This is a genomic window from Streptomyces sp. NPDC034670, assembly GCF_055574875.1.
This window is the reverse complement of record NZ_JBVITR010000052.1, coordinates 1-54162: the sequence shown is the minus strand read 5'-3', so window position 1 is coordinate 54162 and position 54162 is coordinate 1. Positions and strand designations below refer to the sequence as shown.

The 54162-nt window shown below is 73.9% G+C and carries 42 protein-coding genes, 1 tRNA gene and 1 pseudogene; 16 read left to right on the top strand and 28 right to left on the bottom strand.

The features are described from left to right. Positions 1 to 163 precede the first annotated feature (163 nt). From ACZ56B_RS27305 to ACZ56B_RS27290, 4 genes are all read right to left on the bottom strand, one after another. Entirely contained in the window at positions 164 to 1387 is a 1224-nt protein-coding gene (locus tag ACZ56B_RS27305) for an FAD-dependent oxidoreductase (RefSeq protein ID WP_468796061.1), read from the bottom strand. Continuing rightward, a complete protein-coding gene (locus ACZ56B_RS27300; RefSeq protein ID WP_468796058.1) occupies positions 1384 to 2796 on the bottom strand; it encodes an MFS transporter in 1413 nt (470 codons plus the stop codon). Before ACZ56B_RS27300 ends, ACZ56B_RS27305 begins: the two co-directional genes overlap by 4 nt. Then, a complete protein-coding gene (locus ACZ56B_RS27295; RefSeq protein WP_468796055.1) occupies positions 2793 to 3020 on the bottom strand; it encodes a hypothetical protein in 228 nt (75 codons plus the stop codon). The genes ACZ56B_RS27300 and ACZ56B_RS27295 overlap by 4 nt, the downstream gene beginning before the upstream one ends. Before the next feature lie 477 nt (positions 3021 to 3497). Continuing rightward, a complete protein-coding gene (locus tag ACZ56B_RS27290; protein WP_468796052.1) occupies positions 3498 to 4106 on the bottom strand; it encodes a helix-turn-helix domain-containing protein in 609 nt (202 codons plus the stop codon). A gap of 106 nt (positions 4107 to 4212) precedes the next feature. Between ACZ56B_RS27290 and ACZ56B_RS27285 the strand changes: the two genes are divergently transcribed. From ACZ56B_RS27285 to ACZ56B_RS27260, 6 genes and pseudogenes are all read left to right on the top strand, one after another. Next, the gene (locus ACZ56B_RS27285; RefSeq protein WP_468796049.1) at positions 4213 to 4839 is read left to right on the top strand and encodes an SAM-dependent methyltransferase; all 627 of its coding nucleotides are present in this window, start codon (positions 4213 to 4215) and stop codon (positions 4837 to 4839) included. Positions 4840 to 4948: 109 nt separating this feature from the next. Then, positions 4949 to 5373: pseudogene (locus ACZ56B_RS27280) on the top strand (DinB family protein). Positions 5374 to 5398: 25 nt separating this feature from the next. Next, positions 5399 to 6430 carry an alpha/beta fold hydrolase gene (locus ACZ56B_RS27275; protein WP_468796046.1) on the top strand — a complete coding sequence of 344 codons (1032 nt, stop codon included), beginning with the start codon at positions 5399 to 5401 and terminating at the stop codon, positions 6428 to 6430. Positions 6431 to 7329: 899 nt separating this feature from the next. Then, positions 7330 to 8289 (top strand): DUF5996 family protein, encoded by a 960-nt coding sequence (locus tag ACZ56B_RS27270; protein ID WP_468796067.1) that lies wholly within the window; start codon positions 7330 to 7332, stop codon positions 8287 to 8289. Positions 8290 to 9026: 737 nt separating this feature from the next. Continuing rightward, positions 9027 to 10568 carry a M28 family metallopeptidase gene (locus tag ACZ56B_RS27265; protein ID WP_468796043.1) on the top strand — a complete coding sequence of 514 codons (1542 nt, stop codon included), beginning with the start codon at positions 9027 to 9029 and terminating at the stop codon, positions 10566 to 10568. Between the two features lie 743 nt (positions 10569 to 11311). Beyond that, positions 11312 to 12268 (top strand): SDR family oxidoreductase, encoded by a 957-nt coding sequence (locus tag ACZ56B_RS27260; protein ID WP_468796040.1) that lies wholly within the window; start codon positions 11312 to 11314, stop codon positions 12266 to 12268. 432 nt (positions 12269 to 12700) lie between these two features. Here the strand turns inward: ACZ56B_RS27260 and ACZ56B_RS27255 are convergent, their stop codons facing one another. Together ACZ56B_RS27255 and ACZ56B_RS27250 are read right to left on the bottom strand one after the other, a co-directional pair. After that, a complete protein-coding gene (locus ACZ56B_RS27255) occupies positions 12701 to 15133 on the bottom strand; it encodes an AAA family ATPase (RefSeq protein WP_468796037.1) in 2433 nt (810 codons plus the stop codon). Positions 15134 to 15150: 17 nt separating this feature from the next. After that, complete coding sequence (locus tag ACZ56B_RS27250; protein ID WP_468796034.1) at positions 15151 to 16323, bottom strand: exonuclease SbcCD subunit D; 1173 nt, start codon at positions 16321 to 16323, stop codon at positions 15151 to 15153. A gap of 307 nt (positions 16324 to 16630) precedes the next feature. On the opposite strand from ACZ56B_RS27250, the gene ACZ56B_RS27245 reads away from it, so the two are divergent. Beyond that, positions 16631 to 16795, top strand: a complete 165-nt coding sequence (locus tag ACZ56B_RS27245) for a hypothetical protein (protein ID WP_468796031.1) — start codon at positions 16631 to 16633, stop codon at positions 16793 to 16795. A 41-nt stretch (positions 16796 to 16836) separates the two neighbouring features. On the opposite strand, the gene ACZ56B_RS27240 is transcribed toward ACZ56B_RS27245, so the two are convergent. The 6 genes from ACZ56B_RS27240 to ku all read right to left on the bottom strand — a co-directional run bounded on the left by ACZ56B_RS27240 (position 16837) and on the right by ku (position 23353). Next, positions 16837 to 17802, bottom strand: a complete 966-nt coding sequence (locus ACZ56B_RS27240) for a hypothetical protein (protein ID WP_468796028.1) — start codon at positions 17800 to 17802, stop codon at positions 16837 to 16839. Between the two features lie 203 nt (positions 17803 to 18005). Next, the gene (gene recA / locus ACZ56B_RS27235; protein WP_468796025.1) at positions 18006 to 19037 is read right to left on the bottom strand and encodes a recombinase RecA; all 1032 of its coding nucleotides are present in this window, start codon (positions 19035 to 19037) and stop codon (positions 18006 to 18008) included. Positions 19038 to 19551: 514 nt separating this feature from the next. Further along, positions 19552 to 20016: a single-stranded DNA-binding protein gene (locus ACZ56B_RS27230; RefSeq protein ID WP_468796022.1), complete on the bottom strand. Its 465-nt coding sequence runs from the start codon at positions 20014 to 20016 to the stop codon at positions 19552 to 19554. Between the two features lie 375 nt (positions 20017 to 20391). Further along, a complete protein-coding gene (locus ACZ56B_RS27225) occupies positions 20392 to 20904 on the bottom strand; it encodes a hypothetical protein (RefSeq protein ID WP_468796019.1) in 513 nt (170 codons plus the stop codon). A gap of 12 nt (positions 20905 to 20916) precedes the next feature. Continuing rightward, on the bottom strand, positions 20917 to 21837 hold the full coding sequence (locus ACZ56B_RS27220; protein WP_468796016.1) for an ATP-binding protein: 921 nt from the start codon (positions 21835 to 21837) through the stop codon (positions 20917 to 20919). A 565-nt stretch (positions 21838 to 22402) separates the two neighbouring features. Next, a complete protein-coding gene (gene ku / locus ACZ56B_RS27215) occupies positions 22403 to 23353 on the bottom strand; it encodes a non-homologous end joining protein Ku (RefSeq protein ID WP_468796013.1) in 951 nt (316 codons plus the stop codon). Positions 23354 to 23626: 273 nt separating this feature from the next. Between ku and ruvB the strand changes: the two genes are divergently transcribed. Next, complete coding sequence (gene ruvB / locus ACZ56B_RS27210) at positions 23627 to 24781, top strand: Holliday junction branch migration DNA helicase RuvB (RefSeq protein ID WP_468796010.1); 1155 nt, start codon at positions 23627 to 23629, stop codon at positions 24779 to 24781. A 272-nt stretch (positions 24782 to 25053) separates the two neighbouring features. Here the strand turns inward: ruvB and ACZ56B_RS27205 are convergent, their stop codons facing one another. From ACZ56B_RS27205 to ACZ56B_RS27195, 3 genes are all read right to left on the bottom strand, one after another. Beyond that, positions 25054 to 25656: a dihydrofolate reductase family protein gene (locus ACZ56B_RS27205; RefSeq protein ID WP_468796007.1), complete on the bottom strand. Its 603-nt coding sequence runs from the start codon at positions 25654 to 25656 to the stop codon at positions 25054 to 25056. Next, positions 25653 to 26507 (bottom strand): metalloregulator ArsR/SmtB family transcription factor, encoded by an 855-nt coding sequence (locus ACZ56B_RS27200; RefSeq protein ID WP_468796004.1) that lies wholly within the window; start codon positions 26505 to 26507, stop codon positions 25653 to 25655. Before ACZ56B_RS27200 ends, ACZ56B_RS27205 begins: the two co-directional genes overlap by 4 nt. Positions 26508 to 27551: 1044 nt before the next feature. Then, positions 27552 to 27917 (bottom strand): STAS domain-containing protein, encoded by a 366-nt coding sequence (locus tag ACZ56B_RS27195; RefSeq protein ID WP_468796001.1) that lies wholly within the window; start codon positions 27915 to 27917, stop codon positions 27552 to 27554. 181 nt (positions 27918 to 28098) lie between these two features. Here ACZ56B_RS27195 and ACZ56B_RS27190 point away from each other — a divergent pair, with 181 nt between their 5' ends. From ACZ56B_RS27190 to ACZ56B_RS27180, 3 genes are all read left to right on the top strand, one after another. Next, positions 28099 to 28581, top strand: coding sequence for an ATP-binding protein (locus ACZ56B_RS27190; protein WP_468795998.1), 483 nt, complete (start codon positions 28099 to 28101; stop codon positions 28579 to 28581). Between the two features lie 296 nt (positions 28582 to 28877). Further along, positions 28878 to 29081, top strand: coding sequence for a cold-shock protein (locus ACZ56B_RS27185; RefSeq protein WP_437064304.1), 204 nt, complete (start codon positions 28878 to 28880; stop codon positions 29079 to 29081). Between the two features lie 43 nt (positions 29082 to 29124). Beyond that, a tRNA-Met gene (locus tag ACZ56B_RS27180) sits at positions 29125 to 29198 on the top strand. Between the two features lie 142 nt (positions 29199 to 29340). On the opposite strand, the gene ACZ56B_RS27175 is transcribed toward ACZ56B_RS27180, so the two are convergent. Next, entirely contained in the window at positions 29341 to 30000 is a 660-nt protein-coding gene (locus ACZ56B_RS27175; RefSeq protein ID WP_468795994.1) for a TetR/AcrR family transcriptional regulator, read from the bottom strand. 171 nt (positions 30001 to 30171) lie between these two features. Between ACZ56B_RS27175 and ACZ56B_RS27170 the strand changes: the two genes are divergently transcribed. Together ACZ56B_RS27170 and ACZ56B_RS27165 are read left to right on the top strand one after the other, a co-directional pair. Beyond that, positions 30172 to 31290 carry a serine hydrolase domain-containing protein gene (locus tag ACZ56B_RS27170; protein ID WP_468795991.1) on the top strand — a complete coding sequence of 373 codons (1119 nt, stop codon included), beginning with the start codon at positions 30172 to 30174 and terminating at the stop codon, positions 31288 to 31290. A 459-nt stretch (positions 31291 to 31749) separates the two neighbouring features. Beyond that, positions 31750 to 32283 carry a 2'-5' RNA ligase family protein gene (locus ACZ56B_RS27165; protein WP_468795988.1) on the top strand — a complete coding sequence of 178 codons (534 nt, stop codon included), beginning with the start codon at positions 31750 to 31752 and terminating at the stop codon, positions 32281 to 32283. Between the two features lie 532 nt (positions 32284 to 32815). On the opposite strand, the gene ACZ56B_RS27160 is transcribed toward ACZ56B_RS27165, so the two are convergent. From ACZ56B_RS27160 to lepA, 4 genes are all read right to left on the bottom strand, one after another. Further along, positions 32816 to 33106: a hypothetical protein gene (locus tag ACZ56B_RS27160; RefSeq protein ID WP_468795985.1), complete on the bottom strand. Its 291-nt coding sequence runs from the start codon at positions 33104 to 33106 to the stop codon at positions 32816 to 32818. A gap of 314 nt (positions 33107 to 33420) precedes the next feature. Further along, positions 33421 to 34482 (bottom strand): ABC transporter permease, encoded by a 1062-nt coding sequence (locus ACZ56B_RS27155; protein ID WP_468795982.1) that lies wholly within the window; start codon positions 34480 to 34482, stop codon positions 33421 to 33423. 464 nt (positions 34483 to 34946) lie between these two features. After that, positions 34947 to 36821 carry an AMP-dependent synthetase/ligase gene (locus ACZ56B_RS27150; RefSeq protein WP_468795979.1) on the bottom strand — a complete coding sequence of 625 codons (1875 nt, stop codon included), beginning with the start codon at positions 36819 to 36821 and terminating at the stop codon, positions 34947 to 34949. A 268-nt stretch (positions 36822 to 37089) separates the two neighbouring features. Continuing rightward, a complete protein-coding gene (gene lepA / locus ACZ56B_RS27145; protein WP_468795976.1) occupies positions 37090 to 38958 on the bottom strand; it encodes a translation elongation factor 4 in 1869 nt (622 codons plus the stop codon). Positions 38959 to 39210: 252 nt separating this feature from the next. Here lepA and rpsT point away from each other — a divergent pair, with 252 nt between their 5' ends. Then, positions 39211 to 39477 carry a 30S ribosomal protein S20 gene (gene rpsT, locus ACZ56B_RS27140; RefSeq protein WP_468795973.1) on the top strand — a complete coding sequence of 89 codons (267 nt, stop codon included), beginning with the start codon at positions 39211 to 39213 and terminating at the stop codon, positions 39475 to 39477. A 238-nt stretch (positions 39478 to 39715) separates the two neighbouring features. Here rpsT and holA read toward each other — a convergent pair whose 3' ends face one another. The 8 genes from holA to leuS form a co-directional block, all read right to left on the bottom strand. Beyond that, positions 39716 to 40705: a DNA polymerase III subunit delta gene (gene holA, locus ACZ56B_RS27135; protein ID WP_468795970.1), complete on the bottom strand. Its 990-nt coding sequence runs from the start codon at positions 40703 to 40705 to the stop codon at positions 39716 to 39718. A gap of 128 nt (positions 40706 to 40833) precedes the next feature. Continuing rightward, a complete protein-coding gene (locus tag ACZ56B_RS27130; RefSeq protein WP_468795967.1) occupies positions 40834 to 41079 on the bottom strand; it encodes a hypothetical protein in 246 nt (81 codons plus the stop codon). A 24-nt stretch (positions 41080 to 41103) separates the two neighbouring features. Then, on the bottom strand, positions 41104 to 41943 hold the full coding sequence (locus ACZ56B_RS27125) for an arylamine N-acetyltransferase family protein (protein ID WP_468795964.1): 840 nt from the start codon (positions 41941 to 41943) through the stop codon (positions 41104 to 41106). Between the two features lie 78 nt (positions 41944 to 42021). After that, positions 42022 to 44619 carry a ComEC/Rec2 family competence protein gene (locus tag ACZ56B_RS27120; protein WP_468795961.1) on the bottom strand — a complete coding sequence of 866 codons (2598 nt, stop codon included), beginning with the start codon at positions 44617 to 44619 and terminating at the stop codon, positions 42022 to 42024. Beyond that, entirely contained in the window at positions 44616 to 45713 is a 1098-nt protein-coding gene (locus ACZ56B_RS27115) for a ComEA family DNA-binding protein (protein WP_468795959.1), read from the bottom strand. Before ACZ56B_RS27115 ends, ACZ56B_RS27120 begins: the two co-directional genes overlap by 4 nt. A gap of 123 nt (positions 45714 to 45836) precedes the next feature. Further along, positions 45837 to 46682 carry a DegV family protein gene (locus ACZ56B_RS27110; protein WP_468795956.1) on the bottom strand — a complete coding sequence of 282 codons (846 nt, stop codon included), beginning with the start codon at positions 46680 to 46682 and terminating at the stop codon, positions 45837 to 45839. An 83-nt stretch (positions 46683 to 46765) separates the two neighbouring features. Then, the gene (locus ACZ56B_RS27105; protein ID WP_468796064.1) at positions 46766 to 47512 is read right to left on the bottom strand and encodes a hypothetical protein; all 747 of its coding nucleotides are present in this window, start codon (positions 47510 to 47512) and stop codon (positions 46766 to 46768) included. Between the two features lie 191 nt (positions 47513 to 47703). Next, a complete protein-coding gene (gene leuS, locus ACZ56B_RS27100; RefSeq protein WP_468795953.1) occupies positions 47704 to 50580 on the bottom strand; it encodes a leucine--tRNA ligase in 2877 nt (958 codons plus the stop codon). 529 nt (positions 50581 to 51109) lie between these two features. Here leuS and ACZ56B_RS27095 point away from each other — a divergent pair. Further along, positions 51110 to 52402, top strand: a complete 1293-nt coding sequence (locus tag ACZ56B_RS27095; protein WP_468795950.1) for a cytochrome b/b6 domain-containing protein — start codon at positions 51110 to 51112, stop codon at positions 52400 to 52402. Further along, positions 52399 to 54009, top strand: coding sequence for an NADH-ubiquinone oxidoreductase-F iron-sulfur binding region domain-containing protein (locus ACZ56B_RS27090; RefSeq protein ID WP_468795947.1), 1611 nt, complete (start codon positions 52399 to 52401; stop codon positions 54007 to 54009). Before ACZ56B_RS27095 ends, ACZ56B_RS27090 begins: the two co-directional genes overlap by 4 nt. Positions 54010 to 54162: the final 153 nt, after the last annotated feature.

Here is a 54162-nt window from a genome sequence, read left to right as displayed (position 1 = left end):
CCCCCCCCCCCCCCCCCCCCCCCCCCCCCCCCCCCCCCCCCCCCCCCCCCCCCCCCCCCCCCCCCCCCCCCCCCCCCCCCCCCCCCCCCCCCCCGTCCCGGGACGCTTCCCGCACCCGAGCCGCCGACCGGCGGACGTGGAGGGGCCCGGCTGACGTGTCAGGTCACGGCATCGGGGCGAACTCGGGCAGTGTGAGGGCCGAGTGGGCCGGTCGTGCTGTCCCGGAGGGCATGGTGCCGAGGTCACGCAGCAGGGCGTTGCGTCGTTCCAGGGCCCCCGCCGTGGTGGGGAAGAGCGTGGCCGCGCCGCTGTCGACCAGTGCCTGGTTCAGGGCCACGAACTCGCGCATGTCGCGTTCGTAGGCGGTGAAGGCCGCGGCGTGGTCCCGGTGCGCGGCCAGGGCGTCGGCGAGCACGTAGGCACCGACCAGTGCGAGGCTCGAGCCTTGTCCGGTGAGGAACGAGGGCGCGTACGCGGCGTCGCCGACGAGTGCGACGCGGCCGCTGGACCAGTGGGGCATGCGGATCTGACCGGCCGTGTCGAAGAACAGGTCATCCGCGTCGCGCATGGCGCCGACCATGCCGGGGACCTCCCATCCCGCGTCCGCGAAGACCGCGGCGACCAGCTCCCGCTGGGCGCCGGGGTTCCGGAGGGCACCGGCCGGCGGTTCCGGCCGGTGGAAGTTCAGGAAGGCGTGCAGCTCGTCGTCGTCCCCGACGGCGTAGAGGGCCGCGGCCTTCCCCGGGGTGTTCCACAGCACGAGCTCGCGGGAGAGCCCGAAGGTGTTCGGCATGGTGAACACGGCGAAGCAGTAGCCGAGATAGCGGTGGAACCGCTCTTCGGGGCCGAACAGGGCCCCCCGGGTGCGCGAGTGCGCACCGTCGGCGCCGACCACCAGGTCGAACGTGCGCTGTCGCCCGCTGCGGAAAGTGACGTCGACCCCGTGTCCGGACTGGTCGAAGGTGTCGACGAAGTCGCCGAACAGGAATTCCACGTCGTCGCGGACCACCGCGTGGAGGAGCGCGGTCAGATCCCCACGACGCACCTCGATGTCCTGTCCCCCGGCACCGCCGGCGACGGCGCTCGGACTGACCGAGGCCACTTCACCGCCGTCGGCGTCGAGAAAGGTGCAGCGACGCAAGTCGATGTGGGCGTCCCTCAGCCGCGGCAGCATCCCCATCCGCCGGACCACCTCGGTCGCGGTGCCGCGGACATCGATCGGGTAACCACCGTCGCGCGGTGCGCCCGCCTTCTCCACCACGGTGACCGCGTGTCCGGACCGGTGCAGCCAGTACGCCAGCGCGAGTCCGGAGACACCGGCCCCGCAGACCAGGACGTCGCGCTTCCCGGTGGTACTCACGTTCGTCGACGGACCGGTGGGTGTCATGCCCGGACTCCTTTGCTGGTGATGCGGACGAAGAGCAGGGACAGCGCGGCGACGAGGCCGGCGACGACGAACCCCGTGACGAAGGCCGACTCGGCCGGCCGGCCCGTCATCGGTTCGGTCCCGGCGTCGAGGATCGCGCCGGCGATCTGGACGCCCAGGGCGACGCCGATCACGCGGGTGACCACGAGCAGGCCGGTGGCGATGCCGATGTCCTTGGTCTCGACGGAGGTGGCGGTGCCGGCGAGCAACGCCGTGGTACCGGCGCCCGCGGCGACCGCGGTCAGCACCTTCGCGAGGACGAGCTGCCACTCCGCGGTGTGCAGCGACGCCAGGGCGACCAACGTGGCCGCCGTGACGACGGTGCCCACGACGACCACGGCACGCGGACCGAAGCGCCGCGCCGCGATCCCGCCGACCGAATCGCTCACCGCCCCGGCGAAGACGCCGGGCAGCAGGAACAGCCCGATGTCGGTGGTGCTGGCTCCGAAGCCGTACCCGTCGGCCGACACCGCGAACAGCTGCGGGAGGAGGAGAAGCACCATCCCGGAACTGACGGTGATGACGAGGGTGAGCACGCACGCGTGCCACATCGCGGGCTTCGCCAGCATGCGCAGATCGACCATCGGCGAGGTCGCCCGGCGCTCGACGACGACCCACCCGGTCGCGAGGGCGGCCACGACCACCGCGAGGGCACCGACCACGAGGGGCGGCGCGCCGCCGTCCCTCGTCACCGCCACGAGCCCGAGCATGAACGCGAGCAGCGTGCCGCTCAGCAGGACCGTGCCGGGCCAGTCGATCCCGTCGTCCGACGGGACCGGCGGATCACGCGGCATCAGCCGCGTCACGGCCAGCGTCGTCACGACGACCGCGATCGTCGGCAGCCCGAACATCCACTGCCAGGACAGTCCTTCCGCGATCGGCCCGGCAAGCAGCGTCCCCACCACGCTGCCGCCCGCGAACAGTGCGACGACCAGCCCGATCGCCGTCTGCGACTCGCCTGCCGTGAGGTGTTTGCGCACCAGGATGAAGGACAGGGGCAGCGCGCCCACCATGACGCCCTGCAGTACCTGACCGAGCAACAGCACCGGCAGGTTCGGCGCCAGGCCGGCCAGCAGACCACCGGCCGAGACCACGGCCATCAACCCGACCAGCACCCGTTTCCCGCCGTGGCGGTCGCCGAGTTTACCCGCGACGGGGGTGACGACCGCGCCGGTGACGAGCAACGCGTTGCCGATCAGAGCCCCTTCGCCGGTACCGACCCCCAACTCCCGTTGCAGCAACGGGAGTGCGGGCTCCACCACTGACTGCAGGGTGCCGAGGGCGAGTGCCAGGACGCCGAGGGCGCCGATCGGCAGCCACCCGAGGCGGACCGGGGAGGCCACGGTCCCGGGTGCGGACGTCGTGCTCACCGGCGCTCACCCGGCAGGCCGAACGCCTTCCGCGCCTCGGTGCCGGGCACGGAGAGGTCCTCCGCCTCCCCGGCCTCGGTGCCGGGCACGGAGAGGTCCTCCGCCTCCCCGGCCGCCGCCGCGGTCGTGGCGCCGGCCGGTGCCGGAAAACCCGGCCACGGACCGCCCGCGAGCCGGCGCCGCCGCGAGGCCCACCGTCCGATCCGGTAGGGAGAAGCTGTCATCTGCTGATCACTCCAGACACCACTGGGAGGGGGAACGCGCGGGTTCTCGCGCGCCTCCCACACTTCCCTCCGGCGCCCCGGCGGGCATCGGCCCCCGCAACCGTCCTGGCCTGGTGCGCCCGGACCAGCCACCCACCTGTCCTGGTGCCTGCGCACTACGGCCCGGCTCGGGGCGGGACGCCACCGGGAGTTCGGTGACCTGAGCCGCATCCGGACCGGACCGGTGCCGCCGGGAAGGTCATCGCCCCGGACGGGACGACCGGGCCGCGGCGGCGGAGCACGCGACCGATGTGCCCGGCGGCGCGGAGACGACGCCCGAGCCCTTCCGGGGCGCACGGGTCCGGTGGCGTCCGCCTCGGAGAACCGACTGCTCCACCCGCTGATGAGCACACGCAGGGCTGTGGCGGGGGGACGACGGTCCGGTCGGGTCCGTGCCGGGTGTCGCGGACGCCGGACAGGAAGCTCGTCCCCCCGGGCTCACCGGTGCTTCCCGGCCCGCGACGACCGATGAGGGCCGGTGCGCACGTGCGCACGGACCCCCTGCAGGCCGAACAGGACGAGAAGCTCGACCGCACCGCCGTCGGCGCTGCCCAGCCAGTGCGGCAGGGACGTGTCGAACTCGGCCGCCTCACCGGGCGGCAGCGTCAGGTCGCGCTCGCCGAGCACGAGCCGCAGACGACCGCTGAGCACGTAGAGCCATTCGGAACCCTCATGGGTCTGCGGGGTCGGCTCCAGCGGCTCCGACTCCGCGGGGATGATCATTTTGAACGCGTGCACCCCGCCCGGCCGCCGGGACAGGGGCACGAAGGTCATGCCGAACCGCCTGATCGGCTTGAGGTGGATCCGGGGGTCACCGGTGGGCGGGGCGCCGACGAGGTCGTCCAGCGGAACGCCGTGGACCCGGGCCAGGGGCAGCAACAGCTCCAGGGTCGGCCTGCGCTGCCCGTTCTCCAGCCGGGACAGGGTGCTCTCCGAGACGCCGGTCGTCGCCGCGAGGTCGGCGAGGGTGATGCCGCGGTCGCGGCGCAGTGCGCGAAGCCGTGCCCCGACCGCATCGAGCACGTCGTCGTCCCTGGGGTGATCCATCGGGCCACCTTGCCACAACCGCAAGATTCCGTGCCACGTCGCGGGGCGGCTCGCAAGACTGAGCGGCACACGGACCGAGCGGCCCACCGACACAAGGAGCCCCCTGATGAGCACCCCCGATGCGACCGCGTTCTGGGACGGCGTCCACGCGGCCCGGCCGGAAGCCGGCGCCCCCCGGCCGAACGTCCGCCTCACCGAGACGGTGGCGGGCCTGCCGCCCGGTGACGCGCTGGACCTCGGGTGCGGCAACGGCGGCGACGCGCTGTGGCTCGCCCGCCGGGGATGGCGCGTCACCGCCGTCGACCTCTCGGCCGTGGCGGTCGAGCGGCTCGCCGCCCTCGCCCGCGCACACGGCCTGGGCGAGCGCGTCACCGCGGCGCGGCACGACCTGCGCGAGTCCTTCCCGTCCGGTGAGTTCGACCTGATCTGCGCCCACTACCTGCACACCCCCTTCGACCTGGACCGGACAGCGGTCCTGCGCGCGGCCGCGCACGCGCTGCGCGCGGGCGGACGGCTGCTGGTCGTCGACCACGGCCCGACCGCGCCGTGGTCGTGGGACCAGGATCCCGGCATCCGGTACCCGGGCCCCCGGGAAGTCGCCGCGGACATCGGTCTGGACCCGGCCACGTGGACGGTCGAGCGAGCCGACGCACCCCGCCGGATCGCGACCGGCCCGGACGGGCGCACCGCCGAGGTCACCGACCACGTCCTCCTCGTCCGCCGCACCGCCTGACCCCGCGGCCGGCCCCACCGAAGGCAAGGAGACCCCCGTGCCCAGCACCACGCGCCGCGACCACCGCGACGCTCCGCCGCCCCGGACCGGACACAGCGAGACCGAGGTCCTGCGCGGATTCCTCGACCACCTGCGGTCTTCGATCGCCGCGAAGGTCGACGGCGCCCCCGAACCGCAGGTGCGCACAGCCGCAGTGCCCTCGAGCACGAACCTGCTCGGCCTGCTCGACCACCTGGCCTTCGTCGAGCGTTCGACCTTCTCGGAGACGACGTCGCCGACTGGGACGCGACCTTCCACGCCGCGCCGACGGACAGCGTGGCCGATGTCGTGGCCCGCTGCCGAGACGCGGTCGAGCGCGCGAACGAAGTACCCGACCGGTGCACCGACCTCGGCGCGCCCGTCCCCCGACCGCAGTCGGACCGCCCCGCCCCCAGCGTCCGCCGGGCACACACCCACATGATCGAGGAGACCGGCCGCCACGCGGGCCACGCGGACGTCCTCCGCGAACTCATCGACGGCTCGACCGGCCGCTGACCCACCTTCTCCAGGACGAACACACATGATCGCAGCACTACGGCCGCTGCCGCGCCGCTTCCTCCGGTCCGCGCGCACGGTGGCAACCGTCACGCTCACCCTCCTGCTCACCGTCGGCACCACCGCCTGCGCCACGCCGGCAACCGGCGACGACGTTCCCCTCCACGCCGCCGCGACGCGGGACGACCCCCGGTTCCGGAACACCTTCCGACACGGGTTCGCCGACGTCGAGGGCGTCCGCATGCACTACGTGACCGGGGGCAGCGGCCCACCGGTCGTGCTGATACACGGTTGGCCGCAGACCTGGTACGGCTGGTGGCCGATCATGCCGGAACTCGCCGAGCACCACACCGTCTACGCCGTCGACCTTCCCGGGCTGGGCGACAGCACCGGCTCACCGGCCGGCTACGACAAAGCCACGCTGGCGCGGTACGTGCACACGCTGATCGCCGATCGTCTCGGGGTGGACGACGCCCGTGTCGTAGGGCACGACCTCGGCGCCGCAGTGGCATTCCAGTACGCCAGCCGATTCCCCGACGACACCGCACGCCTCGGCTACCTCGACCTGCCGCTGCCCGGGCCCGCGATCGATGCGTCCACCTACCGCTCACTGAGCTGGCACATCGCCTTCCACTCCCAGCGGCGGGTCCCCGAGGCGGTCGTGGGCGACGACGTCCGCGAGTACCTGGCACTGTTCTACCCCCAGGTCTCGTTCGGCGGTACGGCGTTCGGTGGCACCTCCGACCGCTCCCCGTTCACCGACACCGAGATCGACGAGTACGCACGCACCTACAGCCGGCCCGAGGCCCTGTCGGGCGGCTTCGAGCTCTACCGCGCCCTCGACACGGACGTCCGCGACACCGTGGCAGCGGCACCGGTACGCGTCCCGACCCTGCTCATGACCGCCCAGGGGCAGCTCGACGCGGTCCGGGACACGGTGGTCCCGCGCATGACCAACATCGTGCGGGCGGTGGACGTGCCGGACGCCGGGCACTGGCTCGTCGAGGAGAACCCCGGGTTCGTCACCGCCGAGTTGCTGCGTTTCCTCGACGGATGACCACGCCACCGGAGCGGCGCCCTCGACCACGGCCGGGGTACCGGCACTCCCGTCGACCGCACCGGATCCGCCGGCGTGGGTGGTACGGAAGCCCCGGAACCGCTCGTCGGGGACGTCCGTGAGTCCTCCGGCGAGGTGCGCCGGCACGAAGTGGCCCGGATGCTCGACGGCCGGGCGGAACGGTTCCGTTCAGGGAACGCGCAGCCGAGCGGGGCGGGGGAGGGGCGCGGGGGCGGGGAAGCCGTTGCTTCCCCGCCCCCGGGCGGCGGCTCCCGGACGCGGGTGCCCGGCCGGGGTTCCTGCCGGGGCGAGGCGTGCAGGAAGGGCCTCCCGGTGTCGCTCGTCGGTGCCGTGTCACCGAGCGACCTCAGCAGGCCCCGCCGCCGCGGTGTTCCGTGCCGACGGCCGGGCCGTCCACCTCGGTCGCCCGGGGCGTGACCCGCCCGGCTCACCGGTTCGGAGACGCCGCGGACCACGGGGCGCGTGCGCGGCCGCGCCCGCGAAACCGGACGGGCGGCTGTCGGAGGGCCGGAAGCAGGACGGCAGCCGGTCCGAACGCCGCACCGAGGAGGTACGACAGGTCGGACAGGCCGATCGCCGCAGGCCGTTGGTCACCGGGGCCGGTGGGCGTGCCGGCGGGCGTCACGGCCGTCTCCGTCAACCACGCCGGTGCCCTCGCGCGCTCCGAAGCTGACGCCCGGCCCCGGGCGCGGCGTTCGACGGCAGCGTCCGCCCCGAGTGCGGGGCGGACGTCCGCGAGTCCACCGCGTCCGCTCGTCCGGGTCACCGCCCCGCCGTTCGACCGGGGGCCTCCCGGGGTCACGAGATGCCACACCTGCCCGGCGTGGTCATCATGGTCGTCCAGGCTCCGCCCCGGCCGGCAGGGAAGGATGATGACCGTGGAGCTGTTCCCGCCGATGCCGCTCGCCGAGTGGCGCGACACCAAAGAGACGCTCCATCGCTTCGCGCAGGTCGTCGGGAAGGTCCGTCTCGCCGCCAGCGCCCGGCGCAACCACTGGTGGAACGTCCCGTTCCACCTCACCGGCCGCGGCATCACGACTCGCCCGATGGGGCAGGTCGACGGCAACCCGATCTTCACGGTGGACTTCGACTTCGTCGCGCACCAGCTGGTGGTCTCGGTTCTGGACGGCCGGAATGTCTCCCTCCCTCTCATCGGCCGGTCCGTGGCGTCCTTCCACGACGCGGTCATGGACGCGCTGGCCGCGCTGGGCATCCGGGTGCGGCTCGACGCGCCCAGGCCCTTCGACCTGCCCGATTCCGGCCGGCCGTTCGCCGAGGACACCGAGCACGCGACGTACGACCCCGCACAGGCCAACCGCTACTGGCGGGTGCTCAGCCAGGTGGCGTCGGTGCTGGAGGAATTCGCCGCGGGGTATGCGGGGAAGGTGAGCCCGGTGCACCACTTCTGGCACACCTTCGACCTCGCGCACACCCGGTTCTCCGACCGCCGCATCGAGCAGCCCGAGCAGGTCGACCCGGTCACCCGGGAGGCGTACTCCCGGGAGGTGATCAGCTTCGGCTTCTGGTTCGGAGACGACACCTTCCCCGAGCCCGCGTTCTACTCCTACACCGCTCCGGAACCGGCGCACCTGGCCGAGGAGACGCTCCGGCCCGCGACGGCACGCTGGATCGCCCGGGACAACGGCCACTTGGCCGTACTGCGGTACGACGAGGTCCGCGCCGAGGCCGATCCCCGTGCCGCCGTGCTCGCCTTCTACGAAAGCGCCTACCGGGCCGGTGCCCGATGCGCCGGGTGGGAGATGGAACCACTGGCGTGCCCCGGCGGGGTGACGGACCCGCAGCTGCGGGTCCGCGGGCCCCGTCCCGCTTCCGGCTGAGGCCCGGCAGCCGCCGCGAACCCCGCGCCGGCGTGCCACCCGGGCACCGCTCCGTCCGGATGCCGCCGGACGGCCGGGGTCCGGCCCCGCACCGGGCCGGGCCCCCGTTCCGCTCCGTCGGCGGGCGGTGTCCCGGACGGCGGCGGCCGGCGCGCCAACGCCCCGCGCGGATCGCCGCCCTTGAGGCCGGCCCGGCCCAGCACGCCGTCACCACCGACCTCGTCGACGGGACCGACGGCGGTGCCGGTGGAGGCCGGGAAGCGGCCGGTTCGCCCGGCCGGCCGACGTCGCCCGTGGCCGGCGCTCGGACACCACGGTTCGGGCGGTCGCTCCCCGAACCCGCCGCCTGCGGTGTCGGTTCCGTCACCGCGAGGGTGGTCCTCGCCCCCGGCGCATGGTCAGCCAGGTGCTCATTCCGGCCGTCCGGCACCGCCCGGCACGGCGACCGGGTGACACGTCACCCCGGGGCGGCCGTCGCCCGGTGCGGCACCGGTCAGCACCGGTGGTTTCCGGCCGACTTCGCCGGGCCGGCGGCCGATCGGTGCGCACGGGCGGAACCGGCGCCGGAGATTCCCGTCAATCCATTACCAAGCGGTTATTGAGCAGATACCTTTCTCCTTGCCGGTGGCAGGGGGGAGCGTTCCAGCCATCCCTGCCTGCCCGGAGTACCGCCGCACGTCGTTCGGCCCGTTCTCGGTTTCCCGCCCATTCCTCATGGACCGCCGGAAGGAAGCGCTTTGAACGCTCGGAACCGCCGCACCACGGTAGCCGCCGTATCCGTCGCAGGGCTCATGACGCCGCTGCTGCTGATCGGATCGGGCGCCGCCTCCGCCCACAGCGACCCCGCCAAGGAGGCTGCCAAGCTCGCGAGGAAGCTCGTCAGGAAGAGCGACGCCGAGGATGCCCACGCGCACCTGAGACAGTTCCAGCGGATCGCCGACAAGCACGGGAACACCCGGGTGGCCGGGTCGCAGGGGCACCGGAAGTCGGCCGAGTACGTCGAAGGCCTGCTGCGGAAGGCCGGGTACTCGGTGACCCGGAACGAGTTCGACTTCCCGTTCACCGAGACGCTGGCGCAGAGCCTGCGGGTGGTGTCGCCGCAGCAGCAGGACGTCCCGGTGACCGCCATGACGTACTCCGCCAGCAGTCCGGTCGGCGGCGTCACCGCCCCGGTCGCGGTGGTGCCGGTCGACGACACCAGCGGCTGCGAGCCGGGGGACTACGCCTCCGAGACGTTCACCGGCAAGATCGCGCTGGTCAAGCGCGGCGGCTGCACCTTCGCGGAGAAGCAGGAGGCCGCCGCCGGTGCGGGCGCGGTCGGCGCGATCATCTACAACAACACCGAGGGCGCGCTCAGCGGCACCCTGGGAGACCCGGCCGCCGCCAGGATCCCGACGGGCGGCGTCACGCAGGCGGACGGCGAGGCGCTCGCGGCCGAGGCCGCCGCCGGCACGGTGACCGTCAACCTGGAGATCCGCACCTTCTCGGAGACCCGGCGCACCTACAACGTGATCGCCGAGACCAGGGGCGGCGCCGCCGACAACGTGGTGATGTTCGGTGCCCACCTGGACTCGGTGGCGGACGGCCCGGGCATCAACGACAACGGTTCCGGCTCCGCCGGCATCCTGGACGTGGCCCTGAACCTCGCCCACGAGAAGACCAGGAACAAGGTGCGCTTCGCCTGGTGGTCGGCCGAGGAGTTCGGCCTGCTGGGCTCGCAGGCGTACGTCGACAGCCTCTCGGCGGCGGACCTCGCGAAGATCAAGTTGTACCTGAACTTCGACATGATCGCCTCGCCGAACTACGCCCAGTTCGTCTACGACGGCGACGACTCCGACCAGGTCGGTGCCGGTCCCGGCCCGGACGGCTCGGCACAGTTGGAGCGGCAGATCACCGACTACCTGGACAGCCGGCGCATCCCGCACGAGGGCACCGACTTCACCGGCCGGTCGGACTACGGGCCGTTCATCGAGGTGGGCATCCCCTCGGGCGGCACCTTCACCGGTGCCGAGGGCGTCAAGACGGCCGAGCAGGCGAAGGCGTACGGCGGCGAGGCCGGCGTCGCGTACGACGCCTGCTACCACGCCGCCTGCGACGACCTGAAGAACATCAGCATGAAGGCGTTCGACGTCAACATCGACGTCATCGCCAACGCGGTGGGCCAGTACGCCTGGGACACCAGCCTCCTGAGCAAGCCGGTGGCGCCGCGGAACACCGAGGGGTCGGCGGGCAGCGGCGGTGGCCTGCACGAGGGCCACGGCCACGAGGTCACCGAGTAACTCCCGGCACACACGGGGGAGGGCCGGGCCGTCCGGCCCTCCCTTTCGCCGCCGCGGAGGAGGGCGCGGTCGCCGCGGTCCTCACGGGGGCCGGCGGCCCCGTCCCCTCACCGGAGCGCGGCGCCGGCCCCTGGAACCGCTTCCGTCCGCGGGCCCCGGCCGACGACGCGCACGTCGTTCCCTTCCCCGCGCAGCGGATCCGGCGCCACGACGTCCCCAGCGGGCCGGCCGGTCCTCGGAACGGATGCCCGCCGCTCCAGCGGCGATCACCGCTCCGGTCGGTTCGAACGCGCTCAGCGCGCCCCCGGAGCCGGCCTCGGCGCCGGCGCGCAGCAGGGCGTCGCCGGTGCGGCGTCCCGCACACGGAACGGGGCGGGCCGGGTACGGGCTCCGGTCGGGACAGGCCCGACCGGCCTGGTCGGCACCGGCCGCCACCTGCCGGCCGGACAGGTGGACGGCGCGCAGGCCGGCCCTCACCGTTCGTACGGCCCGCCCTCCGGTCAGGGCGCCCGGCGTGGGGGCGCGCCCGGCCCGACCCGCGCCCGCCCGGCCGGCGCGGGCAGGCGTCGGGCGGCCGACCGCTGGGGCCCGCGTGCGGGTACCTCGCGCATCCCGGCGAACGAGTGCGTGGAGGCCACGCGGGTACCCGTCGCCGACCGCGCGGGACGCCCGCCGGGGCGGAACCGCGGCCGCCGGGCCCTTCCGGCCCGGCGCTCCGGCGGCCGAAGAGGAGCGGGAACCGTATGCACGTCCTCACCACCCGGCGCCCTGCCACCGAACCCCCGGGCTCACCCCTGCGGGGGCGCGTCGCCGTCGTCACCGGGGCCGCCCGCGGCATCGGCGAGGCCCTCGCCCGGCGGCTGTCCCAGGACGGCATGCGAGTGGCCCTGCTCGGACGTGAGGCCGGGACGCTGCGGCGGGCCGCCGCGGCGCTTCCCGCTCCGAGCCTGTGCGTCGAGGCCGACGTCACCGACCGGACGGCACTCGACAGCGCCGCACGGCAGGTGGCGGAACGGCTCGGCGACGCGGCCGTGGTCGTGGCCAACGCGGGCGTCGCGGCCGGCGGCCCCTTCCGCCGCACCGACGCCGACCTGTGGCAACGTGTGGTCGACGTCAACCTGGTCGGATCGGCGAACACGGCCCGGGCATTCCTTCCCCAGCTCGTCCGCACCCGCGGCTACTTCCTGCAGATCGCCTCGACGGCCGCCTTCGGCTCGGCACCGATGATGAGCGCCTACTGCGCCTCCAAGGCGGGCGCGGAGTCCTTCGCCCAGGCCCTGCGGGGCGAGGTGGCGCCCGACGGGGTCGTCGTCGGCATCGCCTACCTGCACTGGACCGGCACCGACATGATCAGCGGTCTGGACGACCATCCGGTGCTGCGGGCCCTGCGCGCCCACCAGCCCTGGTTCGCCCGCAAGGTCCATGCCCCCGACGAGGTGGCCGACTGGCTCGCCGCCGGCGTGCGGCGCCGCGCCCACCACGTCTACGCGCCGCCCTGGCTGCGCCTGGGCCAGCCGTTGCGGCCGCTGTTTCCCCCGCTGGTCGCCCGCGCCGCCCGGCGCGAGCTGCGCCGTACGTCCGCCGCCGAGCTCGATGCCGACACCGGCGTCATGGGCGTGGGCGGACGCGCCGACTGGGCGGCGCACCGGCCCGCGGAGCGCCGGGCGCCGGACGGCTCGCACGAGGAGCCCTCCGGGTGATCCGCCGGCCGCTCAGCGGTCGAGGCGGGCGGGGGAGCGTTCGGGGCGGTCGCGCAGCAGCACCGGGCGGCGCGGGACGGGAGGGCGGGCGGGGCCGTGCGGTCGACGCGTGCGGTACGGGGAGGAGGCCCGGGGCGGAGCCGGACACGTCGACGCGGCGGGGTCTTTCCCGCCCGAGCGGAGCCGAGGGCTCGGGGGAGGGCGGACAGGCACGCGAAGCCCCTGGTGGAGAGGGTTCTCCCGGTCGAGAACCCGTCCACCAAGGGCCTCACCCGCCTGTCGGGCCGGCTGAGGAGCTCGCACGGCACGTCCCGGGGAAGGCTCGGTGCCGTCCGGCTCGTCACGCGCTCCGAAGGACGGCCCCACGGTGGCGGGCCGTCGCCCCGTCGCGGAAGTCCCGCCGCGAGGACCGGCTGCCCGGCGCCCACACGGTCACGGTGCCTCCCGCCGTATCGAAGAGGTCCCCCGGCCGCGGCGCACGGCGAAGCGGACCGGCACCCGTTCGGCCAGGGCGTCGATGTGCGTGACGATGCCGACCACCCGGTCCCCGTGCGCCGCGAGCTCTTCCAGCGTGGCGGCGACCGTCTCGAGCGCCGCCTCGTCCAGCGCGCCGAACCCCTCGTCGAGGAAGAGCGACTCCAGTCGAGCGGCGCCGGCCGCGGCCATGGCCGGCAGCTGCGCCGAGAGCGCCAGGGCGAGGGCCAGGCTGGCCTGGAACGACTCACCGCCGGACAGTGTCCTGACCGGCCGGCGACTGTCCGCGTCGGCATGGTCGACGACGAGGAAGTTCCCGTCGTCGTGGGTCAGCTCGAACTGCCCGCCGGACAGTTCGGCGAGTGTCCCGGAGGCTTCCGCGACGAGGGTGTCGAGGGTCGTCGCGACGAGCCAGCGGGGAAACCCGTCCGCGCGCAGGAGGTGGCCGAGCGTCCCCGCCACCTGGTGCGTCCGCTCGTCGTGCTGCCGCTGCAGGTCGAGCTTCGCGGCCCGCTTCCGCCGTTCGACGAGACGCCGCGCCTCCTGCCGGGCCCGCTCCAGCGCCGCCGCGACCGTCGGCTCGGCCGTCTCGGCGAGCGGCCGTCCCGCACGGAGGGTCACCCCGTGGGCGGCGAGCACACCGGCGAGCCGGCCCTCGGCGGCGGCGAGCCCTCCGCGGACCCCCGCCAATCTCTCGTACGCGCCGGGCAGCGCCGTTTCGCGGGCGGCGGCGGCCGCCGCCGCCCAGGAGACGAGGGCGGTCCACGCCGCGGTCAGATCGTCACGGTCCGGCACCGGAGCCCCGAGCGTGACGAGCGGGTCGCGCACGTGCTCGAGCGCCGACCAGGCCGCCCGCACCTCCCGGCGAACGCTCGTCGCGGCCTGCTCGGCGCTCGCCCGGGCGGCCCGCGCACGCCGCAGTCGCGCGTCCGCCTCGTCGGCGTCCCTTTCCAGCTGCTCCCGGAGCGCGAGTGCGGCGGTCGTCCGCTCCCGGGTGCAGGCACCGGCGAGGACGGAACGCAGGGCGGCGATCCGGCCGGTGAGCGCGTTCAGTTCGCCGGCGGCCTGCTGCTCGGCGCCGAACGCCTCCGTCCAGGCCTCGCGCAGCCGCTCCACCTCCCGGTCGGCCCGGACCCGTGCCTGCTCGGCCCTGTCCAGGTCGGGGGCGGTCAGCGGGCCGGGCACCGTCGTGACCCGCTGCCCGCACACCGGGCACGCCGCGCCGTCCCGCAGGTGCGGTCGCAGCGCCGCGGCCAGGTGCGACCGTGCCGTGGCCTCCTGTGCCCGGCGCGCCTGCCGGGCGGTCCTCCCGGCCTCCTCCTCGGCGGCGCTCACGTCGCGGAGCGCCACGGCGCGGTGCCGTCGCAGCGCCTGCGCGGCAGGCAGCCTCCCTTCCAGCGTGTCGAGCTCCTCGTGGTCGCGGCGGGCCTGCTCGAGCGGGGCCCGGGGCGGTGCCGCCGCAAGCCGCTCACGGGCAGCCGTGTCGGCTGCCTCGGCCGCGGCGAGTTCCTCGTCGGCCGCCTCGTCGGCGGCTTCGGCGCAGCGTTCCCTCGTGCCGAGTTCCTCGAGCCCGGCCGGCACGGCGACCGCCCTCAACCGGTCCCGTTCCGCGGTCAGCGTCTCGCACGCCTGCCGTGCCCCGGTGACCGCCGCGCCGCGCTCGGCGAGTCCGGGGAGCGCCGCACGGACCCGCTCGGCGACCTCCTCCAGTGCGGCCACCCGGTCCCGTGCCGCCTGTTCCGCGTGCGCGGTCGCGTCGGTGAACTCCTCGAGCTGCCGGGCGAGGAGCTCGACGCGCTGCCTCGCGCGCTCGGCCTCCGCGTTCGCCGCCCGCGCGATCCGGGGGTAGACCTCCAGGCCCATCAGTTCGACGAGGATCTCCTGCCGTCTGGCCGGTTGCGCGTGGAGGAACTCGGCGAAGTCCCCCTGCGGCAGCACCACACAGGTGATGAAGTGCTCGAACGGCAGCCCGAGCAGTTTTTCCACCGCGGGCGTGACCTCGGACTCGGAGGCGAGCACTTCGGTGATGTCGTCCGGCGTGCCGAGCGCGTCCGGGTCGGCGAGTCGTTCCAGCCGGGCGTTCCTCACACCGACGCCGCCGGCGGCGGCGCGGCGCAGTTCCCGGGCGGCGACATAACGGTGGTCGGCGAGGTCGAAGACGAGCCGGACGGTGCCCCGGTCGACGGTGGGAGCGAGCGCGTTCGCGACCGCGCGCCGGTTGTTCCACCGCGGCACCGATCCGTACAGCGCGAACGTGATCGCGTCGATGACGGTGGACTTGCCCGATCCGGTCGGGCCGACGAGCGCGAAGCAGTCCACTGCGCGGAAGTCCACCGCGGCGGGCTCCCGGAACGAGGCGAAGCCGTCCATCTCCAGCAGTACCGGCCTCATGGGGCTCCTTCCCGCCGTCAGGCGTGCGTGGCGGTGGCCTGGTCGTGGAGCCTGGCGAACAGTGCCTCGACCCGTTCGTCGGCGATCCCCCGGGCGACGCAGTACGCGTGGAACAGTTCGGCGGGGCTGCGGTCCGCGCCGCCGGCCGGGGGAGGCGGCGCGCTGGTGCGCACCGGTGCGGCGAACCCCGGATCGATGCGCACCTCCAGCGCGTTGGGCAGCAGCCGCTGCACGTCCTGCCGCAGTCCCGCGCGCGCCGGTTCGCACAGCAACACCCTCAGGTGGTCGTCGCCGAACTCCCCGGCGCGCCGGGTCAGCTCGTCAACGGTGCCGCGTACGGTGCGCAGTCGCCGTCCGGACCCGATGGGCACCTCGGCGGTGATGCGGGTGGGCGTGCCGATCCCGGCCTCGACGACGAGGACCACGGAGGGGTCGTCCTCCTCACCGAAGTCGAGGGGGATCGGGCTGCCGCAGTAGTGCACCGGACACGGTGCGGGCAGCGACTGGCGGCGGTGCAGATGCCCGAGCGCGACGTAGTGGGCGTCGGGCGGGAAGGCACTGGCCGGCACCCAGTACTCCAGGACCGACTGGGCGGACCGCTCGCCCCCGCCGAGCCTTCCCCCGGCCGCCGTCAGGTGTGCCGTCACCAGGTTGACCGTGTCGTCGCGGAAGCCGGCCGTGAGCGCGGCGAGCAGGTCCCGCACCAGCCGGCCGTAGCCGGCCGCGGCCTCCCGGGGCGTCTCGGTGACCAGCTGGGCGGCCCGTACCGCGTGGCGCCGGGCCAGGAACGGCAGCAGGGCGACGGTGACCGGCTCCCCCGTCGAGCGCGCGGTGAACCCCACCACCCCGCCGTCCGCCGCGGGGCGGGCGGTGCCGGCCAAGGTGATCCCGGCGCTCGCCATGAGCGGCCGGTAGGCGTCGAAGGTGGCGGCGTGGTCGTGGTTGCCGGCGATCGCGATGACCTCGGCGCCCGTGCGCCGCAACGCGAGCAGCGTCTGCACCAGCAGCTGCTGGGCGTCCGCCGGCGGGGCGGACGACTCGTACAGGTCGCCGGCGACGAGGACGGCGTCGACGCGGTGATCCCGTGCCGCCTGGACGATCTCACGCAGGACCGCCCGCTGTTCGTCGAGCCGGCTGTGGCCCTTGAGCACCTTGCCGATGTGCCAGTCCGAGGTGTGCAGGAACTTCATGGAAGCGCCTCGCTCTTCCGTGGCGGCCGCCGGCGGCGGCAGCGCCTCCGTGGGGCCGCCATCATTTTCGCACAATTGTTCCCTCAGTCGTCGTGGCCGACCCGGACCGGAGGAGGCGGGGGCGACGCGCTTCGTGGGAACCCGGGCTCCGTGCGTCCTGCACCGAGGCCCCGCGCAGGACCGTCACGGCCGCACCGAGGCCGCCGGGGCCCGCTCGGCGGCCGCCGTTGCGCCGGATGCGTGGCGGGGACGGCGGACCGCAGGCGCACGCCGTGGAGATCCGGACCGGGAACCGTAGCTTCGTTCCATGACCGAGGAGACGATCACCGCGCTGCGGAACTACGACTGGCTCGTCCGCGCCCGGGGGCTTGACGACGTAGCGCTGGACTGGGACTCCGGCACCCTCGTGTACGGCGAGGGCGGCGCCACCATCGACGCGCTGGCCGAGCGGGGCTTCACCCCCGCCACATAGCCGCCCACCGCCCCCGGCCTCCGCGCTCCGGTGGACGCGGCCTACCCGTCGGCCCCCGGCTCGGGCGGCATCAACCCGTCGTACACGGCCTGGTGTTCCCCGTCATCGCTCGGGCACATCACTCGCCCGTCGGAGAGGCACCTCCAGTGGTGCCGCAACACCTCGCGCGCGGCCGCCTCCGGGCTGTCGAACACCTCGAAGCCCTCCCCGTCCTCGTCGTAGACGTAGTCACACACGTCACAGACGACGGAGTGCATCCGACGGGTGGGGAAAGGCGTCGGCCGCTCCCCCCTCGTCACCGGCCGGCCCGGAGGACGGCTGCCGCCGTCCGGCCCCCGGCAGGCCGCGGAACTCCTGTCCGCGCGCTCGACCGGTGGGGGCGCGGCCGCCTGCCGGTCGGTGGTCGGCATCCGGTGCGGGCCGCCCGCGGGGCGGAAGCCGTCGTCGCACGACGGCCAGGGGGAGAGGGCGAGCAGGTACTCGTGCAGGGCGCGGTCGTAGCCGGCGCCCGTCAGCGCGTGGTGCCGTTCGCCGGCCCGCTCCGGCAGCGGCGGGTCGCCGGCCCGGACGACGAGAGACCGCAGTTCGTGGCACCAGCGCGGCACCGAGGGCGGCATCACCGCCCAGTCGTGGTCCCACAGGGAGTGCAGGCGCCAGAGGTGCCGGCCGCTGTAGTAGGCGTACAGATGGGTCTGCGGGGAGCCGTCGGCGAAGTACTCCGCCACGTCGTCGCGCATCTCGTCGAGGAGCTTGACGTCGGGATGCGTACGGTCGAGGAGACGGGGACAGCCGTCGGCGGTGCACCGGGGCAGGGCGGGCCACACGTGGTCGGCCATCCACGGGACGTCGAGCACGGCGCTCACGTCCATCCCGTTGTTGACGGCGTAGTAGTCGCAGCCGGCGTCGTCGGTGAGGCCGATGGAGACCAGGCCGCGGACGGTGGGATCGGCCGGAAGGAACTCACAGTGGAGGTAGACGCGGCGAAGGGTCGAAGCGGTGTCGCTCACGTGCTGCTCCTCGGCTCCGGGAACGTCTCTGGCATCGCGGTTCGTGCGCGTGTGGTGTGTCCTCGCCGGCCGGCCACGAACGACCGTCGCACGCCGCCCTCCCGGCGCAGGACGCGTACCGCGCGTCCCCCTCCCGGTTCACCGGACTCCCGTCGGGGACACGGAGTCCGGACGGGCGGATGCCGCAAGGGGGTCGCGCCGGGTCAGAACTCGATGGAGGCGGCCGGGACGGTGTCCGGTCCCGCCCCGATGCCCAGCTTCTCCTTGATCTTCTTCTCGATCTCGTCGGCGAGGTCGGGGTTGTCCTTGAAGAAGTTGCGGGCGTTCTCCTTGCCCTGGCCGAGCTGGCCGCCCTCGTAGGTGTACCAGGCACCGGACTTGTAGAGGAAGCCGTGCTCCATGCCCAGATCGATCAGGCCGCCCTCACGGCTGATGCCCTGCCCGTACAGGATGTCGAACTCGGCCGTCCTGAAGGGGGGAGCGCACTTGTTCTTGGCCACCTTGACACGGGTGCGGTTGCCGACCGCCTCGGTCCCGTTCTTCAACGTCTCGATCCGGCGGACGTCCAGGCGCACGGAGGCGTAGAACTTCAGCGCCCGGCCCCCGGTGGTGGTCTCCGGGGAGCCGAACATGACGCCGATCTTCTCCCGGAGCTGGTTGATGAAGATCATCGTGGTCCTGGAGTGGCCGAGCGCACCGGCGATCTTCCGCAGGGCCTGGCTCATCAGCCGGGCCTGGAGGCCGACGTGGGAATCGCCCATCTCGCCCTCGATCTCCGCGCGCGGCACCAGGGCGGCGACGGAGTCGACGACGATCAGGTCGAGCGCGGCGGAGCGGATGAGCGTGTCGGCGATCTGCAGGGCCTGCTCGCCGTTGTCGGGCTGGCAGACCAGCAGGGCGTCGACGTCCACGCCCAGCCGCTTGGCGTACTCGGTGTCGAGGCCGTACTCGGCGTCGATGAACGCCACGGTGCCGCCGGCGCGTTGGGCGTTGGCCACCGCGTGCAGGGCGAGAGTGGTCTTGCCCGAGGCCTCGGGCCCGTAGATCTCCACGATCCGCCCGCGGGGCAGGCCGCCGATGCCGAGGGCGACGTCGAGGGCGACCGACCCGGTGGGGATGACCTCGACGGGGGACCAGGGGTCATCGCCGAGGCACATGACCGAGCCCTTGCCGAAGCGCTTCTCGATCTGGATGAGGGCCAGCTCGAGCGCCCTCTCGCGGTCCTGTTCTTTCATGGCGTCCGCCTGGATGGGATGGGGCGTGTCATTGCGGTCGACGGTCCCGGGGCACCGTGCCGGCGGCCCGGGGTGCCGGTTCTGCGACGGCCCGCGCGGACTCCGGGGCGATGGTGCCGGGTGCCGCATCACTCCGGCTCCGCTCCACCGTCCCGGCACCGCTCGCGGGCTGCCGTCGGTCTGTGACCTCGTCGGTCGCCGCCGGTTGCCCGGGCGACTCCGTCGTCCTTCCTCCGGTCGCCCCGGCGGCGGCCGGCTCCTCCCTCCACGGCAGCTCGTCGACCGGGACGTCGGGGAGCCAGGGGAGGCCGTGCCTCCCCCATCCGTCCGGGGCCGTCCCGACGAAGGTCTCCGGGCGGGTCCGGGAGTCGTCCTCCTGGTGGTCGTCCCGGTATTCGGGATGACAGTCGGTACAGGTCAAGCCGAGTGCGGCCTGCGGGGTCCAGGTCGCGCAGGGGCCGGTCGGGGCGGGGTCGTCGGTCATGCCGGTCAGCCTTTGCGGTGCTCCCGTCGGTCAGAAGGGCTCCTCGCCCCGCCGGTGGGCGGGCGGCTCGCCGTCGTTCCGGGCGAACAGGCCGTCGGCGGGTGGGCCGGCGGCGGCGAGGACGCTCGCGCGAGGGGCCTTGGTGACCTGTGCGGTGGCGAACTTCAGCGAGGGACCGGCCTCGTCGACCACGCACTCGACCACGGTGCGGCGCTCGCCCTCCTTGGTCTCGTACGTCCGCTGGCGCAACCGTCCCTGGACGACGACGCGCGTACCGCGGGTCAGGGACTCGGCGATGTGCCCGGCCATCTGCCCCCAGGCCGAACAGCGCAGGAACAGCGTCTCGGCGTCCCTCCACTGCCCGCTCTCCCGGTCGAAGACGCGGGGGGTGGAGGCGACGGCGAAGTGCGCGACCGCGTCGCCGGACGGGCCGAGGCGCAGCTCGGGGTCATCGGTCAGATTGCCGACCACTGTGATGACGGTTTCGCCAACCATGGCCTTTCCTCTCGTTCGACGAGTGATTCCTCACCCGTGCCGGTTCGGGACGGCCGGTGGCCCGGAGTGGGCGGGACGCGCGCCCCGTGCCGTCGAAGTCGCACACCGCACCGCGGGGCGAGGCGGTCGTCGGCCCCCTCCGGACACGCCGGGGCACATCGCGGCGGCGGGGGCGACGAGCCGTACCGTCCCGGTCGGCGTCCACGGCGCCTCCTGCCGGCCGGGACGCGTCGGGTGTCGCGGCGAGCCGGCGCACCGCCGCCCTCGCGGCCCCCGCACAGGGGGCGCCGCGGGGGGCGGCAACCCGTCCGGGGGCATCCGGCCACCGCGGCCCGGGCGGCCGGCCCGGACGATCCAGTGGCGAGAGGGCGTCGGTCATGTCGCACCGCCGTCGAGGGCGAGCAGCCGGCGCAGGTCGAGTTCGCCGGTGCGCCAGGCGCGGGTGACCTTCTCCGGCCCGCCGGGCACGGGGCGGAGGCTGAACGACCGCGGCGGGGGCGCCGGCGCCGCGGCCAGTCCCGGGATCACCTCGCCGGTGCGCGGGTCGGTGACCGGATCGAGGCAGGCGAGCCGGGTGAAGAACTCCCGCTGCCAGCAGGGGCGCACCCGGGTGAACGTCTCCACCTCGCTGGGGTGGTTCTCGGCCACCCAGGCGAGGAAGGCGCGCTCGTCGGCGATCACGACCGTCGGCTGGGGATCGATGAGCGTGATGGTGGCGATGGGCGTGCGGTCCGGCAGGGTCGCCCGGATCGACTTCAGGTCGAGCTCGGCACGGGCCGCGCGCAGCCCGCCGAGCATCGTGCGGCGGGCGGCCTCGTACTCGGCGTCCACCGCGTCGCGCAGCACCCGGAGCACGGCGACCCGGGTGGCCTGGTCCTTGAGGCTCATGCGGCCCGCCCCCTACCCGGCCCCGACCCGCGACTCGACGTCCTGGGCGTCCCGGCTCTTCGCCGCCTCGGTACCGCGACGCACGATCAGCTCGCCGAGCGTGTGGGTCTCCTCGCCGTCCAGGACGGCGGCGCCGAGCAGGTTGCGCCGGCGGGCCTCCTCATAGAGAGCGCGCAGGTCCTCGTAGGTGGCGTCCGGCGCGGTGGCCGCCGTGAGGTAGTCCGACACGGACTTGGCGGGCCTGCCGGCCTTGAGCCAGCCGAGGACCGCCTCGGCGAACTCCGCGCCGGGCTTGTGGAGCACCGTCCCGGACAGCGGTTTGGCCCGGGACTTGGAGATCACCAGGGTGTTCTCGTGGTCGAGGTCGCCGACGATGTCGAACTCGTACTCGATGCCCTCCCGTTGCTCGGGCTTGAGCCCGACCTTGCGCGGCACCTTGCGCCCGCGGTCGTCGGCCTCGACGACGTACTCGGTCTTGGTGCGCATGGTGACGATGAGGTGACCGGGATAGGCGAGCAGGGCGTCGAGCATCGCCCGCTCCAGGGGACGGGCCTCCTTCCAGCCGGCGAAGCTGCCTCCCGACCCGACGCGCTTGGCCGCGTTGTCGACCTGCTCCAGCATTCCGCCGGTGCCGGACCAGAAGTGGCTCAGGGAGTCGACGATCATGACGTCGTAGCCGTCGTGAGCGGCCACCGCGAGCGCCTCGACGAGCGCGGTGGGCTGGAACGTGGTGAGCGGGAGGGTGTCGAAGGCGAACTCGTCGGCGTACTTGGCGGCGCTGCCGTGCTCGGTGTCGACCAGGGCGATCCGGTTGCCGAGCCCGGTGCCGGTGACCAGGGCGGTGTAGGTCTTGCCCGATCCGGTGGGCCCGGTGAGCGCGATGCGGGCCTTGGCCTGTTCCTTGGTGGCGGGGGTGAAGACGGGGTGGTTCACGCCGTGCTCCTCTGGCGTCTCCGGCGGCGGTTCGGGGTGGGCCTGGGGAGGGACGGAGGACTGTCCTCACCCGGCAGGACGGGCACCCACACGGCCGTCGGCCTGTTCGAATACTAGTTCGAAGGCTGTCTGGAACTTCACGCTAAGCGCACAGAGAGAGGACAATCAATACTTTTCTCCGGAAAAGTTGCCATGAGCCCCAATTGTCAGTGCCAGGGCCTAAAATGGGCCTGCCTGTGCCCGCGTCGCGTCCGGGGACACCCGGCCCGGTGACCGTGGCCAGGAGAAGGGCAGCGGGGTGCCGCCGGGCCGGGCGCAGCGCCCGATGGGGGCGCAGGGCGCGCGGCCGCGGTGCCGGCACCGTCCGGCTCCCGCGCCCCGGGCGGAAGTCCAGCCGGCTCCGCACGGCCGTGAGGTCTGCGTGGGACCGCGCGTCGCTGGTGTCACGGACCCGCGCCCGGCACCGCGGCCGCTCCCGTACCGGCGGTGCCGACCGTGGCGGGCGTTCGCGCCGTGGCCGACGCCGGCCGGCTGTCCGGGGACGACGCCCGTCCGGGCGGAGCGGTCAGGACGCTCGGCGGGGCGTGGTCTTCTCCGCGGTGGTGTTCCCGGCGGCGGTGTCCTCGGTGGCGGTGCCCTCGGCGGCGGTCTTCCGGGCCGAGGTGCCGGTTGCCGGTTCCTTCTCCCCGGTGGTCCGCTTCGCGGCCGAGGCGGTCCTCCCGGCCGCGGCCCTCCTGGCCGGTGCGGCGTCGACGCGGCCGTTCCTCACCGCTTCCAGGCTGCTTTGCAGCAGGGCCGCGAGGTCGGTGTCGTCGGCGTGCCGCGGGGACGCCGTCTCCTCCAGGCGGTCGGCGACGACCTGCCGCAGGGCCTGCCGGTAGTCGTCGTGGAGCTCTTCCAGGACGAAGCCCTCGGAGAGGACGTCCATGAGGTGCATGGCCATCTTCAGCTCCTGCGGCCTCACGGCGATGTCGCTTCCGGGGGCGATGCCGGTCGGACGGCGGACCTCCTCGGGCCAGCTCATGGTCTGCAGGACGAGGAGGTCGCCGTGGGCGCGCAGCACCGCCAGGGACTCACGGGTCCCGATGGCGACCCTGGCGACGGCGACCCGCCCGGACTCCCTCAGCGTGTCCCGGAGCAGGACGTAGAACCGGTCGGTCACCGGGTCCGATCCTCCGACGTGGTAGGCCTGCCCGAGCACCATCGGATCGATGCTGCCGCGGTCGACGGAGGCCAGCACGCTGATCCGTTCCTTGTCCGGCGGGGGGAGGGCCGCCAGTTCCTCGTCGCTCAGGACGACTCTCCGGCCGTCGGGGTGCTGGTAGCCCTTCGCGACTTCCCGGTGTTCGATCTCCCGGTCCTCCTCCTCGCACCACGGTTTGTGCTGCACGCGTGAGCCGTCCTCGGCGTGGACCTGGTGCAGGACGGGGCCGCTGTCCGGCTCGGTGGCCTTGTAGAGGGCCACGGGGATGTCGATGGTGCCGAGGGAGATGACCCCCCTCCAGACCGCCTGCATGTCTGCCCCTTCTCGTCGGGACTTCCCGGGGTGCGGAGGCGGTGGCGGGGCGACCCTCGGCCCTCTCCCCGCAGGACGTCGCGGGCCGCGGGTGCCCGGGGCGCCGGGAGGCGCCCCGTGCGAGCGGGCGGGTGGACTCCTGTGCCGCTCGTCGTGCCGGTCACCGCCGCCCGGGCGAGCTCCTGCCCGGAAGATGTTGATTGTCCTTTTATGTCCACCTAGTATGATTCTAGTCTTTTTCGAACGTGTATGCGATTACGTGGTGGTCGTGCGATGACGAACCAGAACGACACCAGCAGCGGGACGGCCCCCGGCCGACCCGCCACGATCGAGTCGGTGTACCGGCTGGTCGGAGCCGACGCCGACGGCGAGGACGGGACCGTCGAGGCCCCGCTGCGGCCCACGGGCCTCGACGAGTTCATCGGCCAGGAGCGGGTTCGCGAGCAGCTCGACCTGGTGCTGCGCGCCGCCCGCGCCCGCGGCGCGACCGCCGACCACGTGCTGTTCTCCGGGGCTCCGGGCCTCGGCAAGACCACCCTCTCGATGATCATCGCCGCCGAGATGGGCGCCCCGTTCCGCATCACCTCCGGACCCGCCATCCAGCACGCCGGAGAGCTCGCCGCCGTCCTCTCCTCCCTCACCGAGGGTGAGGTCCTCTTCCTCGACGAGATCCACCGGATGTCCCGTTCCGCCGAGGAGATGCTGTACATGGCGATGGAGGACTTCCGTGTCGACGTCATGGTCGGCACTGGTCTCGGCGCCACCGCCATCCCCCTGGAACTCCCCCCGTTCACCCTGGTCGGTGCCACCACCCGGGCCGGGCTGCTGGTGCCCCCGCTGCGCGACCGCTTCGGCTTCACCGCGCACATGGAGTTCTACGCCCCCGCCGAGCTGGAGCGGGTCATCCACCGCTCCGCCCGGCTGCTCGGCGTGGCGATCGAGCCCGAGGGCGCCGCGGAGATCGCCGGCCGCTCCCGCGGCACTCCTCGCATCGCCAACCGGCTGCTGCGCCGGGTGCGGGACTACGCCCAGGTCAAGGCCGACGGCGTGGTGACCCGCGAGGTCGCCTCCGCGGCCCTGGCGGTCTACGAGATCGACGGCCGCGGCCTGGACCGGCTCGACAGGGCGGTGCTGGGCGCGCTGCTGGGCCTCTTCGGGGGCGGGCCGGTCGGACTGTCCACCCTCGCGGTCGCGGCGGGGGAGGAGCGGGAGACGGTGGAGGAGGTCGCCGAGCCGTTCCTGGTGCGCGAAGGACTGCTGGCCCGCACCCCCCGGGGGCGGGTCGCCACCCCTGCCGCCTGGGCCCACCTGGGCCTCACCCCGTTGCCGCGGGGCGGACCCGGGAACGGACAGCGGAGCCCGTTCGGCACGGGTTCCGGAGGACGCGCCGCCTCACCGCCGCCCCGGCAGCGGCCCCCGCGGCGGTGAGAGCCACGGCCGCCCGGCACACCTCCCGCCTCCCCTCGGACACCACCCCTCCTGCCGCTGCACCGGTGGCGGGACGACGGCGTGCGCTGCGCGCTCCACCGCCTTGACGGCCTCGCCGCACGCGCGCACCGGGTCCGGGCTGCGCCCGTGGGCGGCCTGCCACGCCGCGGCGGGGTGGTCGGCGGCCGACCCGGCGGGTCCGCCCGCCGCGTCGGCGACTGTCCGGCGGACCGCGTGGTGGGTGCCGGCCCGCTGTGCCGAGTCGGTCCGGTTCAGCGGACCCGGTCGTAGACGAGGGCCAGCGTGCCGTGTTCGCCCGCGGTCTGGCCGGCCAGCGTCCACCGTCCCGCGGGCAGGCCGTCGTCGAAGAGGCGCGGCCCGCCGCCGAGGAAGACCGGGAAGACCGTGAGGGCCAGCCGGTCGACCTCGTCGGCCGCCAGCAGGGCCTTGACGACGCTCGCGCTGGAGAGCACGAGGATGTCGCCGCCGTCGGTGGTCCTGAGGTCCGCGACCACCTCGGTGGTCGGCTTGTCGACGACCGTCGTCCGTTCCCACGGCGCCTGGCCGAGGGTGGAGGAGAGGACCACCTTGTCGGCGTCGACGAGCCACTTCGCGAAGCCCTCGTCGCGCGGGTCGGCGTCCTGCGCGCTGATGACGGTGGGCCAGAAGCTCAGGAAGCCCTCGGCGTTGACCCGGCCGAGCAGGGCCGTCGTCGCCGACTGCCAGAGGCCGGTCAGGTGGTCGCGGGCGACGTCGGTCACGGCGTACGGCATCACCCAGCCCATGTCCAGCGGGTCGTGCGGTGCGGCGTAGCGGCCGTCGAGGGAGAGGGTCATGTTGGTGACGACCCGGCGGCCGTCGGTCTGCGCTGTCACTTCGTGTCCTTCATATCGGTGCTGTGGGTGTCGTGCGGCCCGTCGGCGAGGGCCGCCGCGAGATTGTCGAGGCTCTGGCCGAAGCCGATCTCGATGCCGGCGATGAAGTCCGCGGATCCGACGGTGCTGTCGGTGATGCGCCAATGGACGTCGAGGTCCGTGCCCGTGACCGTGGACCGGAGGTCCATGGCCACGTGGGCGGTGAAAGCCGGGCTGCCGTCAGGAAGCAGCGGCGAGAGCCGGTAGGCGAGGTGTTCGTCGGGGCGTACGCCGACGACGACTCCCTCCGCGCGCCCGGCGACCAGGTCGGAGCCGTCGGCGTCCTCGGCGTCGCGGTACTCATGGACGATCCGCCCACCGGGGCGCGCCTCGAAGACCAGCTCGGAGACGCGGAGGTCGTCGGGAGTCCACCAGCGGGCGAGCAGGACGGACTCGGTCAGGTGGCGCCAGACCAGCTCGGGGCGCCCCGTCAGCGACCGGTGGAACCGGAACGAGCGGCCGTCGGCCCACCCCGCTTCCTTGGCGGCGAGCCGCTCCGCATCCAGGCTGAGCCCGTAACGCTCGTAGGTCGCGCGCGAGCCGCCGGCCCGTTCGGCGGTGTCGGCGAGCCGTCCGAGTGTGGCCGCCAGGTCCCGCAGGGGACCGGCCCTGAGGGCGTAGATGCGGCGCTGGCCGGAGCGCTGGGAGGTCACGACACCGGCGCGCTCGAGGGTCTGCAGGTGCTTGGTCGTCTGCGGCTGGCGCGCCTCGGCGAGCTGAGCGAGAACACCGACCGAACGGGGCTGTTCGGCCAGCAGGTTCACGAGTCGCCAGCGGGCCGGATCGGCCAGGGCCGCGAGGAGTGCGTCCATGGCGGTGAGTATTCCTGAACAAGAATATTCGTGTCAAGGAATAGCCCGTTCCCGCGCCCGCGGGCGTGACTCGGGCGAGGGACCCGGCCCGTGGCGGCACGGCGCGCCCGCCGCCCGCCGGGCTTTCCGCGCCGTGCGCCCGTCGGCTGCGCGGTGCTCTGCGCCGTGGGCTGACCTGCGGTGGTCGGGTCCGTGGCCGGGGTTCCGGTGAGCCGTGGCCGGGCCCGCGCCTCGTGCGGGAAGCCGGCCGGTGCGGTGTCGCGGGCGGCTGCGTGCCGGGCGCGGACGCGGGTGTCGACCCCCGCCGGGCCGGTGCCGTCCGGGACGAACGGCAGGCGGGGAGGGGCGGGTGGCGCTGTCGCCCGCTCTGCCGCGCCGGTTCGGGGAAGGGGTGCCGACGGTGCCGGGCCGGGGGTGGGTGCCGTGGCCCGGGGAAACGGCGCCGTGCACGGTGAGGGGCACGTTCGGCGAGCCGGTCCCGTGCCCGCGGACGTCCCGGCCCCACGGGCCCTGCGCGCACTGCCCGGTGCTGCCGGGGCGGGCCGGATCCGGGCGGCCCCGGACGCGGTGCACGCGGCTGTGGCCGCCTGCGGCGAGGGCTGCCGGACACTCCTGCGGGAGATCCGGTCCGCATGCCGGGGGAGGTGAGGGGGCGCCGGCCGTGGCCCCGTGCCGCCGGTCCCACGGCCTCGGGCAGTCGCCCCGTACCGGGGCCGGTCCAGGTCGCCGGAACCCTCGGCGAGCGCTGCTTCCGCGGCGGCAGTCACCGCGTCACGGCCTGGAGGCGGAGTTCGCCGGCGCGCAGCGCCCTGGAGGCCGGACTCGCGAGGTGTGCCTGCGGGAGGCGGGAACCGCGCTCACGATGTTCCCCGACGGAGGGCCGGTGGGGCGACCCGGGTGTTCGGGTCCTTCGAGGACGTGTCCTCGCGGGACTCGGCAGGGCTGCTTCCTAACCCTGCCCGGGGTGGGTGACCGTCACCCCGCGGCCTGTGGCAGGACGTCCCGGAGGATCGCGGTGCCTGTGCCGAGGAGTGCGTGGGGGGATCAGACGGTCAGGGCGTGGTGCAGGTCGGGGTGGCAGTCGATGACGGTGTCGACACCGACCAGTTCGATGACGCGCAGCACCGGACCGTGGGCGCCGGCCAGACGCAGTCGGCCCCCGGTCCCGGTGAGGGCCCGGTGGGCGGCGATGAGGGTGTTGATGCCGCTGGAGTCCATGAACGACACGCCGGTGAGGTCGAGCACGGTGCGCGCTCCCGTGGCGTCCTGGCAGGGCACCAGTTCCTGGTAGAGCGTCTCCTGGTGGGTGTGGTCGATCTCGCCGTGCGCGGTGACGACGCGGGTGCCGTCGACGGTGCCGGTGTCGATCGACAGGTGCCCCGATCGTGTTGCTCTGTGGGTGTCTGTCACGTTTTCCTCAAGTGTGCTCGCTGGTCGGATCTACGGGTGAGTACGTGCACCTGCAGCCTGTCATGAAAGTCGAGGGCATCCACGTGCGTGGGGCCTCCCCGGGAACGAACGGTGCGTGTGAGGCGTCATCACGGGCAGGTGTGCACGCCGACAGGCAGGCACGCGGGAACGGGGGGACGTGATGGTGGATGCAGTGGAGTCGGCTCCGGACGGCGGGGGCGTCGTGCCCGGCGTCCCGCAGGACATCGTCGCCCTGGACGACGACAGCTCGTGCATCGCCGCGGCCCGCCACCGCGCGGTGGCCTTCCTCACCCGCGCCCGGGCCGAACACGGCGTCCCGGTCTCCGACCGCGCCGTCGAGCTGACGCAGCTGGTCGTCAGCGAACTGGTGACCAACGCCCGCAAGTACGCCCCGGGCCCGGCGACCATGGAACTGCTGATCGTCGGCGACCTGGTGGAGGTCGCCGTGTGGGACTCCGGCCCGGCCCTGCCGGTGGCCAGGGCCGCGGACGCGGGCCGGGTCGGCCAGCACGGCCTGGAGATCGTCATGGCCGTCTGCCAGGACTTCGAGGTCCGGCGCGAGCAGCTCGGCAAACGCGTCACCGCCCGCATCGCCCTGCCCGATGACCCCGGCGGCACACCCTCGGGACGCGCCCCCTTGTAGGGAGGGAAGGCGACGGGCAGGGCATTTCCCCTGGTACCCCGCCCCGGTCGCAGCGGCGCCGCGCCGGGTGGGAAGCCGTTGGAGCCGCTCGAACGCCAAGGGCCGGTGGCCGGGTGGTCGTTCCGGCGTTCTTCGCGGGACCGTACCGCTCCTGGACCAGTCTCATCCGACTCGCGGACGGATGATCGTATGGCGGAGCCCCGGCCGGGGTAGAAAGGACGCCGGGCGCCTTTCCTCAGGGAGGCCCCCCGCTATTCACCCCTGCCGGCCCCGCCGGCGAGATCGAAGGACGCAGTATGGCCAGCGGCACCGTGAAGTGGTTCAACTCCGAGAAGGGCTTCGGTTTCATCGCCCAGGACGGCGGCGGACCGGACGTCTTCGCCCACTACTCCAACATCTCCGGCAGCGGCTACCGCGAGCTGGTCGAGGGCGAGCCGGTCACCTTCGACGTCACCCAGGGCCAGAAGGGCCCCCAGGCGGAGAACATCGTCCGCGGCTGACCACCGCCGACCTGCGGAGCCCCGTGCGGGGAGGCGCCACCGACGCGGGGTGGAACAGCTCGGTGGCTCGCTGGGCCCATGACCCAGAGGTCGCAGGTTCACCTCCTGTCCCCGCTGCGAAAGAGGGGCCCGGCATCAGCCGGGCCCCTCTCGCGTTCCCGCTCAGCGCGCGGCCGGAATCGAAGTGGCGGCGGGGGCCTTCCGGGCGACGAGGGCTGTCTATGGCGCGCTGCCTCTCGAGGCGACGGGCTGGTGGCCCTCAGTTCGAGCGGACCGCCGCCTCGATGTGGGCGAGTTGGGCGGCGAGGATCTCCTCGAACGCGGCGCGGCGATCCGCCCCGAGGGGGCGGACGTCGCGGGCGAAGTGGGCCAGGGCCGGGAAGCGTTCGGGGTCGGCGCCCAGAACCGCCACGCGGAACAGCTCCATGCCCTGTTCGTGCTCCTCGGGGGTGACGGTGCTGACCCCGGCCTCGGAGGCGATCAACGCGGCGATGAGGACCGCCATCCGGTGGTAGCGCGCCGGGATCTCCTCGTCGGGCAGTCCCGACGCGCGCAGGGCCTGCAGCACCTCTTCCATGACCAGTCGGGAACCGGCGCCGCTCGACGCGTAGCGTCCCCAGACCGCGGCGAGCTGGGGCTGCTGTCCGAAGGCCGCTCTCACGCGCAGGGCCAGGGACGTGATGCGCTGCTTCCAGTCGCCCTCGGGTCGGTGACCGTCCATCGCGGCCAGGAGAATCCGGTCGGCGACCGCGCGCAGCAGCTCGGTCTTGCTGCGGAAGTGCCGGTACAGGCTGGAGGAGTCGGTCCCGAGGGCCGCGGCCAGTTTGCGCACGCTGAACGAATCCGCGTCGCTCGTGCGCAGCAGCTCCGCCGCCGCATCCAGGATCTCCTCGGTCGTCCAACGCCTTCGACCTGCCATCTCGCTCCTCTCGCCAGATCTCATCCTACCTGTGCACTTGGTGATGCACGCACCGCGTGCATAATGGAGGCACGAGCATGCCGGGCGGGCCGGCACGCCACTCGTGCCCTGTTGCCCGGGTCAGGCGACCGATGCGGAGCTCACCCCGGGGAACGCGAGAGGACGCATGACGTGAAGAACCCACTGGATTCCGCGACGCTGGACGCAGCCGTCGAAAACGTCCACCGCGCCGGGATGCCGGGCCTGTTCGCCGAGGTGCGTGACGGCGACCGGGTCTGGCGCGGCGCCGCCGGGGTCGCCGACGTCGCCACCGGCCGCCCCGTCACCGCCGACCTGCGGCACCGCGTCGGCAGCATCACCAAGACCTTCACCGCCGCCGCGGTCCTGCAGCAGGTCGAGAGCGGTCGGATCGGTCTGGACACACCGATCGGCCGGTACCTTCCGAAGCTGGTCCCCGGAGAGCGCGGTGCCGCGATCACGGTACGGATGCTGGTCAACCACACCAGCGGCCTCGCCGAGTACCTCCCGTACGCCTACCCCTCCCTCAAGGCGTACCCCGCCCTCGCGGACACCGGGCCCCAGAGCCTGGACGACCACCGGTTCACACGGTTCGACCCCGTCGAACTGATCGAGATGGGGGTCACCGCACCCGCCGTCGGCGCCCCGGGCGGTACTCCGGGGGTGTACTCCAACACCAACTACCTGCTCCTCGTCCAACTCCTGGAACAGGTGACCGGCACCACGGCCGAGCGGTACATCACCCGGCACGTCATCGAGCGCGCCGGGCTGCGGGACACCGAACTCCCCGCCGGGCCGTACGTCGGCGGGCCGCACTCACGGCTCTACGAGGCGTGGTTCGGCATGATCGACCCGCCGCGCGACTACAGCGTCTACGACATGTCATGGGTGGGACCGTCGGCCTCGCTGATATCGACCGTCTCGGACCTCAACCGCTTCTACGGCGCGCTGCTGGCCGGGGAGATCGTCAGCCCGTCGTCGCTGGCGCAGATGCAGCGCACCGTCCCGGTCGTCTCCCAGGAGGGAAAGGTGATCGACTACGGCCTCGGCCTGCACCCGATGGAGGGACCCGGCCGGGGCACCTTCTGGGGCCACGGCGGCACGGTCTGGGGCGGTGGAGCGCTGGCCATGACCCGTGCCGACGGCAAGCGGCAGCTGGCGGTCGCGGTGAACATGCAGAGGTGGAACAGGCTCGACCCCTCCGGCAAGCCGCAGCCCCACCCCATCGACGACGCGCTCGCGACTCTGTACCGCGTGGCGATGTACGGCTGACCGGGCCGGGAGCGGCGCAGGGGAGGCGTTCCGTGCCGCACACCTCCCTGCACCGGCTGTGCCTGGCCGCCGCGGTGCAGCACAGACCGCCCACCGCGCACCAGCGGGCCCGTGACGCCTGGGGAACCAGGAAGCCCACCTCCGCCGACCGTCTGCGCGGGCACCCGGAGCGGGCCGTGCCGCTCGTACGAGGCAGGCCCTGGCAATGGCGGCACCGTCCGCGCCGACGCGCGCAGGATCCCCGCCTCCGTCTCCTGGTGCTTTTGCCGGTGCGGCCCGGACACGGCACACGGCGAACGAGGGGATCGGGTGGACGCGGCCCGGTGGACGTCCTGGTGCCGTCGGCCGCGGCCCGTCCTGGAGCACCATCGGCTCCACCGCCTTCCGCCGCGCTTCCCCGGCAGTGCGGCCCGCCCCGCGGACACGCTCACACTCACAGACCGCCGGTAGGCTACGGCGGTGCGCACGGTCGAGCTTCTGTTGGACGAGGCGGCGGAGCTGGCGGTTCGCGAGGCCTGGCAGCGGCTCGCGGACGCGGGGTTGCCCAGTCAGGCGCGTCACCGCTCACCGACCAACAGCCCGCACCTCACCCTGGCCGCCTGCCCGGAGCTGACCGCCCCGATCCGCTGGGAGCTCGCCGAGGTCGCCGCCGCCCTGCCGCTGCCGGTGCGGTTCACCGGCACGGTTCGCTTCGAGCGGCCCACCTCGGTGCTGGCCTGGGCGCTGGACCGCGACTGCGCGCTGGTCGGCTTGCACCGCAGGGTATGGGAGGCGGTGGCCTCGGACAGCCCGCCCGGGACCCTCAACCCGTTGCACGAACCCGGGCGCTGGATCCCGCACATCACCCTCGGCCGTACCCGGCGGGCGGGTGCCTTCACCGGCCGCCGCCTGCCCGAACTGCTGCCGGTGCCGCCGCTGTCGGCCCGGCTCGTCACCCTGCGCAGCTACGACACCGAGACCGGCGCCCTGGAAGTACTGGCGCCCCGCCTCTGAAACGCCCCGACGCCGACCGGCCGGCCCGCTGCCGAACGGGCCGGCCGGCGGACCACGGCCAGGAGCAAGCCGCCGCACCCCAGCGGCACCGCTCCCGGGGCCCCGGCCGCTCCGGCCACCTGACCCGAGACGGCGCCGCGGTGCGCACCGTCCCACCTCCGGCGGCCGGACCCCAGCGCGGAGAGGTGTTCACGTGAGCGGTGTGCCCACCCCGCCCGAGGCGGCACGGCGGCCTCGCACCAGACCCGATGCGCCGACCGGCCGGCGAAGCGGGCAAGCCCCTCCGCGGCGCCGCCCGGCGAGCCGGCGGCCGCCGGCCCCGGCGACGCCGTGATGAGGGTGCGCGGCCTCGCGCCGGCTTCCGGCAGCGCGGCCCACGCCGACGCAGGGGCAGCGACGGTGGCGAGCAGCAGGTCGCCCTCGTGGGGACGGGCGTCGAGCAGCGGCTCCTCGAGGGGGCCGAGTTCCCCCGGGGGCGCGTACCGCAGCCCGTGCACAGCGCGCACCAGACGCACAGCGCGCACCGGACGGGTCACGTCAGCGGTGGGTGGTGGCCGGCGGGGTGGGCCCAGTTCGTCGAGCGTGAGGTCGGGGGCGCGGCACCTGGTCCATCGGTGCCGGGCGAGGCCCCGGCTGCCAGCAGACACAGGACGTGGTCGGCGGCTCCGTCGACCGATGCCGCGCAGGGAGGCGTGGTGCCGTCGGTGTCGCTGGTCTCGCGGCGGGCCCCGGCTCGCAGCAGGGCGTTGATCCGGGTGCTGTCGCCGAACGCCGCCGCTTCGACGAGACGCTTGGACAGCTTCTTCCGCCGTCGTCTGTTCACGAACACTCAGGCCGGCCACCGGGCGAGCGGAACGTCCGGTCACGGCCATTCGCCGACGGCCGCAACCAGGACGGCCGCCTCGTGACGGACCGCGAGTCCGTCGTACCGCGTGACCACGGCGTGGTGTCCGTCGAGGCGACTGGTGCCGCACTCGACCGCGTGCCGGGCCCCGTGGTCCCCGGGATCGGATGCCGCGGACGGCCGCCGCGCGAACCGCGTTTCCCGCGGTTGCGGGTCCGGGCGGCGACGGCCGCGGACTCACCCGTCAGATGGTCTGCGGTGCGGTGCGGCCGACGGCCGGGTGACCGGGGCCGTCACGGCTCGGCGTGCGCCGGACGGCGCTCGCGACCGCCGGGATGCCGGTGCCGCCAGACCCAGAAGACCGTGCACGACACCAGGACCCATCCACCCAGCACCAGGAAGGGGAACGCGTGCTGGTGCCCCTGGAAGTACACCGCCGTGTGCTGCGCGTTGACCGAGGCGCCGGGCGGCAGCCACTTGCCGATCTCGCCCAGCGGGGACGGCAGCAGCGGCCAGGACACCGCGCCACCGGACGAGGGGTTGCCCAGCAGGATCATCAGCCCCCACGTCGGCAGCATCGCCCAGCGCCCGAACAGGGTGTTGAACATGGTGAAGACCATGCCGCTGGCGAACAGGGTGAGCGCCAGGATCAGCCACGACTCCACGAACGGCAGGTCGAGCGCGCCGAGCAGCCAGTCCACGGTCGCGGCGATGGCGAATCCGCCGAGCAGCGCGTAGGCGAGGGTGAACAGGATGCGTTCGAGGGGCGTCAGGGAGGGTGCGTGCACGCTGAGCTGGATCGCCCCGACGAAGCCGATGATGACGGCGGCCAGCGAGATGTAGAAGATCGCCAGTCCGCGCGGGTCGCCCTCCTGCAGCGGATTGAGGTCCTGGACGGTGACCTCGACGCCGGTTTCCTCCCCCACGGCCGGCGCCGCGCTGGCCAGCACCTCCGCGACCGAGGCCCCGGAGGCCCCCGACAGGTCGAGGACCGCGGTCCTCCCGTCGTCGCGGAGGTCGAGGACCGCAAAGACCTCCTGGTCGGCCATGGCCTGACGGGCTCCGGCGGCGCTGTCGTACACGTGTACCTTCACGGACGCGTTCAGTTCCTCCTCCAGACCGTCCAGGAATGCCTGCCCGCGGGCCTGTCCGTACGAGCCGACCACGGCCGTGGGGATCGAGTGCGGCGTCGGGTCGGCCATGGAGTAGGTGTACGAACCGGCGAAGAGGCCGGCCGCGGCCGCCAGGATGAGCACCAGCACGACGGCCGGCCACAACGGTGACTGCCGGAACTCGGACCACCGCTGTCCGCGCGTCGGCGGCTGGCTGTGGGCACCATGGGACATGTCGGCCATGGCCAGGACATTTCCACAGGCGAGGTGAAAGGGCACCCAAAGCGCCGTCACCCGTGGGAGTGCCGGGAGGAGTGCGCGCCGCCCTCGCAGGCGCTCCGGTGCGGTGCGGTGTGGGGCCGGGCGCCGTCGCGGGGTGAACCCGGGCGGCCGCACCCTCCGGACTCGGGATCGTCGGCGACGAGCGCAGGAAGGGCCCGGACCGGCACCTCCGGTCCCACCCCGCACACTCCGGCGAGCACGCGCCGGCCGGCCTCGTCGAGCACGCCCCCGCATCAGCCCGCACGCCACCGCCCCCGAGCCGGGGGCGAGCCGGGGGAGGGGGGGAGCACCACCGCACGTCCACAGCCGCGCCGGGGGGGGGGGGGGGGGGGGGGGGGGGGGGGGGGGGGGGGGGGGGGGCTCCCCCCCCCCCCCCCCCCCCCCCCCCCCCCCCCCCCCCCCCCCCCCACTCATTCATCAGGGGATCACGCCTCCCGCGCGCCCTCGTACATCTCGTCGATGAGGTGCCGGTACGCGCGCTCCACCACCGGCCGCTTCAGCTTCAGGCTCGGGGTGATCTCGCCGTGCTCGATGTCGAGGTCGCGCGGCAGGAGGCGGAACTTCTTGATGGTCTGCCAGCGCTGCAGGCCCTCGTTGAGCCGCTGGACGTAGCCGTCGACCATCTCGACCGTGGCGGGCGCGGAGACGATCTCCGCGTACGGCTTGCCCTCCAGGCCGTTCTCGGCCGCCCACGCCGTGATCGCGGCCTCGTCGAGGGCGATCAGGGCGGTGCAGTAGTTGCGGTCGGCGCCGTGCACCAGGATGTTCGACACGTACGGGCAGATCGCCTTGAACCGGCCCTCGACCTCGGCGGGCGCGATGTACTTGCCGCCGGAGGTCTTGATCAGGTCCTTCTTGCGGTCGGTGATGCGCAGGTAGCCGTCGTCCGACAGCTCGCCGATGTCGCCGGTGTGGAACCAGCCGTCGGCCTCCAGCACCTCGGCGGTCTTCTCGGGCAGGTTGTGGTAGCCCTGCATGATGCCGGGGCCGCGCAGCAGGATCTCGCCGTCCTCGGCGATGCGCACCTCGGTGCCGGGCAGCGGCTTGCCGACCGTGCCGGTGCGGTAGGCCTCGCCGGGGTTGACGAAGGAGGCCGCGGAGGACTCGGTGAGGCCGTAGCCCTCGAGGATGTGGATGCCGGCGCCGGAGAAGAAGTACCCGATGTCGGGGGCGAGGGCCGCGGAGCCGGAGACGCAGGCGCGCAGCCGGCCGCCGAAGGCCTCGCGGATCTTGGCGTAGACGAGCTTGTCGGCGAGGCCGTGCTTGGCCTTCAGCCCGAAGGGCGCGCTCGCGGTGCCGGTGCGGCGGAAGTTGTCCTGGGTGACCTCGGCGTACTCGCGGGCGACGCCGGCGGCCCACTGGAAGATCTTGTACTTGGCCCCGCCGCCGGCCCGGGCCTTGGCGGCGACGCCGTTGTAGACCTTCTCGAAGATGCGCGGCACCGCCGCCATGTAGGTCGGCTGGACCACCGGGAGGTTCTCGATGATCTTGTCGACGCGGCCGTCGACGGCGGTGACGTGCCCGACCTCGATCTGGCCGGAGGTGAGCACCTTGCCGAAGACGTGCGCGAGCGGCAGCCACAGGTACTGCACGTCGTCGCCGGTGACCAGGCCGGTCGCGGCGATCGCCTTCGCCATGTACGACCAGCTGTCGTGCGGCAGGCGCACGCCCTTGGGGCGGCCGGTGGTGCCGGAGGTGTAGATGAGGGTGGCGAGCTGGTCCTTGGTGATCGCGGAGACCCGCTCCTTGATCAGCTCCGGTTCCTTCCGCAGGCGGGCCGCGCCGCGGCTCTCCAGCTCGGCGAGGGTGATCACGAAGTCGTCGGTCTCGGCGCCGGCCTCGTCGATCACCACCACCCGGGTGAGATCGGGCAGCTCGGCGCGCTTGGCCACGGCCTTGGCCGCCTGCTCGGCGTTCTCCGCGATGAGCACCCGGCTCTGCGAGTCCGACAGGATGTAGGCGGACTCGTCGGCGTTGGTCTGCGGGTAGATCGTGGTGGTGGCGGCGCCCGCGCACAGGATGCCGAAGTCGGCGAGGATCCACTCGACGCGGGTCGAGGAGGCCAGCGCCACCCGCTCCTCGGGCCGCACGCCCAGTTCGATCAGGCCGGCCGCGATCGCGGTGACGCGCTCGGCGGACTGCGCCCAGGTCAGCGACTTCCAGCCGTCGGGCCCCTCCCCCGAGGCGGGCGGGACCGGGTAGCGGTAGGCCTCGGTGTCCGGTGTGGCCGCCACACGCTCCAGGAAGAGGGCCGCCACGCTCGGCGGACGGTTCTCGATCAGTGTCTGTGTGTGGCTCACGACATCCTCCGGGGCCCGCGACGGTGCGGCTGGCTCAGTGGGGCTGGTTACACTCGCGCGCCGTTGTTTAACTCGCGAGTAACTATCGAGCACGGACAGAGTAAGCGGCGACCGGCGACTGCGTAAGGGGGTGCGGCCTGCCATTTCCCCCGGAGAGCTACCCCCGGGACGCGCGGGGGCCCACCGCGCTCGCGCGCGGCAGGCCCCTTTTCCGCCCGGTTCGCGGAGTGACCCGCGGTAACATCGGTGACCCTCGGTCACCCTCCGGCTACTTCTTCCCCTTGCCCGGTCCCCCGCCCTCGTCGCTGGAGAGGACGGCGATGAAGGCCTCCTGCGGGACCTCCACGGAGCCCACCATCTTCATCCGCTTCTTGCCCTCCTTCTGCTTCTCCAGCAGCTTGCGCTTGCGGGAGATGTCGCCGCCGTAGCACTTGGCGAGGACGTCCTTGCGGATGGCGCGGATGGTCTCGCGGGCGATGACCCGCGAGCCGATGGCGGCCTGGACGGGCACCTCGAAGGCCTGGCGCGGAATGAGCTCCTTGAGCTTGGCGACGAGCCGGACGCCGTAGGCGTACGCCTGGTCCTTGTGGGTGATCGCGGAGAAGGCGTCCACCTTGTCGCCGTGCAGCAGGATGTCGACCTTGACCAGGCTGGAGGTCTGCTCGCCGGTGGGCTCGTAGTCCAGGGAGGCGTAGCCGCGGGTCTTGGACTTCAGCTGGTCGAAGAAATCGAAGACGATCTCCGCGAGCGGGAGCGTGTAGCGGATCTCGACCCGGTCCTCGGAGAGGTAGTCCATGCCGAGCAGGGTGCCGCGCCGGGTCTGGCACAGTTCCATGATCCCGCCGATGAACTCGCTGGGCGCGAGGATCGTGGCGCGGACGACCGGCTCGTACACCTCGTTGATCTTGCCCTCGGGGAACTCGCTCGGGTTGGTGACGGTGTGCTCGGTGCCGTCCTCCATGAGCACGCGGTAGACCACGTTGGGCGCGGTGGCGATCAGGTCGAGCCCGAACTCGCGCTCCAGGCGCTCGCGGATCACGTCGAGGTGCAGCAGGCCGAGGAAGCCGACGCGGAAACCGAAGCCGAGGGCGGCGGAGGTCTCCGGCTCGTAGACCAGGGCGGCGTCGTTGAGCTGGAGCTTGTCGAGCGCCTCGCGCAGCAGGGGGTAGTCGGAGCCGTCCAGCGGGTACAGGCCCGAGAACACCATGGGCTTGGGGTCCTTGTAGCCGCCCAGCGGCTCCTCGGCCCCCTTGTGCTGGCTGGTGACGGTGTCACCGACCTTGGACTGGCGGACGTCCTTCACCCCGGTGATGAGGTAGCCCACCTCGCCGACGCCGAGGCCGTCGGAGGGCAGCATCTCCGGCGAGTTGGTGCCGATCTCCAGCAGCTCGTGGGTCGCGCCGGTGGACATCATCCGGATCCGCTCGCGCTTGTTGAGCTGGCCGTCGATGACCCGGACGTAGGTGACGACGCCGCGGTAGGAGTCGTAGACCGAGTCGAAGATCATCGCGCGGGCCGGGGCGTCCTTGACGCCGACCGGGGCGGGGATGTCGGCGACCACCTTGTCCAGCAGCGCCTCGACGCCCAGACCGGTCTTCGCGGAGACCTTCAGCACGTCGTCGGGTTCGCAGCCGACCAGGTTCGCGAGCTCCTCGGCGAACTTCTCCGGCTGGGCGGCCGGCAGGTCGATCTTGTTGAGCACCGGGATGATCGTGAGGTCGTTCTCCATCGCCAGGTACAGGTTGGCGAGGGTCTGCGCCTCGATGCCCTGGGCGGCGTCCACCAGCAGGATCGTGCCCTCGCAGGCGGCGAGCGACCGGGAGACCTCGTAGGTGAAGTCGACGTGCCCGGGGGTGTCGATCATGTTGAGGATGTGCGTGTCGCCCGGGGCGTGGGTGGGGGCCCACGGCAACCGCACCGCCTGGGACTTGATCGTGATGCCGCGCTCGCGCTCGATGTCCATGCGGTCGAGGTACTGAGCGCGCATCTGCCGCTGCTCCACCACACCGGTCAGCTGGAGCATCCGGTCGGCGAGCGTGGACTTGCCGTGGTCGATGTGCGCGATGATGCAGAAATTGCGGATCAGCGCCGGGTCGGTACGGCTCGGCTCGGGTACGTGGCTGGGGATCGCGGGCACGCAGGGTCCTGATTCTTGAGGCGTCCGCACACGTGTGCTTGTCCGTCTGCGGTCTCGGGTCGGATCGATACGTAGCCTCCATGGTCCCACGGGTGGGGACCCGGGACGGGTTTGGGCCGCGGAATGGCCCGCTGCTAGTGTGAGGGGCTGTGTCTCATGCCCTCTCAGCGCGAGGCACCCCCCAAGAAATCACCGGTACGGATCCGTGCGGCACCCGTGCGGCCCCGTGCCAGAACCTGAAAAGGCTCATTCGTGGCGAACATCAAGTCCCAGATCAAGCGGAACAAGACCAACGAGAAGGCTCGGCTGCGCAACAAGGCCGTCAAGTCCTCTCTGAAGACCGCGATCCGCAAGACCCGCGAGGCCGTGGCCGCGGGTGACGTCGAGAAGGCCACCGAGTACCAGCGCGCCGCCGCGCGTCAGCTCGACAAGGCCGCCTCCAAGGGCGTCATCCACAAGAACCAGGCCGCCAACAAGAAGTCGGCGCTGGCTCAGAAGGTCGCGACCCTCAAGGGCTGATCACTTTCCCGGTCCGGTCCCCGACCGGATCCGATCCCTGATCCGACCTGATCGCCGGAAGGACCCGGGCGGGCCCTCTCTCATCCGCCCCCGACCGGCACCCCCGGGCTCGTACGCGGCCTGCGTTCGCCACGCGGGTACGGGCTCACACGCTTGACCGAAGGCCCCGCTCCGCATCCTTCCCCAGGGTACGGGCGGGGCCTTCGGCTTCGTCCCGCGATCAGCCCCGGCCCCGCGGTCAGCCCCGGCCCCGCGAGCGGGCCGCCCGGGCGATCGTGACGACGGCCTTCTCCAGGGCGTACTCCGGGTCGTCCCCGGCGCCCTTCACGCCCGCGTCGGCCTCGGCCACCGCACGCAGCGCCACGGCCACGCCGTCCGGGGTCCAGCCGCGCATCTGCTGCCGCACCCGGTCGATCTTCCACGGCGGCATGCCCAGCTCGCGGGCCAGGTCCCCCGGCCGGCCGCCGCGCGCCGACTGCAGCTTCCCGATGGCCCGCACGCCCTGGGCCAGCGCGCTGGTGATCAGCACCGGCGCCACCCCGGTCGCCAGCGACCAGCGCAGGGCCTCCAGCGCCTCCGCCGCGCGCCCCTCGACCGCCCGGTCGGCGACCGTGAAGCTCGACGCCTCGGCCCGCCCGGTGTAGTACCGCCCGACGACCGCCTCGTCGATCGTCCCCTCGACGTCCGCGACCAGCTGGGACGCGGCCGAGGCCAGCTCCCGCAGATCGCTGCCGAGGGCGTCGACCAGCGCCTGGCACGCCTCCGGGGTCGCCGACCTCCCGGCGGTGCGGAACTCGCCCCGCACGAAGGCCAGCCGGTCCGCCGGCTTGGTCATCCTCGGGCACGCCACCTCCCGCGCCCCCGCCTTGCGCGCCGCGTCGAGCAGCCCCTTGCCCTTGGCCCCGCCCGCGTGCAGCAGCACCAGGGTGATCTCCTCGGCGGGCGCCCCGAGGTACGCCTTCACGTCCTTGACCGTGTCGGCCGACAGGTCCTGGGCGTTGCGCACGACCACGACCTTGCGCTCCGCGAAGAGCGACGGGCTCGTCAGCTCGGCGAGGGTGCCGGGCTGGAGCTGGTCCGGGGTCAGGTCGCGGACGTCCGTGTCGGCGTCGGCGGCCTTCGCGGCGGCCACCACCTCCCGCACGGCACGGTCGAGCAGCAGGTCCTCCTGGCCCACGGCGAGCGTCACGGGGGCGAGGGGGGCGTCGGATGCGGTCTTCCTGGCCATCGCGCCAAGCATCCCACGCACCACCGACACCGATGTGCCCAGGCGGTGACGGGACCGCTCACGGCGGCCTTCCGGACCGGCCCCCGCTCACGGCGGCGCCCCGGGCCGGCTCCCCCGCCCGGCACCGCTCACGGCTCCTCCCGCCAGCCCTCCCACCGCGCCGCGAACTCGTCCAGTTCCCCGGGGTCCAGCCGCTCCGCCTCGTCCCGCAGGACGACGAGCCACTGCGCGTCCTCCGCGTCGTCCTCGCCGGCCAGCGCGTCCCGCACCAGCCGCGGCTCCTCCGTCACGCCGAACCGCTCCCCGAGGGCCGCCGCCGCCTCCTCGGCGGCGTCCCGGTCGGGCAGCACCAGCACATGTCGCACATCACTCACGTGCGCCATTGTCCGGCACCGGGTTCAGGCCCCGCCCCCGGCACCCCGTACGGACGGCACCGCGTCCAGCACGATCCCGAACCGGTCCCGGTACACCGCGAGCACCTCCTCGTCCGGCCCCAGTTCCCGCTGCTCGCGCGTCCCGTCCGGCGCCGTGGCCGTGAACCGCCGGCCGCTGAGCGTGATCCTCCCCCCGTCCCCGGTGACCCGGGAGCACACCAGCGACCGCGTGAAGTGCGAGGCCGGCGACGTGCTGTGCCACCAGGCTCCGGCCCTGAAGTCGCCGAGCGCCCGCGGCCGCGTCTCCAGGCGGTACACCGGCCGCCCGTTCCGGCTCACGTCCAGGTCGGCGGCCTCCTCCGTCCCGTGCCCGCCGCGCACCCCGGCCGCGTCGGCGCCCGCCCCGGTGATCCGGAACGTGCCCCCGGGGTCCTCCTGCTCCCCTCCCTCCCCGAACGCCAGCGGCAGATGGCAGTGCGCCCCGAAGCCGACGTCGGCCAGCCAGTCGCCCCCGTCCACCGTCCGCACCCGCAGCGCGAGGTGGTCGTACGGGATGCCGAGCCGGCCCCCGTCCCCGTACACCCGTCCCGCGAGACGCGTGACGCCGAAGCCGAGTGCCGCGAGCAACGCACCGAGGGCGCCGTTGAGTTCGTAGCAGAACCCGCCCCGCCGCGCCCCCACCACCTTGTCCAGCAACCGCTTCTCGTCCAGCACGATCTCCTCGCCGAGGTGGACGGAGAGGTTCTCGAACGGCACGGTCCGCAGGTGCCGCAGGTGCAGGTCCCGCAGCGCCTCCGCGGTGGGCGAGGCCGGGTGCTCGGCGCCCAGGCGGCGCAGGTAGGCGTCCGCGCGCGATGCGTCCATGCCCCCAGTGTGGCGCGGGCGGCGGCTTCCCCGCCCGGCATCGCCCCCTCCCGCGGCCGCCGGCCGCCGGCCGCCGTGTCAGCGGTGCGCCACCGACAGCTCCCCGCTCCCCTCCTCCCCGCCGACCACCGCCAGGGCCCCGTCCCGGTCCGTGCGCAGCACCCGCGCTCCCTGGGCCCGCAGCGCGGCGAGCGTGCCCGGGGCGGGATGTCCGTACGGGTTGCCCTCCCCCGAGCTGATGAGCGCCAGCCGCGGAGCCGCCCGGCGCAGCAGGCCCGGATCCTGGTGGGCCGAGCCGTGGTGGGCGACCTTGAGGACGTCCACGTCCGCCAGCGCCCGGGCCGCCGGCGACCTGGCCAGGGCCCGCTGGGCCGGGGGCTCCAGGTCCCCGAGCAGCAGCAGGCGCAGGCCTCCGGTCCGCACGAGCAGGGCCACGCTGGCGTCGTTCGGGCCCCGGGGGGCGGGAGGCGGCGGGTACGTGCCCGGCGCGGCCGGCGGCGGCCACACCACCTCCCAGGACAACGTCCCCGTGCGCCGCCGCTCCCCGGCGACGGCGCGCGTCACCGGGACACCTCCGGCCGCCGCGATCCTCCGTACGAACGCGGCCTGGTCCGCGGGTTCCTCGAGGCCCGTCGTCCCGATCGCGCCCACCGGGCGTCCGCGCAGCACACCGGGCAGGCCCGCCACGTGGTCGGCGTGGAAGTGGGTCAGGACGACGAGGGGCACCCGGGTGACACCGAGGGCGCGCAGGCAGCGGTCCACGAGGGCCGGATCGGGGCCGGCGTCCACGACCACGCCGGCGCCCCCGCCCGCCGCCAGCACCATCGCGTCGCCCTGCCCCACGTCGCACATCACCATCCGCCAGCCCGGCGGGGGCCAGCCCGTGATCACCCGGGCCAGCGGCGGCGGCTGCACCACGACCACGACCAGCAGCAGCGCGCAGACACCGCACCACCAGGGGTGTCCCGGCAGCCGCCGCCCGACGAGCAGGGCGACCGGGACGAGCGCGGCGAGCGCCGCCGCCCCGGCCCAGCCGCCGGGCCAGTCCACTCCCGCGCCGGGCAGGGCCGCCCCGGTCCGGGCGACCTGCGCGATCCACTCCGCCGGCCAGCTCGCGCACCACGCCAGCGCCTTCGCGACCGGCATCGCGAACGGTGCCGTGGCCAGGGTCAGGAACCCCAGCACCGTGGCCGGGGCGAGCGCGAACTCCGCGAGGAGGTTGCACGGCACCGCCACCAGGCTCACCCGTGCCGCGAGCACGACGACCACCGGCGCGCACACCGCCTGGGCGGCGCCCGCCGCGGCCAGCGCCTCCGCGAGCCGGGGCGGCACGCCGCGCCGCCGCAGTCCCGCGCTCCAGCGCGGCGCGAGGGTGAGCAGGGCGCCGGTGGCCAGCACGGACAGCAGGAAGCCGTAACTGCGGGCCAGCCACGGGTCGTACAGCACCAGGAGCAGAACGGCCGTCGCCAGGGCCGGGATCAGTGACCTGCGGCGTCCGGTGGCGAGCGCGAGCAGCGCGACGGCTCCGCAGGCGGCGGCCCGCAGCACACTGGGGTCCGGCCGGCACACGACGACGAAGCCGAGGGAGAGCGCCCCGCCCAGCAGCGCCGTCGCGCGCAGGGAGATGCCGAGCCGGGGCGCGAGACCGCGTCGCTCCACGCGCTGCGCCAGACCGGGCGGGCCGAGGAGCAGGGCGAGGAGGATGGTGAAGTTGGCGCCGGAGACGGCGAGCGTGTGCGTGAGGTCGGTCTCCCGGAACGCCTCGTCCAGCTCCGGCGCGACCCGGGAGGTGTCGCCCACCACCAGCCCCGGCAGCAGCGCCCGCGCGTCCGCGGACAGGCCGTCGGTCGCCTCCCGCAGCCCGGCCCGCAGCCGCCCCGCCAGCCGTTGCGGTCCCGACGGCCGCGCCACGACCTCCGGTCCGTCCCGGCCCCGCACGCGCAGGACGGCCGCGAACCGGTCGCCGCCCGCCCGCGCGGGAGCGAGCCGCGCCTCGACCCGCAGCCGGGTGGAGGGCAGGAGCCCGAGCCACGGGGAGCGTTCCGCGCCGTGCCCGCCCGGGGAGGTCCGCGGGGCCGGGCGCGCGTCGACGATCACCAGGACCGGCGTCCGGGTCACCGCCGCCCCCGCGCCGGGCCCCTCCACCCGCCGTATCCGGGCCTCGACCAGGACGGCCGGCGGCGCCGGGCGGGAGCCGCCGGCCCCGGACCGGGCGAGCCGGGGGTCGGAGGTGATCTCGAGCTCGGCGGTCACCGGGGCGTGCTCCCGCGCCAGCTCCGGTACGGGGCCGCGCCACAGGTCCGCACCGTGCAGGCCCGCGGAGCCGGCGGCGGCGGCGACGCAGAGCAGCACGGCGGCACCGGACACCAGGAGGTGGGGGCGGGTGCCGGCCCGCCGTCCCCCTTCCCGTCGGCGCCCCGCCGCGAGGAGGGCGCCGGCCGCCGCCAGGGAGACGGTCACCGTGCCGGCCACCGCGCCGGGCGGGGCGTGCAGCGTCACCGCCGCCGTGGCCCAGGCCGCCAGCGCGGGCGGTACGAGCCGGAGGTCCGTCGGCGCCTCCCGGCGCGGGTGCGAGGCTCCGAGCCGCCGGCCGGACGCCGCGTGGACGGACCTCCGGGTGACGGGTCCGGCGGGGCGGGAGCCCCCCGGCGGCGCCGGGGCCGTGCCGTTCGTCATGGCCGCACCAGGTCGCGCAGGTCCGCGAAGCGGCGGTCACCGATGCCGTTGACCTCGCGCAGCTCGTCCACGGAGCGGAAACCGCCGTGCCGGGTGCGGTAGTCGATGATGTGCCGGGCCAGCACGGGGCCGACCCCCGGCAGGGCGTCGAGCTGCTCCGGCGTGGCGGTGTTGAGGGACACCGGCGCCGCGGGTCCGGTGCCCGCCGGCGCCCCTGCCGCGCCGCCGGGAGCCGCGGTGCCCGCGCCCGGCGCCGGGCCGCCGACGACCACCTGCTCCCCGTCCACCAGGAACCGGGCGCGGTTGAGGCCGTCGGTCCTGGTGCCGGGCCGCACTCCGCCCGCGGCCCGCAGCGCGTCCTCGACCCGGGAACCGGCCGGCAGCCGGTGGATGCCCGGCTCGCGCACCTTGCCGCTGACGTCGACCACGATCTCGGGCCCCGCCGAGCCGCCGGTCCCCTCCGCCCGGGCCGGCGCGCCCGCCCCGCTCTCCCCCGGGCCGGTCGCGTCCTTCCCCCGCTCCTCGTGGGGCGCGGCCGCCCGCACCACCTCCGGTGCCCGCACCGGCTGGGTCCGTCCGGTCCAGAAGTGCTGCACGGCGAATCCCACGACCACCACGAGCAGCACCGACAGCGCGACCGCGCTCCGCCGTTCCAGCCCGCACCGCGCCTGCGCCCACAGCGGCAGCCGCTCCCGCAACGCGAGCCCGAACCGCTCCCGGCGCCGGTCCCCCTCCCCCGCCGCGTCCACCGGGCCGGGGGCCCTCCCGGTCGCCACCCGGTCCGTGGCGCCCGCCCCGTCCTCCGGAGCGGCCCCGCGGGACCGGGCCGGCGGGGAGTCCTCCGCCGCGCGGCGCACGGCCCAGGCCGGGACGTGCCCGGCCCTCCGGCCGCGCCCGGCGCCGTCCCCGCCGGTCCCCTCACCGAACAGCGCCTCCGCCCGCCTCCGGAGGTCCTCCGCCGCGTGGCGGTCTTCGTGCCGCACCCGCCCCCGGGGCGGGGCCGGCCGGCGATGACGTGCGCGCCCGTCGGACGCGGGGCCGCGGCCCGGGCCGCTGGTCGCCGTCGCTGTGCGTGAACGTGGTCGAAGTGCCATGCGAGGAGGATCGGGCCTGCCGCGGCCTCCTCGGTGATCTTGGTCGTTCTCCGTGGACCACCGCTCGTCTGTGGACAACTCCGCCACCCGTACGGGTGGGTCCGCACGGCCGGCCGCGTCCCCTCACCGCGCCGAGACCACGACCCCCAGCAGTCCGGGCCCCGTGTGCGCCCCGATCACCGCCCCCACCTCGCTGACGTGCAGGTCGGCCAGTCCCGGTACCCGGGCCCGCAGCCGGTCCGCGAGGGCCGACGCGCGGTCCGGGGCGGCCAGGTGGTGGACGGCGATGTCGACCTCGGCGCCGCCCGCCCGTTCGGCCGCGATCTCCTCCAGGCGGGCGATCGCCCTGGAGGCGGTGCGGACCTTCTCCAGGGGTTCGATCCGGCCGTCCGCCAGCCGCAGCAGCGGCTTCACCGCGAGCGCCGAGCCCAGCAGGGCCTGCGCGGCGCCGATGCGGCCGCCGCGGCGCAGGTAGTCCAGGGTGTCCACGTAGAAGTAGGCGGAGGTGTCCGCCGCCCGTTTCTCGGCGGCGGTGACCGCCTCGTCCACCGTGCCGCCCGCCTGCGCGGTCTCGGCCGCCGTCAGGGCGCAGAACCCGAGGGCCATCGCGATCATGCCGGTGTCCACCACCCGCACCGGCACCGGCGCCCCGCGCGCCGCGACGACCGCCGCGTCGTGGGTGCCGGAGAGTTCGGCGGAGAGGTGGAGGGAGACGATGCCGGCGGCACCCGACTCGGCGATCCTGCGGTAGGTCTCGGCGAAGACCTCGGGACCGGGCCGCGAGGTGGTGACCGGGCGCCGCTTCTGCAGGGCCTGGGCGAGGGAGCGGGTGGAGATCTCGGTGCCCTCTTCGAGCGCGCGGTCGCCGAGGACCACGGTCAGCGGTACCGCCGTGATGCCGTGCCGCTCCATCGTCCGGGCCGGCAGGTAGGCCGTTGAATCGGTGACGATCGCGACATGGCGGGACATGAGCTGGAGGTTACCTGGCGTAGTGCCCGTGCGGCAGCCCGGCCCCGCGGGCCGGGTCCGGTCGTGGCCGGGTCACCCGGTGCTCAGGTGGTGCTCTCGGGGCGGGGCTTCTTCTGCCAGGGGTAGCTAGGGCGGGGGCCGGGCGGGGTGATGGCGGGCCGCACCGGCTCGGACGCGGGCTCCCCGGACGTGGCCCGCTGCGGCGTCTGCGGCCAGGGGGTCGCCGGGGTGTCGGCGGCGGGCGCCTCGGGCCAGGGCGCGGGCCGGGGACCGGACTCCTGCCCGGTGGTCGTCCAGTGCCGCAGGGCACCGGCCTCCATGTCGATCTGCGCGCTCAGCGAGTCCAGGTCGTCGTCCGCGAAGCGGCGGGCGCGGTCACGGGCCGCCCAGCGCAGGGAGTCCGCCGACCGGGTGATGCGCTCGGTGCGCTCGCGCAGCCCGGGCAGCCGCTCGGCGAGTGCGGCGCGGTCCGGCTCGGCCTCCAGGCGCCTGAGTTCGCCGTCCAGTTCGTGTCCGTGCGCGCTGAGACGGTGGAAGAGGCCGAGGGACTCCTTGAGGGACTCGTCCTCCGCGACGGCCGCCTCCAGCGCGTCCTGGGTGGCGCGCATGGAGGTGCGCAGCGCGAGCCGGAGCTGGGCGATCTCGCCGGCCGGGCCGGGCCGGCCGAGGGCCTTGGCCTTCAGGGTGTGGTCCTCGACCGTGCGGCGGGCCTGGGTGATGTGGCGGTCGGCACTGCGCTTGGCCGCACCGACGACCTTCACCGTGGCGTAGGCGCCGAACGCCAGAAGGAGCACGAAGAGCAGGGCGAACACCACCATCACTGCGCTCACTGCTTCCACGAGGCTCCTCCTCCGGGTCCTTCGGTCTGTCCCGGCACGCTCCGTACCGCTCTTCCACGGTAAACGAGACGGGCAGGTCCGGAGTTCCGGAAGAACCCCGAACCTGCCCGTAGGGGACCACCCCGAGCCGGGACGTCACACCCGGCGGGGACCGCTCCGGACGCCCGTCCGGCCGCCGCGCGTCACGCCGGGACGATGTTGACCAGCTTGGGCGCCCGCACGATCACCTTGCGGATGCCGGCCCCGTCCAGCGCGGCGGCGACCTTCTCGTCGGCCAGCGCGATCTTCTCCAGCTCGTCCCCGGAGATGGCCGGCGGCACCTCCAGCCGTGCCTTGACCTTGCCCTTGATCTGCACCACGCAGGTCACGGTCTCGTCGACCACGTACGCCGGGTCGGCCACGGGGAAGTCCCGGTGGACGACCGAGTCGGTGTGGCCCAGCCTGCGCCACAGCTCCTCGGCGATGTGCGGGGCCAGCGGCGCGACCAGCAGCACCAGGGACTCGGCGACCGGGCGCGGCAGCGGCCCTCCCCGCTTGGTCAGGTGGTTGTTCAGCTCGGTGACCTTGGCGATGGCGGTGTTGAAGCGCATGGCCTCCAGGTCGCCGCGCACGCCGTCGATCGCCTTGTGCAGGGCGCGCAGGGTGTCCTCGTCGATCCCGTCGGGCCCGGCGTCGACGACGGTGACCTCGCCGGTCGCCTCGTCCACGATGTTGCGCCACAGCCGCTGCAGCAGCCGGAACTGGCCGACCACCGCGCGGGTGTCCCACGGCCGCGACACGTCCAGCGGGCCCATGGCCATCTCGTACAGGCGCAGCGTGTCGGCACCGTACTCGGCGCAGATCTCGTCCGGGGTGACCGCGTTCTTCAGGGACTTGCCCATCTTGCCCAGCAGCCGGGAGACCTTCTCGCCCTGGTACCAGTAGGCGCCGTCGCGCTCCTCCACCTCGGCCGCCGGCACCGCGATGCCGCGGCTGTCGCGGTAGACGTAGGCCTGGATCATGCCCTGGTTGAACAGCTTGTGGAACGGCTCCGCCGACGAGATGTGCCCCAGGTCGTACAGCACCTTGGACCAGAAGCGGGCGTACAGCAGGTGCAGCACGGCGTGCTCGGCGCCGCCGACGTACAGGTCGACGCCGCCGTGCGGCATGCCCTCGCGCGGGCCCATCCAGTACTGCTCGATCCCGGGGTCGACCAGCTTCCCGGAGTTGTGCGGGTCCAGGTAGCGCAGCTCGTACCAGCAGGAACCGGCCCAGTTGGGCATGGTGTTGGTCTCGCGGCGGTACTTCTTCGGCCCGTCGCCCAGGTCCAGGGTGACGTTGACCCAGTCCTCGTTGCGCGACAGCGGCGTCTCGGGCTCGGTGTCGGCGTCGTCCGGGTCGAAGGTGCGCGGCGAGTAGTCCTCGACCTCGGGCAGCTCCAGCGGCAGCATCGACTCGGGCAGGGCGTGGGCGACGCCGTCCTCGTCGTAGACGATCGGGAAGGGCTCGCCCCAGTAGCGCTGGCGGCTGAACAGCCAGTCGCGCAGGCGGAAGTTGACGGTGCCCTCGCCGAAGCCGCTGCTCTCCAGCCACTCGATGATGCGGGTCTTGGCCTCGGCGACGCCCAGGCCGTCCAGACGGACCTCGTCGTTCGAGGAGTTGACGATCCTCGCGTCGTACGAGGAGAAGGCGCTCTCCCACGTCGAGGTGTCCGTGCCGCGGCCGTCGGTCGGCTCGACGATGCAGCGGATCGGCAGCTCGAAGGCGCGCGCGAACTCGAAGTCGCGCTGGTCGCCCGCCGGCACGGCCATGATCGCGCCGGTGCCGTAGCCCATCAGCACGTAGTCGGCGATGAAGACGGGCACCCGCTCGCCGTTGACCGGGTTGGTCGCGTAGGCGCCGATGAAGACGCCGGTCTTGTCCTTGGCCTCGGCCTGCCGCTCGACGTCGGACTTGGCGGCGGCCTGCGCGCGGTAGGCGGCGACGGCCTCGGCCGGGGTGGCGTGGCCGCCGGTCCACACCTCGTGGGTGCCCTCGGGCCAGGCGTCCGGGGTGAACTTCTCGACCAGCGGGTGCTCGGGCGCCAGCACCATGTAGGTCGCGCCGAACAGGGTGTCGGGGCGGGTGGTGAAGACGGTGATGCGCTCGCCGTCGATGGGGAAGTCGACGCGGGCGCCCTCGGAGCGGCCGATCCAGTTGCGCTGCTGCAGCTTGATGGCCTCGGGCCAGTCCAGCGCGTCCAGGTCCTCCAGCAGCCGGTCGGCGTAGGCCGTGATCCGCATGTTCCACTGGCGCAGCTTGGCCTTGAAGACGGGGAAGTTGCCGCGCTCGGAGCGGCCCTCGGCGGTGACCTCCTCGTTGGCCAGCACGGTGCCCAGGCCGGGGCACCAGTTGACCGGCGCGTCGGAGGCGTAGGCCAGGCGGAACCCGCTCAGGACGTCGGCGCGCTCGGCCGCGCTCAGCTCGCTCCAGGCGCGCGTGTGGCCCGGCACGGGACGCTCACCGGACTCGAACTGCGCGACCAGCTCGTCGATCGGGCGGGCCTTCCCCGCCTTCTCGTCGTACCAGGAGTTGAAGATCTGCAGGAAGATCCACTGGGTCCACTTGTAGTAGTCCGGGTCGATCGTGGCGAACGACCGGCGCTTGTCGTGGCCCAGGCCCAGCCGGCGCAGCTGGGACTTCATGTTCTCGATGTTGGCCTCGGTGGACACCCGCGGGTGCGTGCCGGTCTGCACGGCGTACTGCTCGGCGGGCAGGCCGAAGGCGTCGAAGCCCAGGGTGTGCAGGACGTTGTGCCCGGTCATGCGCTGGAAGCGGGCGTAGACGTCGGTGGCGATGTACCCCAGCGGGTGGCCGACGTGCAGTCCCGCACCGGAGGGGTACGGGAACATGTCCATGATGAACTTCTTGGGCCGGGCGACCGTCTCCGGGTCGCCCGCCAGGTCGCCGCTCGGGTTGGGGGCGGCGTAGGTGCCCTCGGCGTCCCAGAAGTCCTGCCAGCGTGCCTCGATCTCGGCGGCCAGGGCGGCCGTGTAGCGGTGCGGTGCGGCCTCCGCGGCAGCGGGGTTCGTCTCGCTCATGATCCTCAAAGCTCCATCGATCGTCTCTGCCTGCGCCTGCGGCTTCCAGAAATGAAAAATCCCCTCGCACAGGAGGGGACGCCGCGCCGACTCCGACCGGCCGGTCACCGGCGGTCGGGACTGATCAGCGCGGCTCGCTAAGCAGAAGGCGTACGGCACGCATGGCGCTAGGGTACCGCAGCCCCCGAGCGGGCCGCGACGCTCTTCGCGGGGGCGCGCGGAGCCGCCGGGACCGCAGCGCGGGGCCGGCGCGGTCGGCCCCCGATTGAATTCCGGTCAAGGATTACTTCGCGTAATGGCCGCTAAGGGGCATCACAACGACCGGATCGTCTTTTGGTAACGGCGCAATAACTCAAACCTCGTACTCGTCGGTATGGGCGGGGCTTAGAGTTCCGCCCGGGACCGCTTTACCGATACCTCGGAGTTGCCCCATGAACCGTCGCCCAGACAGCAGCCCACCCCCCGCACGGGGCCGGTCGGCTGCCGCTCCGCCGTGCCCGCTCCGAGTCGTGACGCCGGGAGGTGCGTCGTGAGGCCGGACGACAGCACGGCGGACGACTGGTTCCTCGAGTTCCTCAACTTCGGCGCGGGTGTCCTGTCGCTCGTCTGCCTGAGCTGCTCGGTGATCTGGGGGCTCGTCGCCCAGGACCGGATCCTGCTCGGCCCGCGCCAGCGGATCCTGGCGCAGGCGGTGCACCGGACGACCGCGGTCGCCTCGATCGTCTTCCTGCTGGTGCACATCGTCGTCAAGCTGGTGCTGGACCACACCACCTGGATCGCCGCGGTGATCCCCTTCGGCCTGGCCCTCACCGACGACGAGGCCGTCGCCGGCCGGTCCTTCCTCATCGGCCTGGGCACCAGCGCCGGCCTGCTGATGTTCTTCGTGGGCGTCACCGGCGTGCTGCGCAACCGCTTCGCCTCGCCGGCCCCCGTGGCCGCCCGCTGGCGGGCCATGCACATGCTGGCCTATCCGGCCTGGTGCGCCGCGCTGGTGCACGGGCTCTACGCGGGTCGAGCCGCGAAGCCGGTCTTCACCGTCCTCTACGGCCTGTCCGTGCTCGGCGTCATGGCGGTCCTCGTCCTGCGCGCCTCCCCGCCCCCGGTCAGGCGCAAGGTCGCCGACCGGGTCAGGACCCTGCTCGGCTCCCTGGTGCAGCAGGACCGCGTGGGGCTGCGCGAGGGCCCTGAGGGCAGGTCCGGAGCGGCCGGGTCGTCCCTGCCGGGCTCCCCGGGACGGCGCGGTTCCCGCTCCCGCGACGGCGGACCGCGCGGGGAGGGGTTCCGCGGCGACCGGCCGCGTGCGGACGCCCCGCCGTACGAGACCGCCGGGCGGCCCGTCGCCGCGGAGCCGGCGGACGGCTTCGCGGCCGCCTACCGCGCGGTCTCGGCGCCCCCCGGGCCGCCGCAGCAGCCCCTCTTCGCGGACCGGACGGCCCGCACGGAGCTGCCGCTGGACATGCAGCCCACGCAGAGCATGCCGGTCGCACCGGTCGTCGACGGTCCGTCGAGCACCTCGGGCAACTGGCCGATCCCGTCCCCTCCCCCGGTCGGCGAGGCCCCGCCGTCGGCGTACGACCCGCTCAACGACACCGGATACACCCTCCCGGTCTATGACAATCCGACCGGCCCCGGATACGGGTCGAGTGATGTGTACGACACCGGTGAGACGAACCCCCGCTACGACACGTACAACCCGAGCGACACGTACAACAGCGGTCCCGCCACTGAAACACTCCCCGGTGCGTCGCCCTCGTCGTCCTACGACTTCGACGCACCGGGCTCGGGCGAACCTTGGAACACGCCGTCCGGAGGCTACAAGTGAACGAGGCTCTGCCCGACGTACCCGAAGTCCGCGTGGTCGGTCTTCCCCAGCTCACGTCGGGTTTCGACCTTGTCGAGCGGCTCGATCTGCCCATGCACCTGAAGGTGCACGGGCCGCTCGAGCCGCTGGGCGGCGAGCAGCTCGCCCAGCTCGCCGAACGCATCAACCTCAGGGGCCGCGGCGGCGCGGGGTTCCCCTTCCACAAGAAGCTGCGCTCGGTCGCCGAAACGGCGATCAAGCGCGGCGTGCGGCCGGTCGTCGTCGTCAACGGCAGCGAGGACGAACCGGCCTGCCGCAAGGACACGGTCCTCATCAACCGTGCTCCGCACCTCATCCTGGACGGCGCGCTGCTGTGCGCCGAGGCCATGGGTGCCCGCACGCTCGTGGTGGGGGTCACCCGGGAGTCCACCCAGCGCTCCATGGAGGCCGCGCTCGCCGAACGCGGCCTGAGCAACGGGCGCCGCTCCGCGCTGCGCGCCCGGGTGCAGCGCAACCCGGTCCGCATGGTCACCGGTGCCGCGGCCTCCCTGATCCGCTCCATCGACGGCGGGCCGGCGATCCCGCCGGGCCGCAAGACCAGCGCCTCGAAGAACGGCGTCGGCGGCGCGCCCACGCTGCTGTCCAACGCCGAGACCTTCGCCCAGCTCGCCATCGCCGCCCGCATCGGCCCGGAGCGCTACGGCAACACCGGCCTGTACGACGAGCCGGGCACCGTGATGCTCACGGTCTCCGGAGCGGTGGCCCGCCCCATGGTGGTCGAGGTCCCGACGGGGGTGCCGCTGCGCTACGTGCTCCAGCTCGCCGGCGCCCCGCCGGTGCCGCAGGGCGTGCTGACGGGCGGCTACCACGGCAAGTGGATCGACGCGGCGACCGTCAACGAGGCGATCGTCTCCCGCAACTCCCTGGACGCGGTGGGCGGTTCGCTGGGCGCCGGGGCCATCCTGCCGATCAGTCAGGACACCTGCCCGCTGGGCGAGTCGCTGATGGTGGCGAAGTGGCTCGCCGAGGAGAGCGCCAACCAGTGCGGTCCGTGCTACCTGGGCCTGCCGGCCGCCGCCCGCGGCCTGGAGGACATCCTCAACGGCGGCGGCCCGGCCGCCCTGGAGGCGGTCAAGCAGGTCGCCAAGAACGTGAAGCGGCGCGGCGCGTGCTCGCACCCGGACGGCTCCGCGATGTTCCTGGAGTCCACCGTCAAGGCGTTCACCGACGACATCGCCGCGCACGTCCTCGGCAACGGCTGCGGACGGCCCGTGGCGGGCGTCCTGCCGCTCTTCGAGGGGGGCAGGGCCCCGACGGGCATCCCGGGCGGCCAGTCCGAGGAGAACGGCCCCAGCCGCCAGAAGATCTACGTCGACTGGACGCTGTGCCGGGGCCACGGCCTGTGCGCGGACATCCTCCCGGAGGTCTTCCAGCTCGGCGCGGACGGCTTCCCGACGGTGGCGCAGGCGCAGGTGCCGCGCCCCGTGGAGGACAAGGCGCTGCGGGCGGTGCGCCGCTGCCCGGCGCTGGCCCTGCGCATCGAGGACGAGGCACCGCAGGCCAAGGCGCCGTCCCGCAACCTGCCGGTGCTCTCCCCGGGCCGCGGCCGACGCGCCCTGGGCCGCTGACGCGGTCCCCGCGGCCGAGCGCCGCGGGGACACAAACGGCGCCGCGGGGACAGAAACACCGAGGGCGGACCATCCGTTCGGATGGTCCGCCCTCGACTGCTGTGGAGCTAAGGAGAATTGAACTCCTGACCTCCTGCATGCCATGCAGGCGCT

Coding starts and splice junctions, on each gene's coding strand:
- ACZ56B_RS27305 (WP_468796061.1), bottom strand. CDS start 1,387: ATGACACCCACCGGTCCGTCGACGAACGTGAGTACCACCGGGAAGCGC.
- ACZ56B_RS27295 (WP_468796055.1), bottom strand. CDS start 3,020: ATGACAGCTTCTCCCTACCGGATCGGACGGTGGGCCTCGCGGCGGCGC.
- ACZ56B_RS27290 (WP_468796052.1), bottom strand. CDS start 4,106: ATGGATCACCCCAGGGACGACGACGTGCTCGATGCGGTCGGGGCACGG.
- ACZ56B_RS27285 (WP_468796049.1), top strand. CDS start 4,213: ATGAGCACCCCCGATGCGACCGCGTTCTGGGACGGCGTCCACGCGGCC.
- ACZ56B_RS27275 (WP_468796046.1), top strand. CDS start 5,399: ATGATCGCAGCACTACGGCCGCTGCCGCGCCGCTTCCTCCGGTCCGCG.
- ACZ56B_RS27260 (WP_468796040.1), top strand. CDS start 11,312: ATGCACGTCCTCACCACCCGGCGCCCTGCCACCGAACCCCCGGGCTCA.
- ACZ56B_RS27255 (WP_468796037.1), bottom strand. CDS start 15,133: ATGAGGCCGGTACTGCTGGAGATGGACGGCTTCGCCTCGTTCCGGGAG.
- ACZ56B_RS27250 (WP_468796034.1), bottom strand. CDS start 16,323: ATGAAGTTCCTGCACACCTCGGACTGGCACATCGGCAAGGTGCTCAAG.
- ACZ56B_RS27245 (WP_468796031.1), top strand. CDS start 16,631: ATGACCGAGGAGACGATCACCGCGCTGCGGAACTACGACTGGCTCGTC.
- recA (WP_468796025.1), bottom strand. CDS start 19,037: ATGAAAGAACAGGACCGCGAGAGGGCGCTCGAGCTGGCCCTCATCCAG.
- ACZ56B_RS27230 (WP_468796022.1), bottom strand. CDS start 20,016: ATGGTTGGCGAAACCGTCATCACAGTGGTCGGCAATCTGACCGATGAC.
- ACZ56B_RS27225 (WP_468796019.1), bottom strand. CDS start 20,904: ATGAGCCTCAAGGACCAGGCCACCCGGGTCGCCGTGCTCCGGGTGCTG.
- ku (WP_468796013.1), bottom strand. CDS start 23,353: ATGCAGGCGGTCTGGAGGGGGGTCATCTCCCTCGGCACCATCGACATC.
- ruvB (WP_468796010.1), top strand. CDS start 23,627: ATGACGAACCAGAACGACACCAGCAGCGGGACGGCCCCCGGCCGACCC.
- ACZ56B_RS27200 (WP_468796004.1), bottom strand. CDS start 26,507: ATGGACGCACTCCTCGCGGCCCTGGCCGATCCGGCCCGCTGGCGACTC.
- ACZ56B_RS27190 (WP_468795998.1), top strand. CDS start 28,099: ATGGTGGATGCAGTGGAGTCGGCTCCGGACGGCGGGGGCGTCGTGCCC.
- ACZ56B_RS27185 (WP_437064304.1), top strand. CDS start 28,878: ATGGCCAGCGGCACCGTGAAGTGGTTCAACTCCGAGAAGGGCTTCGGT.
- ACZ56B_RS27175 (WP_468795994.1), bottom strand. CDS start 30,000: ATGGCAGGTCGAAGGCGTTGGACGACCGAGGAGATCCTGGATGCGGCG.
- ACZ56B_RS27155 (WP_468795982.1), bottom strand. CDS start 34,482: ATGGCCGACATGTCCCATGGTGCCCACAGCCAGCCGCCGACGCGCGGA.
- holA (WP_468795970.1), bottom strand. CDS start 40,705: ATGGCCAGGAAGACCGCATCCGACGCCCCCCTCGCCCCCGTGACGCTC.
- ACZ56B_RS27125 (WP_468795964.1), bottom strand. CDS start 41,943: ATGGACGCATCGCGCGCGGACGCCTACCTGCGCCGCCTGGGCGCCGAG.
- ACZ56B_RS27120 (WP_468795961.1), bottom strand. CDS start 44,619: ATGACGAACGGCACGGCCCCGGCGCCGCCGGGGGGCTCCCGCCCCGCC.
- ACZ56B_RS27115 (WP_468795959.1), bottom strand. CDS start 45,713: ATGGCACTTCGACCACGTTCACGCACAGCGACGGCGACCAGCGGCCCG.
- ACZ56B_RS27110 (WP_468795956.1), bottom strand. CDS start 46,682: ATGTCCCGCCATGTCGCGATCGTCACCGATTCAACGGCCTACCTGCCG.
- leuS (WP_468795953.1), bottom strand. CDS start 50,580: ATGAGCGAGACGAACCCCGCTGCCGCGGAGGCCGCACCGCACCGCTAC.